We start from the raw sequence: 57,671 nt of genomic DNA on the forward strand, positions 1-57,671 counted from the left end.
CTCGGAGAGGTCGGCCATGTCTTGCCAGGTCAGGATGATCCCCGCCGACATGGCGATGGCCGGCATGTGCAAAGTGTGGTTGGTGGAACCGCCGGTAGCGTTGAGCGCGACGATGGCGTTGACGATGGATTTTTCGTCGACGATCTCGCCGATCGGCGTGAAGTTGCCGTTGGCCTTGGTCAGGCGCGTGACCTGATGTGCGGCTTCGCGGGTCAGCGCGTCACGCAGCGGCGTGTACGGGTTGACGAACGAGGCGCCGGGCAAATGCAGGCCCATCACTTCCATCAGCAACTGATTGGTATTGGCGGTGCCATAGAAGGTGCAGGTGCCGGGGCTGTGGTAGGACTTCATCTCCGACTCCAGCAGCTCTTCGCGGCTGGCCTTGCCTTCGGCGTAGCGCTGGCGCACGTCGGCCTTCTGCTTGTTGGAGATGCCCGACGGCATTGGCCCGCCAGGAACGAAGATCATCGGCAGATGGCCGTAGCGCAGGGCGCCCATCATCAGGCCGGGGACGATCTTGTCGCAGATGCCCAACATCAGCGCAGCGTCGAACATGTTGTGGGACAGCGCTACCGCCGTGGACATGGCGATGACTTCACGGCTGAGCAGGCTCAGCTCCATGCCCGGTTCGCCTTGGGTCACGCCGTCGCACATGGCAGGCGTGCCGCCGGCGAACTGGCCGACCGAGCCGACTTCGCGCAGGGCTTTTTTGATCTGGTCCGGGAAATGTTCATACGGCTGGTGCGCCGAGAGCATGTCGTTATATGACGAAACAATTGCCACGTTGGCGGCATTCATCATACGCAGACTATTTTTATCTTCGGTGCCGCAACCGGCCACGCCATGGGCAAAGTTGGCGCATTGCAGCTTGCCGCGCATCGGGCCGTCGCTGGCGGCGCCGCGAATGAGCGCAAGGTAAGCCTCACGGGTTGCACGACTGCGGGCGATAAGCCGTTCGGTGACCTCAAGAACGCGGGGATGCATGTGTAGAACTCCAGGCTAACGGATGTGGCGACCTGAGTGTCTATGCTGATCAAACGCCCGCGGCACATGGGATGGCAGAGAGTCGCTTGGTTCATCGGACCAGTTGATTCAGGTCACTCGTTGTAGATTGAACAAAATATTGCCACTAAAAAGGCTTGTTTTCTATTTTTATGCGAATAATCTTGTAATTCTTACAACAAATCGACGACAGGCACTCTCCAATGACTCTTCGAATCGCAATCAATGGTTTTGGCCGTATCGGCCGCAATGTCCTGCGCGCACTGTATACCCAAGGCTATCGCCAGGATTTGCAGATCGTCGCGATCAATGACTTGGGCGACAGCTCGATCAATGCCCACCTGCTCAAATACGACACCGTCCACGGTACTTTCGATGCAGAGGTCGCACACGATCAGGAAAGCCTGACCGTCAATGGTGACCGGATCGCCGTCAGCGCCATTCGCAACCCGGCCGACCTGCCCTGGGCTGCGCACAATATCGACGTGGTGTTCGAATGCACCGGCCTGTTCACCGACCGGGCCAAGGCTGCTGCCCATATTAGCGCCGGCGCGCGCAAGGTGATCATCTCTGCCCCGGCCAAAGGCGCGGATGCCACCGTGGTCTACGGGGTAAATCATGACATTTTGCGTCAATCCCACCAGATCATCTCCAACGCTTCCTGCACCACCAACTGCCTGGCGCCCGTGGCCCAGGTGCTGCACCGCGAGCTGGGCATCGAAAGCGGCCTGATGACCACCATCCATGCCTACACCAACGACCAGAACCTGACCGACGTCTACCACACCGACCCCTACCGCGCGCGCTCGGCCACCCAGAACATGATCCCGAGCAAGACCGGCGCCGCCGAAGCGGTCGGCCTGGTGCTGCCGGAACTGGCGGGTAAGCTGACCGGCATGGCCGTGCGGGTGCCGGTGATCAACGTATCGCTGGTGGACCTGACCGTGCAGTTGAAGAAAGACGCTACCGCCGAGGAAGTCAACGCGCTGCTCAAGGAAGCCAGCCAGCACTCGAAGATCCTCGGCTACAACACCCTGCCGCTGGTTTCCAGTGACTTCAACCACAACCCGCTGTCGTCGATCTTCGACGCCAACCACACCAAGTCCAGCGGCAAACTGCTGAAAGTGCTGGCCTGGTACGACAACGAGTGGGGCTTCTCCAACCGCATGCTGGACAACTGCCTGGCGCTCTGCAACGCCGAATAATCTTTTGTGGGAGGGGCGGGTCGACGGTTCGACTTGCTCCCGATGGCGGTGTATCAGTCATGCATGTGTTGACTGACATTCCGTAATCGGGAGCAAGCCGCTCCCACATTTGATCGGTAGAGGTCCAGAGAAACAGCCACTTGCCATTTGTGCTGATGATACGCATTATCATTAACTACAAATCGGTCCGGTATCGCTGTGAGCCAATCTCGCTTCAACCAAGTCTTTCTCACCCAACGGGTGATTCTGCTACGCACCTTGCAGCGGATGGTGAACAACCACAGCACCGCCGAGGACCTGTTGCAGGAAACCTACCTGCGCGTGACCCGGGCCCTGGGCGAGCGGCCGATCGATCACCTCGAACCCTTCGTCTACCAGACCGCGCGCAACCTCGCGCTGGATCACTTGCGTTCACGCAGGATACAGGCGCGCACACTGCAGGAAGATGTCCCGCTGGACGTCCTGCAAAGCGTCGCCGCCCCCATCAGCACGCCCGAAGACGCGACCCAGGCCGAGCAACTGCTTGAGCACCTGAGCGTCAGCCTCGGCCAATTGAGTGCCCGCCAGCAACGGATTTTCATCCTCAGCCGCCTGCATGGTTGCAGCTACCAGGAGATTGCCGATCAATTGGAAGTGTCCTTGAGCACGGTGCAAAAGGAACTGAAATTGATCATGGCCATCTGTGTAGGTGTGGCCGAACGGCTGGATCAGCCTTAAGCTTCACCCGACAGAAATGTCGACCCAGGCTGTAGGAAAGATAAATAGAACGTGGCGAAGACCCGAGGCACACCGTGACCGACCCGAATAAACTGCGCCCCCATGCGCTGGCTCATGAGGTGTTGCAAGACCCGGCGATGGACCAGGCCCTCGACTGGCTGATCGCCCTGCAGTGCCCGCAACCCGGGCAGCAGGCCGCGTTCGAAGCCTGGCTGGCCGGCGACCCGGCGCGCGTCCAGGCCTTCGGCAAAGCCCAGGCCGCCTGGGGCGGGGCGCCCGTCCACAGCGCCGCCGTCGCGCTGGCCGCACCGCGCAAACCCGGGGCCTGGCGCCGTATCAAACCGCATTGGAAACCACTGGCCACCGCCGCCGTGTTGATGCTCGGGCTGTTCAGCTTCAGCAACCTGCCGGTACGCCTGCAAGCCGACCACCTCACTGTGGTGGGTGAGCGCCAGCGCCTGCAATTGGATGAGGGCTCGAACGTCCTGTTGAACACCGATTCGGCGTTCTCCAGCACCACCCGGGATCACCAGCGCATCGCCCGCCTCTACCAAGGCGAAGCGTTTTTCGAGGTAACGCCCAACCGCGGCCTGCCCCTGGAAGTCGACGCCGGCCCGGTGCGCGCCAGCGTGCGCGACACCGCATTCGCCGTGCGCTACCTCAACGGCGAAGCGCAGGTGCAGGTGCAGCGCGGCGACGTCGACCTGAGCAACACCTTCGACGATGCCCGCGTGCGCCTGAGCGCTGGGCAAAGCATCCGCATCGGTCCCAAGGGCTTCGGTCAACCCGCCAGGCTCGACGCCAACAAGGACCTGGCCTGGGTCCAGGGCCGGTTGATCTTCGAAAACCGCCCGATGAGCGAAGTGCTCGCCGAATTGCGCCGCTACTACCCCGGCTGGATCGTCAACACCAACGACCAACTCGCCAGCGTCGCCGTCACCGGCAACTACCGCCTCGACCAACCGTTGGACGTAGTGCGTTCCCTGGCCCACATCACCTCGGCCAAGCTCTCTGAATACCCGGCCTTGGTGATCCTGAACTAAATGAGAATTATTTTTACTCGATAGACCTCGGCTGTACGTCTCGTCTTAGCCAATGCAACTGATTCCTATTTGAACCAGTGCGCAACTATAAGACTCGTACTTCCGGAGCGCTCTCGATGTCCTCTCGTTTCAATCGCCGGTCTTCTTCACCCGTGCTGTCCTTGCTGACCGCCGCCCTCCTGCTGGCCGGTACCCCGCTGACGGCCGCCGCCGCCGAACCGACCGCCCGCAGCCACGGCAACTACAGCTTCAGCATCGAACAGCAGCCACTGGTTTCGGCACTCAATGCCTTCACCGCCGTGACCGGCTGGCAAGTCGGCCTGCCGGCGGAGCTGGGCCAAGGCGTGTCGTCCCCTGGCGTGCGCGGTGCGCTGTCGCCGGAAAAAGCCCTAGAGCGCTTGTTGGTGGGGACCAACCTGGGCTACCGCAAACTCGGCAACAGCAACATCGTCCTGGAAAAGCGCGCTGCCGGCGGTGTCCTCAACCTGCAACAGGTGACCATCAGCGCCACCCGTAACGAGCAGGACGTCAACAGCGTACCGAACACTGTCAGCGTGCATGATCGCCAAACCCTGGACCGCCAGAACGTCAACACGATCCGCGAGCTGGTGCGTTACGAGCCGGGCGTCTCGGTCGGTGGCGCCGGCACCCGTGCCGGCAATGCGGGCTACAACATTCGCGGTATCGACGGCGACCGCATCCTCACCCAGGTCGATGGCGTGGAAGTGCCGGACAACTTCTTCAACGGCCCCTACGCCAAGACCCGTCGCAACTACGTCGACCCGGAAATCGTCAAGCGCGTGGAAATCCTGCGCGGCCCGGCGTCGGCCCTGTACGGCAGCAGCGCCATCGGCGGCGCGGTGAGCTATTTCACCCTCGACCCGGACGACATCATCAAGCCCGGCCAGGACGTCGGCGCCCGCCTCAAGACCGGCTACAGCTCCGCCGACGAGAGCTGGCTGACCTCCGCCACCGTCGCCGGCCGCGTACAGGACGTTGACGGCTTGTTGCACCTGAGCCAGCGCAACGGCCATGAAACCGAAGCCTACGACGGCAACAACGCCACCGGCCTGGCCCGCACCGGCGCCAACCCCGAGGAGGCGCGCACCACCAACGTGTTGGCCAAACTGGGCTGGAACTATGGCGATGACAACCGTCTGGGCCTGACTTACGAGAAGTACAAGGACGATCGCGACGTCAACCTGAAGAATGCCGTGGGTGGCCCGTTCGTCGGTGGTCAAGGTTTCAATCTCTACCGTGACCGCCGGGGCAACGACACCATCACCCGCGAACGTTTTGGCCTGGAAAACACCTTCGCCCTCGACTCGCCCGTGACCGATCGCATCAAGACCAGTCTCAATTACCAGATCGCTAAGACCGACCAGAGCACCGCAGAAATCTACCAGGCCGGCCGTCGGGTATTGCGCACCCGCGACACGCTTTACGAAGAAAAACAGTGGGTATTCGATGCCCAGCTGGACAAGGCATTCAGCCTCGGCGAAACCGATCACCAAGTGACCTACGGCACCACGCTCAAGCAGCAGAAAGTCACCGGCTCCCGCGAGGGCGCAGCTACTTGCCTCGCCGTCGGCGCCGGTTGCACAGCCATTGGCGCGCCCAGCCCAACGGCCAGCGACAGCGTGAAGAAGGCCAGCGACTTCCCCGACCCGACCATCAACACCTATTCGTTGTTTGCCCAGGACCAGATCGCCTGGGACAAATGGACCTTCCTGCCCAGCCTGCGTTATGACTACACCCAGCTCAAACCCAAGCTGACCCAAGCGTTCCTCAGTACCGTCAACCCGACCGGCCAATACCCGGTGAGCGACAAGGAAAAAACCTGGCACCGTGTCACCCCCAAGTTTGGCCTGACGTATGCCCTGACCGATCACTACACCCTGTTTGGCCAATACGCCGAAGGCTTCCGCACGCCCTCGGCCAAGGCGCTGTACGGACGTTTTGAAAACCTGAACCTGGGCTACACCGTCGAGCCCAACCCCAACCTCAAGCCGGAAACCAGCAAAGGCATCGAAACCGGGATTCGCGGCAAGTTCGCCGCAGGCTCCTTCGACATCGCGGTGTTTTACAACAAGTACCGCGACTTTATCGACGAAGACAACGCGGTCGTCGGCGGCACCGTCGAACAGTTCCAGGCCGTCAATATCAAGCGCGCAACCATCAAGGGCGCGGAAGCCAAGGGCCGCTTGAACCTCGACGCCTTCGGGGCGCCTCAGGGCCTGTATACCCAGGGGTCGATTGCCTACGCCTACGGGCGCAACGACGACAGCGGCGAGCCACTGAACAGCGTCAACCCACTCAAAGGCGTATTCGGCCTGGGTTACGAACAGGACAACTACGGTGGCCTGCTGAGCTGGACCCTGGTGAAGAAACAAGACCGTGTCGACAGCAAGACCTTCTTCGCGCCCGACGGCGACAGCGCCAACGGCCCGTTCAAGACCCCAGGCTTCGGCATCCTCGACCTGACCGGCTTCTATAAAGTCACCCGCGACGTGACCCTCAACGCCGGCCTCTACAACCTGACCGACAAGAAGTACTGGAACTGGGATGACGTGCGCAGCTACGACAGCGTCGGCGAAGCCGGTGTCACCGGCCCGGCCAACCTCGACCGCCTGACCCAGCCCGGTCGCAACTTTGCGATCAATGTGATCTGGGACATCTGATCAATCCGCCTCGCCTCGCCGGAATCAATCACCGGCGAGGTGAGGATTTTTTACTGTGCCGCGTCTTCTTGTTCGTCTAGTTACTAACCGCCCAGCCATGCCTCAGGGCAACACGGCGCTCCCTTCACAAGGACTTTGTCATGACCGCTTCGCCTTCCGCAGAACGCCCAAGCCTGCGCTCCCAGCGCCTGAACCAGATCACCAGCGAGCCGCACACCCGGCTCGATGCGCTGGTCAAGGCGCACGCGCCGTTTGAAACCCGACCCAACTTCGCGCGCTTCGTGGTGGCGCAGTACCTGTTCCAATCGGAACTGGTGGCGCTGTACAACGATGCCGCGCTGATCAAGATCGTCCCCGACCTGGCCGAGCGCTGCCGCGCCGACGCCGCCAGGCTGGACCTGGCCGACCTGGACACTGACGTGCCGGCCGCCGTCCCCGGCGCCGTGCAGAACCCGAGCCAAGCCGAAGCCCTGGGCTGGTTGTTCGTCTCCGAAGGCTCCAAGCTGGGCGCGGCGTTCCTGATCAAGCGCGCCGTGGCCCTGGGCCTGAGCGAAACCTTCGGCGCCCGCCACCTCGGCGAGCCGGCCGGCGGCCGCGCCGACGGCTGGAAGCGCTTCACCCGCACCCTCGACGGCCTGGAATTCAGCGCCGAAGAAGAAGCCGATGTGGAAAAAGGTGCGCTCAATGCGTTTATGCGCTTCACGGTGTTGCTCGAACAGGCATACGCTACCGCCCCTGAGCTGGCCTGATATTCGATTGAAATGCGTAATCGGTGGGAGGGGCGGTGCGACGATTCGACTTGCTCCCGATAGGGGTGGGTCAGCCATGAAAATGATGGCTGACACGCCGTCATCGGGAGCAAGTCGAATCGTCGCACCGCCCCCCCACACTTGGATCTCATGCCAAGCTGAATAATTGTTTTCCCCGACTTGCACACACCCATGACCGGCAAATCCCCATCCACCTCGAGAATCGCCCGGCTCCTCTTCGGCCTGCTGGCCTACGTCAGCCTGGGTATCGGGTTGGTGGCGATTGTCGTGCCGGGCTTGCCCACCACCGAATTCATCCTGCTGGCTGCCTGGGCCGCCACCAAAAGCTCGCCGCGCCTCAGCGCCTGGCTGGAAAACCACCGCCTGTTCGGGCCGATCCTGTTCAACTGGCGCAACGGCAAGATCATCGCGCGCCGCGCCAAAATCAGCGCCACCGTCAGCATGCTGTTCTGTGCCCTACTGATGCTGCTGACGCTCGATCACGGCTGGCCGATCTACCTGACCATCGCCGGAATGAGCCTGGGCAACCTGTGGATATGGTCCCGCCCGGAACGGCTCGCACGCCCCGCATAGCGCGGGATGTAGGCGTTTTCCTACCGTTCATCGCCTCCCTCTCATGAAACCCCTGGCTGCGCCGATGCTCCGGATAAGGCGCCGAATGGACTTGGCCCAGCTCGCATACCAACAAGCCCATCCGTGAGTGAACCTATGTTCGATACCCTCTCCATCCGCTTGAAAATCGTGCTGCTGTCCGGCCTCTGCCTGCTGGGAGTGATTGCGCTGGTGGTCGGCATGAATATTTACAATACCGCGCAGAACAATGCGCTGGTCAGCGACTCAAGCTCACGGATGCTCACCGCCAGTGTGCAACAACTGCTGCAAGCCAAGGCTGCCGAACAGGCGGTGCAACTGCAGCGAACCTTCGGCGACAGCCTGGTGGCGCTGACCGCCCTCGCCGACCAGGTCAAAGACCTGCGCACCCTGGCCGCCAAGCGCTCCCTCGAACCGGGCGCGCTGCGTGAAGAACTCAACCAGAGCCTGAAAACCGCGTTTGAACGCAACAGCAAGGTGCTGGGGATCTGGATGTCGTTCGAGCCCAATGCGCTGGATGGCAAGGACAGTGAGTTTATCGACGACAAGGCGCGTGTCTCCAACGATAAAGGCCGTTTCTCCAGCTACTGGAGCCGCGCCGGCGGCGAAGACTTGAACACCATCATGGTCGAAGAGGACCTGAACAAAACCACCCTCAACCTCAACGGCACCCCCTACAACATCTGGTACACCTGCCCACGGGACACCCGTCGCGCTTGCCTGCTGGACCCGTATGAAGACACGGTGGGCGGCAAGACTGTATTGATGACCACCATCGCCCTGCCGTTGCTGGTAGACGGCAAACTCATCGGCGTCCTGGGCGTCGACATTGCCCTCAATGCCTTGCAAGCCAGCACCGATGTTGCACAGAAAGACCTGTTCAACGGTATGGCGCAGTTGGAGATTATCTCCAGCACCGGTTTGATCGCCGCCTACAGTGGCGAACCGGCCAAGGTCGGCAAGAACCTGATCGACACCCTGGGCGCCGAAGGCAAAGAGATCGTGCAACTGCTGGGCAGCGACAACCGCACGATTCTCGAACAGGAAAACACCATTCGCGCGGTGTACCCGCTCAAACCGCTTGCCGACGCCAAGTCCTGGGGCATAGTGATCAAGCTGCCCAAGGCCGTACTGCTGGCCGACAACGTCAAGCTGCAAGCCGTACTCGACAAGGCTCAGGCCAGCGGCACGCTCAAGGCCTTGCTGGTCGCGGCCGTCGCCGCATTGCTCGGCCTGCTGCTGGTCTGGCTGACCGCCACCGGCGTGACCCGGCCGATCAACAGCGTGGCTGCCATGCTCAAGGACATCGCCAGCGGCGACGGCGACCTCACCCAGCGCCTGGCCTACTCCAAGAAAGACGAGCTGGGCGAACTGGTGACCTGGTTCAACCGTTTCCTCGACAAGCTGCAACCGACCATCGCGCAGATCAAGCAAAGCATCAGCGAAGCCCGTGGCACGGCGGACCAGTCTTCGGCCATTGCACGCCAGACCAGCGAAGGCATGCAGGTGCAGTTCCGCGAGATCGACCAGGTGGCCACGGCGTCCAATGAAATGAGCGCCACCGCCCATGACGTCGCCAACAGCGCCTCCAACGCCGCCAGCGCGGCGCGCGGGGCCGATCAGTCGGCGCGCGAAGGCATGTCGATCATCGAGCAGAGCACCCGCGATATCACCACCCTCGCCGACGAAGTCAGCAAGGCCGTGAGCGAAGTCGAAGCACTGGCCGTCAACAGCGAGCAGATCGGTTCAGTGCTGGAAGTGATCCGCAGCATTGCCGAGCAGACCAACCTGCTGGCGCTCAACGCCGCCATCGAAGCGGCACGCGCCGGGGAAAGCGGGCGCGGGTTTGCGGTAGTGGCCGACGAAGTACGCAACCTGGCCAAGCGCACCCAGGATTCGGTGGAGGAAATCCGCCAGGTGATCGAACGCATCCAGAGCGGCACCCGTGGCGTGGTGGCGACCATGCATTCGAGCCAACAGCAGGCCCAGAGCAATGCCGGGCAGATCCATCAGGCCGTGCAGGCGCTGGGCAAGATCAGCGACGCAGTGACGGTGATCAGCGACATGAACCTGCAGATCGCCAGCGCCGCCGAACAACAGAGCGCAGTGGCCGAAGAGGTCAACCGCAATGTGTCGGCGATCCGCACCGTGACCGAAACCCTCACCGGCCAGGCTACGGAATCGGCGGCAATCAGCAGCCAACTCAATGCACTGGCCAGCCAGCAGATGAAACTGATGGATCAGTTCAGGGTGTAAACAACACTGTAGGAGCGAGCTTGCTCGCGAAGAACGTCAACGATCACGCGTGCATCCTGAATGAACGCGGTGCCCTTGAGTTTTTCGCGAGCAAGCTCGCTCCTACAGGCCGGTCCAGGCCGTGACAAACGCCGCCACATCCTCGATCACGCGTGCATCCTAGATGAACGCGGTGTCCTTGAGTTTTTCGCTGTAGGAGCGAGCTTGCTCGCGAAGAACGTCAACGATCATGCGTGCATCCTGGATGAACGCGGTGTCCTTGAGTTTTTCGCGAGCAAGCTCGCTCCTACAGGCCGGTCCAGGCCGTGACAAACGCCGCCACATCCTCGATCACGCGTGCATCCTGGATGAACGCGGTGCCCTTGAGTTTTTCGCGAGCAAGCTCGCTCCTACAGGCCGGTCCAGGCCGTGACAAACGCCGCCACATCCTCTTTCGGCGCGGTACGCGGCGGGTTCTGCGGGGTGCCCAGGTAGAGGAAGCCAATGACTTCCTCGCCCTCTTTCAGTCCCAGCCCCTTGGCCACATGGGCCGAGTAGGACAAGTCCCCGGTGCGCCACACCGCGCCAATCCCCTGGGCATAGGCCGCCAGCAGGATGCCATGGGCGGCACAAGCCGCCGCCAGCAACTGCTCGGATTTCGGCACCTTGAAGTGTTCCTGCTGGCGGGCAATCACCACTACGACCAGCGGCGCGCGCAACGGGCCGTTCTGGGCCTTGTCGAGGACGGCCTGCGGCGCGTCGGGGTCTTGCAGGCGGGCGGCTTCGACCAGCAACGTGCCCATCTGCTCACGGGCCGCGCCTTCCACGGTGAGGAACCGCCAAGGACGCAACTGGCCGTGGTCGGGCGCACGCATGGCCGCGGCGAACAGCACATCACGCTGCTCCTGGGTCGGTGCCGGTTCCAGCAGGCGCGGCACGGAAACACGGTTGAGCAAAGCGTCGAGAGCCTGCATTGGCCACCTCCAGAAAAAAATGTGCGGTCATTCTAGCGGGAATGGACCGGGATGCCATCAAACGATAATTGCTCTTATTCAAACCGCCCCGCCCTGTTAGACTTTGCGACCTTATTTTCCGCCTTTGCTCAGGAAACTCGATGCTCCGTTCGCTTCTTCGCCTGTCTGCAGGACTGATGGCCATGAGCCTGGTTGCCTGCGATGACGCCCCCCGGTTTACCCAGGCTGAGCCGGGGGAAGCGCGGGCCGGCGGGGCAACGACGGTGAACAAACACGGCCAGAACGCCTTTTCCCTGCCCTCGGCCAACCTGTCGCCAACCCGCCGCCTGGATTTCAGCGTCGGCAACAGTTTCTTTCGCAGCCCCTGGGTGATCGCGCCTTCCACCACCACCGCGCGCGACGGCCTGGGGCCGCTGTTCAACACCAATGCCTGCCAGAACTGCCATATCAAGGACGGCCGTGGCCACCCGCCACTGGCCGACGCGCAGAACGCCGTGTCGATGCTGGTGCGCCTGTCGATCCCGGATGCGCCGCCGTATGCCAAGCTCATCGAGCAACTCGGCGTAGTGCCCGAGCCGGTCTACGGTGGGCAGTTGCAGGACATGGCCGTACCCGGCGTGGCGCCGGAGGGCAAGGTGCGGGTCGACTACACGCCGGTCAACGTCACGTTCACGGACGGCAGCGTCGTCGAACTGCGCAAGCCCAACCTGCAGATCACCCAACTCGGTTACGGCCCGATGCACCCGGACACGCGCTTCTCCGCACGCATCGCCCCGCCGATGATCGGCCTGGGCCTGCTCGAAGCGATTGCCGACGCAGATATCCTGCGCAACACCGACCCGAAGACCGCCGACAAAGACGCCATCGTCGGCCGCGCGAACTGGGTCTGGGATGACGCCCGGCAAAAAGCCGTGCTCGGACGCTTCGGCTGGAAAGCCGGGCAACCCAACCTCAATCAACAGAACGTTCACGCGTTTTCGGGGGATATGGGCCTCACCACGTCGCTGAGACCCGTCGATGACTGCACCGACGCCCAGGTCGCCTGCAAACAGGCGCCCAACGGCAATGGCCCCGATGGCGAGCAGGAAGTCAGCGATAACATCCTGCGCCTGGTGCTGTTCTATACCCGCAACCTGGCGGTGCCCGTGCGCCGCGACGTCGACGCACCACAGGTGCTGACCGGGAAGAACCTGTTCTACCAGGCCGGTTGCCAGGGGTGTCATACGCCGTCGTTCACCACGGCGGCCAATGCTGCCGAACCTGAACTGGCCAACCAGGTGATTCGCCCCTACAGCGACCTGCTGTTGCATGACATGGGCGACGGCCTGGCCGACCACCGCACCGAATTCAAGGCCAGTGGCCGCGACTGGCGCACGCCACCGTTGTGGGGCATCGGCCTGACGCAAACCGTCAGTGGCCACACCCAGTTCTTGCATGACGGCCGCGCCCGCAACCTGCTGGAAGCCGTGCTCTGGCACGGCGGTGAAGCACAAGCGGCGCAGCAGCATGTGTTGTCCTTCAATGCCGAGCAGCGCGCTGCACTGCTGGCGTTCCTGAACTCTTTATAAGCTTCGCCCCACTTACAGAAGGGAGCTCGACATGTTCCGTCCCAAGTTGTTGTTCACCAGCCTGGCCGCCCTCGCGCTCGGTGCCTGCTCGCCGCAAGACCCGCAAGCGGTGACCTCGGCCGCCATCGCCAAGCAAGTGATCTTGCCGACCTACAGCCGCTGGGTGGAAGCCGACCGTCAACTGGCCGTCAGCGCCCTGGCGTACTGCCAGGGCAAGGAAAGCCTGGACACCGCTCGCGCCGACTTCCTTCACGCCCAAAAAGCCTGGGCCGAACTGCAACCGCTGCTGATCGGCCCGCTGGCCGAGGGTAACCGTTCGTGGCAGGTGCAGTTCTGGCCGGACAAGAAAAACCTGGTGGGTCGCCAGGTCGAGCAACTGGTCGCCGCCCAGCCGCAGATCGATGCGGCCGCCCTGGCCAAATCCAGCGTAGTGGTGCAGGGCCTGTCGGCCTATGAATACATCCTCTACGACGCCAAGACCGATATCGCCGACGCCGCCCAGAAAGCCCGCTACTGCCCGCTGCTGACGGCCATCGGCGAGCGCCAGAAAGCCCTGGCCGAAGAGATCCTGGCCAGTTGGAACAGCACCGACGGCATGCTCGCGCAGATGAGCAAGTTTCCCAACCAGCGCTACGCTGATTCCCACGAGGCCATTGCCGACCTGCTGCGCGTACAAGTGACCGCACTGGACACCCTGAAGAAAAAACTCGGCACGCCGATGGGCCGCCAGACCAAGGGCATCCCGCAGCCGTTCCAGGCCGACGCGTGGCGCAGCCAGTCGTCCCTGCGAAGCCTGGAAGCCAGCCTTGCCGCGGCCCAGACCGTGTGGGTCGGCGTCGACAACAAAGGCCTGCGTGGCTTGTTGCCGGCCGATCAAAAGGCCCTGGCCGAGAAGATCGACGCCGCCTATGCCGCATCCCTGAAACTGTTCGCCAGCAACCAGCGCACCCTCAACGAATTGCTCGGCGATGACGCCGGACGCCAGCAGCTCAACGATCTCTACGACAGTCTCAACGTCGTCCACCGCCTGCACGAAGGCGAGCTGGCCAAGGCGCTGGGCATCCAACTGGGCTTCAACGCCAACGACGGTGACTGATGATGCTCAGGCGACAGGCTTTGGCCATTGGCAGCGCGTTGCTCGGCGCACTCACGCTGGGCGGTTGGACGTTGTTCAAGCAGAAAGACAAGGGCCCGCTGCTGCTCTCGGCGCGGGATGATGCAGACGGCAAACACTATGCTGTCGGTTATCGCCTGGACGGCCAGCGGGTGTTCGCCACCCAGGTCGGCCAGCGCTGCCACGACATCATCAACCACCCGACGCTGCCGATCGCGCTGTTTGTCGCCCGTCGCCCAGGCACCGAGAGTTACCTGATCGACCTGCGTGATGGCGCGCTGCTGCAAACCATCACCGCGAATGCAAACCGCCACTTCTATGGCCACGCGGTAATCCATAAAAGTGGCGACTGGCTGTACGCCACCGAAAACGACACCTCCGATCCGGGCCGTGGCCTGCTCGGGGTGTACCGGTTCGAAGGCGAACGGCTGGTGCATAGCGGCGAGATTTCCACCCATGGCATCGGCCCGCACCAGGTGGCGTGGATGCCCGACGGCGAAACCCTGGTGGTGGCCAACGGCGGCATCCGCACCGAAGCCGAAAGCCGCGTGGAAATGAACCTCAACGCCATGGAACCGAGCCTGGTGCTGATGCAATGCGATGGCAGCCTGATCAGCAAGGAAACCCTCGGCCAGCAGATGAATAGCGTGCGCCATATGGGCATCGCCAGCGATGGCACCATCCTCACCGGGCAGCAGTTCATGGGGCCGTCCCAGGAGCGCTCCGAGTTGCTTGCGATCAAGCGGCCGGGGCAGCCATTCATGGCGTTTGCGGTGGCCGACGAGCAGTTACAGGCGATGGCGCACTACACCGCCAGCGTCGCGGTACACAGCGAATTGCGCCTGGTCGCGTTGACCGCACCGCGCGGCAACCGCTTGTTTATCTGGCACATCGACAGCGGCGAGCTGCGCCTGGATGGGCCGTTGCCGGACTGTGCGGGCGTGGGTGCGGTGGCGGACGGGTTTGTCGTGACCTCCGGCCAGGGGCGCTGCCGGTTCTATGACTGCCGCCAGGCACAGCTGAGCGCAACACCGTTGGAATTGCCAGCCGGGCTTTGGGATAACCATCTGCATCTGGTCTGACGGTCAGGCTCGGCCCGCGCTGCGCCCGACGGGCAAATCGCTGGCGAAAAAAAAAGGGCCTCGTCTCACAAGGCCCTTTTTGGGTGGTTTTGATCGTTTCAACTTTGTGGCCCCACCCCTCGAGACATCCCGAACATGAACAGCAGCAGGTCATGATCGGGCTTGACCGTCGCATTCGCCTTGGCGATGCGCGGCAGCAGGCATTGCCCGCTGCCTTGCACCGCACTGAGGACCTGTGTCCGAGGCTGTTCCCATGCAGCCAGGGCCAGGGCAGCAACGCCCAACGCCCCGACCAGAAACAGACCTCGAGCTATTTCTAGCTTCATTTGGTTAAACCCTTGATAGCGCTGCCAAACGCCGTCTCGTAAAAGTAGCTGAGTTTTGCCCAGTCGCCATCGCTCCACGACGAATGGCGGCGCAGTTGCAGCATGTCATGGGAGGCGGCTCGATAAGCGGTCAGGCGCTGGCGGCATTTCTCGAAGTCCAGCAGCGCGACTTCCACGTTGGCCGAGTCGGGCTCACCCGTAACGCGCACAAAGATATGCTTGATGTACAAGCAACCGTGTTGCCAGCGACCTTTGTGCATGCGCGCCAATGTCGCCGCCACCTCTTTGAGTACACGCTCGTGTACCGCTTCGCCGTACTGTTCACGGCCACCGGCGGCGTACCATTTTTCGATTTCGTCGAAACCGTCCAGCGAAGCCGTCACCAACAATGCTTTCCATTGGTGTTGCGGATCACGACGCGCCTCGCAGAACACCATCTCCGGCACCCGCACATTCAGCGCGCGCAGGCCTTTTAGAGCATCCCGTTCGCGCAACACGGTCGGGCGCCCAAACGGATGCAGCCAACTGCGGTAGATATGCCCGGTCTGACGTTTGCTGTAGAGCAAACGCCCGGTGGGCCCCATCACACGCTGCACGCCACTTTCACCGCCACGCCGACGATTAGGCTCTTCGACCCACTCGCCCTGCTGGCGCCAGAAATACTCAAATCGCTCTTCGGGAGCTACATGACTGCCTGCTACGCACTCAACTGCCATCCTGTTACCTCTTGCGCAATACATATACTCGCCACATGGCGTAGAGCGGAATGAAGTCCAGGGACTCCTGAACACGGAAACCGGCCTGCTCAAACTCTGCCTCGACAGTAGCAGCCGGTAACACGAACCGGTTTTGGTAACCTTCCTGCTCACCTTTCCTACGACGTTTTACTTCAGCACGCTTGCGTTTCCAGGCCTTGAAGTTGCCATCCACCCACAGCGAGATGATCACGCTGTCGCGGGTAACACGATGAAACTCCTGCAATATCGCCAAGCGGTGCTTAGGCTCACCAATGTGGTGCATCAGGCGCATGCAGAAGATGCTGTCGACCGCGTTATCAGGCAAATCGATATCAAAGGCGGATGTCTGCAAAGGGCGTACCCGTTTGACCACGTCCGCCGGCTGGGCGACCATCGCGACCTTCAACATCGACTCCGAATTATCGGCGCCGATGATCACCCGGTTGGGTTTTTCCGCCAGCAACGGCCAGAAACGCCCGGCCCCGCAAGGCAAGTCCAAGACCAGGCCAGGTTCACCGGCCATGGCCAACGCACCGCGCGCCAACTGCTCGTCACGTTTGTGGGACAGCCGGCGAGCTAAATTGTCCTGATGTTTGAGCAAATAACTCTGCGCATGCTCTTCGTCGTACTTATCGGAAAATTCGAGCTTGATCGGGGTAGGCATCTTACGTCTCCGTTTACTGATGCCTACGACCTTAAGTTGCAGACTGTGATCAATAGGTCAACTCGTTGTGAAAAACTTGTCCTGTCCAGATTCATACATGTCAAGACTTTACCGACACAAATGATAGCAACGGGCTATCTACGACGAATTACACTGATCGTTGCCAGCATAGCGGTAGCACACACGGTCAGGATTTGACCTGGCTCAGTTGGACGTGAAAGCGGCAACCATTGGGTTCCATGGTGCTCAGGCTGACGCTCCAGCCTTGGTTTTCGCAGATCCGCTGCACCAGCGACAGCCCCAGGCCAAGGCCTTCGCCGCGTTTTTCGCTGCCGCGCACGAAGGGCTCGAACATGGCTTCGCGCTTGTCTTCGGGAATGCCGACGCCGGAGTCTTCCACCACAAAACCACTCGGTTCCAGGGTGAGCCGGATAAAGCCCTGCTCGGTGTAATGCAGTGCATTACGCAGCAGGTTGCCCATCACCGCATGCAGGAAGGTGGTGTTATAGCGGGTATCCAGGGGGTTGCCCGGCTGGTAGATCAGTTGCAGGCCTTTTTGCTCGATCGGCTCACGCCAGATGCCGAGCAAATCATCCGCCACCTGGGTGAGGGTTACCCGGGGGGACATGGTGGCGTCGTTGTGTTGGGCGCGTGCCAGCATCAGGAAGGTCTGCACCAGTTCGCGCATTTCTTCACAGGCCCTGGCGATACGCAGCACCTGGTTGCGCCCACGCTCGTCGATGGCCGGGTTTTCCAGCAGCAGCTCGCAGGAACTGGCCAATACCATCAACGGCGTGCGCAATTCGTGGCTCACATCACTGGTAAACAACTGCTCGCGGGACAGCGCCTGGCGCAGACGGCCCAATGTGGCGTCGAAGGCCACGGCCAGCTCGCCCACTTCATCGGCGGCGTAATCCGGTGCCAGGGGCGGCGCCAGGCCGAGCAACTGGTCACGATGACGCACCTGGCGCGCCAGGCGCACCACCGGTGCCATCACCTTGCGGGCCAGCACCCAGCCGAGGAAAACCGCCAGCGCCAGGCTGAGCACGAAGCCCACCAGCACCACCGCGAACAGCACGCGCTCACGCTCTTCGAAATCGCTCTGGTCTTGCAGCAGCACGTAACGCCGACCATCGACCACTTCGACCATAGCGTGGTACGACAACGCCTCGCGGAACACTTCATGAAAACCCGGATCCAGGTGCCGCAGGTCCTTGGGCAGCTCGAAATCCCCGCGCCCGCCGCTGAAATAGAACAGTTGGTCCGGCTCGGGTCGGTGGCTCCAGTCCTCGACGCTGTCCATCAGCAGCAGGCGCTGCAAGTCGCCGCCCAAACCTGCCGAAATCAGCTTCTCTTCCACCAGATGCACCGTCGCGATGATCCCCATCGCGAAGGCGCCCGCCACCAATGCGCTCATCAAGGCAAAGGCGATGATGATCCGCTGGGCAAGGCTTTGCTTAAACTCCATCACGACCCTCGGCCAGGCGGTAACCCACACCGTGTACCGTTTGCAGCAATGGTTTGGCGAAAGGTTTATCGATCACTTGGCGCAACTGGTGGACGTGACTGCGCAGGCTGTCACTGTCGGGGCAATCATCCCCCCATAGGGCTTCTTCGAGAATTTCCCGACGCAGCACATGGGGACTTTTCTGCATCAACACCGCCAGCAGCTTCAGGCCCACCGGGTTGAGCTTGAGCAGGCGCCCTTCGCGGGTGACTTCCAGGGTATCGAGGTCGTAATGCAGGTCGGCCACCTGCAGGGCACGGCGTCCGCCCCCCTGGGCGCGGCGCAGCACGGCTTCGATGCGCGCGGCCAGTTCCGACAGGGCAAACGGCTTGAGCAAGTAGTCATCAGCGCCGGACTTGAAGCCCTGCAGGCGATCATCCAACTGATCGCGGGCGGTGAGCATGATCACCGGCGTATCGCGGCGCGCATCTTCGCGCAGGCGTTTGCACAGGGTGTAGCCATCGATGCCGGGCAGCATGATGTCGAGTACGATCAGGTCGTAGTGCTCGGTGGCAGCCAGGTGCAGGCCCGACAAACCGTCCTGCGCGCAGTCCACGGTGTAACCTTTGAGCCCCAGATAATCGGCCAGATTGGCCAAAATATCGCGGTTGTCTTCAACCAATAAAATTCGCATGGGCAGTGTCTCCGTACTTTCGTGCCAGCCGTGTGTTGGCTCGCGCAGCTTAAGGCCTAGTGGGGCTCAGGGATAGAGCTGAGCGCTGCGCAGATAAACGATTTCAACCGATTAAAGAGTTGAACGAGTTTTTCACTATAGCTTCACAAACTGACTACAGTGCCAGGCCGAAGATCGCCCCCATCGATCTAAGGAAGTTGGACATGGGGTTTCTCAAAACGGCGCCTATGCGCTATTTGCTGTTGGTAACCGGTGCCTGGCTGGTTGTTTTCCTGCTCACCCGCAGCGTACTGCTCATTACGCATCTGGATGAAGTCGGCGGCAATCTGCTGCCGGTGTTTGGCGTGGGCCTGCTCTATGACCTGGCTTTTCTAGCCTATGCCGCCCTCCCTCTGGGGCTGTACCTGTTGCTGTGTCCGCCCGCGCTGTGGCGTCGCCGTGGCCATCGCTGGTTCCTGCAGGCAGTGCTCACCGTCAGCCTGTTTGCAATGCTGTTCACCTCGGTGGCCGAATGGTTGTTCTGGGATGAGTTCGGCGTGCGCTTCAACTTTATCGCCGTCGACTACCTGGTGTACTCCGACGAAGTACTGAACAACCTGCTGGAATCCTACCCCATCGGCAAGTTGCTCAGTTTGCTGGCGATGCTGGCTGTCGTGCTGAGCCTGGCCCTGCGCAAGCCATTCAATGCGGCAATGAACGCCCCGCTGCCGCCCATGCGCGGCCGTTTGTTGAATGCCTTGGCGCTGTTGGTCGTCGCGGGCCTGAGCCTGCAACTGATCAGCCAGGACAGCCCACGCGCCCAAGGCGGCAATGCCTACAAGAACGAACTGGCGAGCAATGGCCCGTATCAGTTTTTCGCCGCGTTCCGTAACAACGAGCTGGATTACTCACAGTTCTACAAGAGCCTGCCAACCGAGATCGTGGCCAAGCAGTTGCGCGCCGAACTCAGCGAGCCCAATGCGCGCTTCATCGGCCAGGACCCACTGGATATCCGCCGTGCCATCACCCACCCGGGCACGCTGCGCAAACCCAACATCGTGCTGGTGACCATCGAAAGTTTCAGCGCCAAATACATGGGCAGCAATGGCGACGGGCGCAACCTCACGCCGAATCTCGACGCCTTGCGTCAACAAAGCCTGTACTTCAACAACTTCTACGCCACCGGCACCCGCACCGACCGTGGCCTGGAGGCGATCACCCTGGCCATCCCACCGACGCCGGGACGCTCCATCGTCAAGCGCATTGGTCGGGAGAGCGGCTTTGCCAGCCTGGGGCAACAACTCACGGCCATCGGTTACGACAGCGTGTTTGTGTACGGCGGGCGCGGTTATTTCGACAACATGAACGCGTTTTTCAGCGGCAACGGTTATCGCGTCGTAGACCAGAGCAGCGTGCCCGAGTCGGAAATCTCGTTCAAGAATGCCTGGGGCATGGCGGACGAGGATCTGTACAAACAGACCCTGAAGCTGGCCGATGCCGACTACGCCAAGCAGCAGCCGTTCTTGCTGCAACTGATGACCACCTCCAACCATCGCCCCTACACCTACCCGGACGGGCGCATCGATATCAAATCCGGCAATGGCCGCGACGGCGCGGTGAAGTATACCGACCATGCCATCGGCCAATTCCTGGAAGCGGCGCGTCAGAAGCCATGGTTCGATAACACGATCTTCGTCTTCGTCGCCGACCACACCGCCGGCAGTGCAGGCAAGGAAGACCTGCCCATCACCAACTATCAAATTCCACTGTTCATCTATGCGCCGAAGCTGATCGACGCACGGGAATCGGCGCAACTGGCCAGCCAGATCGACCTGGCGCCGACCCTGCTGGGCCTGATCAACCTGAGCTATGAATCGACCTTCTTTGGCCGTGACCTGTTGCAGGACAACCCATTGCCCCCTCGGGTCGTGGTCGGCAACTACCAGCACCTGGGGCTGTTCGACGGCAAAAACCTGGCGATTCTCAGCCCACGCCAGGGTCTGCGTCGCCACGACGAGGCGCTGGGTAAAAGCCAGGAGTTGCGGGTCGGCAGCGATGACCCGCTGATCCAGCGGGCAATCACCTACTACCAGGCCGCCAGTTATGATTTCAAACAACAACTGCTGAGCTGGAAAGCGCCCAAGGAAGAGGCCCCGGCATTAAGCACGCGCTAACCAAAACGTCCCGTACAGCCGAGTACGGGACTTTTTTATCAGGGTTTACCATGCAATCCCCACCTGTTGTTCCGGTTTCCAAACCTCTCAATTTCTGGCTGTGCCTGGGCATCCCCGCCGGTGCTGTGCTGCTGATGCTATTGCTGCAGCTGACATCGCTGGACATGGACCTCACCAAGCAGTTCTACAGCGCTGCGGGTGGCGGCTTCATCGGGCGTTACAGCTTCTTCCTTGAAGACATCCTGCATGACCGCGCCAAACAGATGGTCATCCTGTTCTCGGTGCTGGCCATTCTGGGGTTTGCCGGTACCTTTATCCTCCAGCGCCTCAAGCCGTACCGCCGCGAACTGGGCTGCCTGGTGTTGTCCCTGGGACTGGCCACGGCGTTCGTCTCGCCGTTGAAAACCGTCACCGCCGTGCAATGCCCGTGGAGCCTCAAGGAGTTCGGTGGCCAGGAAACCTACAGCGAACTGCTGAGCCCTCGCCCGCCCACCGATAAACCTGGGCGCTGCTGGCCCGGCGGACATGCGGCAACCGGGTTCGCCCTGTTCGCCTGGTTCTTTGCGCTACGGGATCGTCGGCCGCGGATGGCGCGCAAGGCGTTCATCTTTGCCGTGGCGCTGGGCAGCGTGTTTTCCGTGAGCCGCATGGCACAGGGCGCGCACTTCTTTTCCCACAATGTGTGGACGGCGATTTTCTGTTGGCTGATCTGCCTGGGGCTGTACTGCCTGATACTCTATCGGCCATCGAAGGTCAGGGTGTCAGAAGTGCGTGCATTGAATACGTAGACCGGCCAACCACTTCAGTTACCTCCCTCCCTTTACACACCCGCATAAAAAAACCCCGCCTGCATCGCTGCAGGCGGGGTTTTTCAGTCGCCGGGTAAGGCTGGCTTACATCATGCCGCCCATGCCACCCATGCCGCCCATGTCTGGCATACCGCCGCCAGCCGAGCCTTCTTTCTTCGGTGCTTCAGCAACAGCGGCTTCGGTGGTCAGGATCAGACCGCCGATGGAGGAAGCTGCTTGCAGCGCCGAACGAGTCACCTTGGTAGGGTCCAGGATGCCCATTTCGATCATGTCGCCGTATTCGCTGGTTGCCGCGTTGTAACCGAAGTTACCTTTACCGTTCTTCACAGCGTTAACCACAACGCTTGGCTCGTCGCCGCTGTTGGCAGCGATCTGACGCAGCGGTGCTTCAACGGCGCGACGCAGTACAGCGATACCCACGTCCTGATCGGCGTTGTCGCCTTTCAGGTCCAGGATGGCTTCCAGGGCGCGGATCAGTGCAACACCACCGCCAGGTACCACGCCTTCTTCAACGGCTGCGCGGGTTGCGTGCAGGGCGTCTTCAACGCGGGCTTTCTTCTCTTTCATTTCAACTTCGGAGCCAGCGCCAACCTTGATCACTGCAACGCCGCCGGACAGCTTGGCCAGACGCTCTTGCAGTTTTTCACGGTCGTAGTCCGAGGAAGTTTCGGCAACCTGGGCACGGATCTGAGTGATGCGCGACTGGATGTCCTGATCTACGCCAGCACCGTCGACGATGATGGTGTTTTCCTTGGAGATGGTCACGCGCTTGGCGCTGCCCAGGTTTTCCAGGGTGGCGCTTTCCAGGCTCAGGCCGATCTCTTCGGAGATAACGGTACCGCCGGTCAGAACGGCGATGTCCTGCAGCATGGCCTTGCGACGGTCGCCGAAGCCTGGAGCCTTGACGGCTGCAACCTTGACGATGCCACGCATGTTGTTCACAACCAGAGTCGCCAGGGCTTCGCCTTCAACGTCTTCGGAAACGATCAGCAGTGGGCGGCCGGCCTTGGCAACGGCTTCCAGCACCGGCAGCATTTCGCGGATGTTGGAGATTTTTTTGTCGACCAGCAGGATCAGCGGGCTTTCCAGCTCGGCAACCATGGTTTCTGGCTTGTTGACGAAGTACGGGGACAGGTAGCCACGGTCGAACTGCATGCCTTCTACAACCGACAGTTCGTTTTCCAGGCCAGTGCCTTCTTCAACGGTGATCACGCCTTCTTTACCGACTTTTTCCATGGCTTCGGCAATGATGTCGCCGATGGAGTTGTCGGAGTTGGCGGAGATGGTACCCACCTGAGCGATAGCCTTGGTGTCAGCGCATGGCTTGGACAGGTTTTTCAGCTCTTTGACGATGGCGATGGTCGCCTTGTCGATGCCGCGCTTGAGGTCCATCGGGTTCATGCCGGCAGCGACGGCTTTCAGGCCTTCGTTGACGATCGACTGAGCCAGAACGGTAGCGGTGGTGGTGCCGTCGCCTGCGTCATCGTTGGCACGGGAGGCAACGTCTTTGACCAGCTGCGCGCCCATGTTCTCGAAACGGTCTTCCAGTTCGATTTCTTTGGCGACGGAAACGCCGTCCTTGGTGATGGTCGGAGCGCCGAAGCTCTTCTCGATGATCACGTTACGGCCTTTAGGGCCCAGGGTCGCTTTTACTGCGTCAGCCAGGACGTTGACACCGGTGAGCATTTTCTTGCGGGCGGAATCGCCGAATTTAACTTCTTTAGCAGCCATTATCGATATTCCTTAAATACTTTGTAGTAACGGGAAAATGAGCGGGGAAATCAGCCTTCCAGAACGGCGAGAATCTCGTTCTCAGCCATGACCAGCAGGTCTTCGCCGTCGACTTTCACAGTGTTGCTGCCGGAGTAAGGACCGAATACAACCTTGTCACCGACTTTAACGGCCAGCGCACGTACTTCACCGTTTTCCAGAGTCTTGCCTGGGCCTGCAGCGACGATCACACCGTGGTTGGCTTTTTCAGCAGCCGAACCTGGCAGAACGATACCGCCAGCGGTTTTCTTTTCTTCTTCGCTGCGACGGATAACGACGCGGTCGTGCAGAGGACGAAGCTTGCTCATTGTCGATCTCTCCTAATTGTGTTTTTCATCGGCCGGTGTCAGTACCGGCAGGTTAAATCCGGCGGGGCCGGTCGCGGTTCGCTGGGCGAAACGCGGAAGTCTGTCTGGTGTCGCCACCAGAAACCTTGCGGTGACCGTTACATAAGGGCGCATCAGCTTATTACAAGGGGCCGGCGATGAATTTTTTTGCGTCTGCCGGCCCTTAAAAACAACACAGCCCCCGAAGGGGCCGCGCCAGTGAAGCGGTTATTTGCTGTCGCGATGCTCGAACTCACCTTCGATCACATCACCTTCTCGCCCCAACGGCTGGCGCGGAGCCGGGCCGCCACGGGGTTGCAGGTCATCGGCGAACGCCCGTTGGCGAATCGCAGCCTCTTCGGCGCGCTGGCGCATCTTGCCCGCCAGCAGCTTGCGGGTGAACGGCAGCAACATGACCAGGCCGAGCACATCGCTGATGAAGCCTGGCAGGATCAACAGGCCACCGGCCAGAGCCATCATCAGCCCTTCGAGCATGGTTTGTGCCGGCAATTCGCCGCGATTCAGGCTTTCACGGGCACGCAGCGCCGTGGCCAGACCGGCGACGCGCAGCACCAGAACGCCGAGCATCGAGCCGAGAATGATCAGCAGCAGTGCCGGGAAAAACCCGATCGCACCACTGACTTTTACGAATACGAACAGCTCCAACACCGGGAACAGCAGAAAGAGCAATAAAAAAGGGCGCATCAAATGGTTTCCTCAACGCAAGATTGCCTTGCCAGTCCACCTTAGATGACGTCGCCATTTCGTGAATTCAAGCTTCAGCGACGCTTTTTTTCGGCCAGACCTCAGCATGAGCCAAGGAAACCAGGGCCTCGCGCACTTGTGTCGGCGTGTTGCAAGACTCGGCGAACGGCAACCAGTGCAGCGCATGCCCTATGCGCAGGTGCATGCCTTCGCTGTCGATCCCGGCCAGTTGCGCCGGCTCGTGGGTGGGCAAACCGGCCAACCCGACGTAATGGGCGATGGCCTTGGTGTGGTCGGCGTTCATGTGCTCGACCATGCTGCGCTCGGCCGGGCCGGCGAACGGGTTGGCCAGGGTCAACCGGTCAAGCCAGTGAATCGCGCCAAAGCCGCCGATATAGCGGTGACGTACCGGCTTGAGTACCCAGAAGTCGAAGTCGTGGGCCTGGTGATAGTTGGCCGATTCGGGGAAGTAGCGGTAATAGCGTTCGGCGGCCGCTTCAATCGCGGTGGCATCGTGCAATTGCTCGGCTTCGGCCAGGTAGGTCAGGCGCCCCACTGCCTGCACGTCATCCGCTTCACGCTCACCGACCAGCAGCGAGCACTTGGGGTCTTTCTGCAGGTTATGGGTGTGTTGGGCAATCCGGCTGATCAGGATCAGCGGCCGGCCTTGCTCGTCCAGGCAATACGGCACGACCGAACCGAAGGGAAAACCGGGCATGGCTTTGGACAATGTGGAGAGGGCTCCACGGTATTCCTTGAGCAACAGCTCTCGGGCGTTCTTGGCAACGTGCGCGCTCAACGTATGACTCCTCGGGAATTCAGTCGCCCATAGCGTATGGGAATGGATCTCAAGCCAAGGTAATCAATATCCGCGCAGGTTGCCAGCGGGCACGAAGCGGATTACCAGGCCACGCCAAACCCTGCGGTGTAGCGGGTCTTGCTCAAGCTGCTTTCCGAGTCGCCGCTGATCACGTCACGCTCGGCCTTGAGATTGAGCGACGCCCACTCGGTGACCTTGTAGCGCAGGCCCATTTCCGCATCGAGGGCATACTCGGCCGGCCCGCCGATAGGCTTGCCCAACTCGCCGGAGGTGAAGAATTCAACTGTCTTGCCGATCAGGTAGCGGTTGTAGTCCCACTTCATGGCCAGGGAATAGAAGTTGTCCTTGCCGCCATCGAAATATTCGTAATCGGTGCGGTTGACCAACGAACCCAGGGAGAACGCGCCGAGCTCATCGTCCCAGAATTGGTAGCCCGGGCCGGTGCCGACAGTGCGTTGGCGGGACAGGTCTTCGACCCTGTCGCGCTTATAGGTCAAGCGGCCCTGCCAGAACCAGTGCTCGGTGATGAAGCGGTCGAGGTCGTATTCCAGGGACCAGTTGTCGGTGGTGGTGACGTCGTCCTGGAACTCGCGGTTGTACTCGCCCTGCCCGGTGTGGCGCCATTGGCCGTGGCGGGCGGAGGTCTTGAAGTCGATGTCGTAGTCGTTGGTGTCCTTCTCGGCGCGCTTGTAGTCCAGCGCCATGTCGACATTGCCTTTCCACACCAGGTCTTCGATCACCGGCGTGGGCTTGATGATCTGCTGGATGCTGGCCAGTTCCACGGTCTTGGGCGCTTCGCCGTTGGCCAGCACCACTTTGCCATCCGCCGCAGCCTGCAAGGATTTGGCTTTCTCACCGGTGTAGGCATCCTGCTTGACCAACAACTCCTGATCGCTTTCCAGGGTTTTCACCTGCTTCCAATCCACCGGGATAGCCCCCGCATAGTCGGTCTGGATCAGCAGCTTGCCACCGTCGAAGAGCTTGATCTTGCCGGACAGGCGGTCACCGTTCTTTAACCAGACGGTGTCGGCGAGCAAGGGGGTGGAAGCGCTGAAAACAGCAAGGCACAGCAAGGTTCTGGACAACATAAGCAGATAAGGGGCTCAGGATTGGCGAAATAGGGGCGTTATCGTGTTAGATAGCTAGGACTGACTCAATGAATTGTGTTGAGTTCAGTTCTCATCTGCATATTTACAGACGTTTCTTACAAGAAACCGACGATCTGAACGGATATATCCACCGTGAAGCAACCCGCCGAAGCCCCGCAAAGCCCTGCCGAGATGCGCCGCACCGCGCTGTACCTAACGCTGGCGCAAATCCCCGAAGGTTGCGTGGTGAGTTACGGCGAACTGGCCCACCTCGCCGGGCTGGGGCGCGCGGCGCGCTGGGTCGGGCGCACCCTGAGCCAACTGCCCGACGATACCCGCTTGCCCTGGCACCGCGTGCTGGGGGCCGGCGGTCGGATAAGCCTGCCGACGGGCAGCGCCTCAGGCGACGAACAACGTGCGCGTTTACGCAACGAAGGTGTCGCTATCCTGAACAATCGCGTGGATATTCAGCGTCATGGCTGGCGCCCGGTAGAGCACAGCGGTTAGAGTGCGCGCTTTGTTTCCGTGAATCTGAGGCAGACTCCAGCCCATGCCCCGTAAAACCTGGCGCGCCGCGCTCGCCGCCTATGCCAGCCCCTCGACGTTAGTGCTGTTGTTGCTCGGCTTTGCCGCCGGCTTGCCTTACATGTTGGTGTTCTCGACGCTTTCGGTATGGTTGCGTGAGGCCGGTGTGGCCCGCGAGACCATCGGCTATGCGAGCCTGATCGGTTTGGCGTATGCCTTCAAATGGGTGTGGTCGCCATTGCTCGACCAATGGCGCCTGCCGCTGCTGGGCAAACTCGGACGTCGTCGCTCCTGGCTGGTGCTGGCCCAATCGCTGGTGATCCTCGGATTGATCGGCATGGGCTTCTGCGACCCGCAGAAACACTTGTCCTGGCTGATCGCTATTGCGGTGATCGTCGCCTTCGCTTCGGCTACCCAGGATATTGCAGTCGATGCCTATCGCCTGGAAATCGCCGATGACAGCCGTCAGGCTGCCCTGGCCGCCAGCTATATGTCCGGTTACCGCATCGCCGCCCTGCTCGCCACGGCCGGCGCGCTGTTTTTTGCCGAAGGTTTCGGCTCTACCGGTTTCAACTATAAACACTCGGCGTGGACCGGCACCTATGTGCTGTTCGGCGTGCTAATGATTCCGGCGCTGCTGACCACCCTGTTCATGCGCGAGCCCAATGTGCCACTGCGCACCCAGTTGCAGGCCGGACGCTACAGTTTCGTGCATCAGTTGGTGTCGGTGTTTGTGCTGATCGTGCTGTTGGTGTCGGTGCCGGCGACGTTCACCCAGTTGTACAACACCGATTTCGCCAGCGTGCTGTTCCACGGTGTCAGCCTGTGGGAACTGTTAATGGAAGACCGCGCCTTCCTACGCGCCATCCTCTATATCACCCTGACAACATTGTGTCTGTCGGCCATGGGCCGCCGAGGCCTGGCGCCGGTGCTGACGCCGGTCAACGACTTCATCCTGCGCTACCGCTGGCAGGCACTGCTGCTGCTCGGGCTGATCGCCACCTATCGCATGTCCGATACGGTGATGGGCGTGATGGCCAACGTGTTCTATATCGACCAGGGCTTCACCAAGGACCAGATTGCCGGGGTCAGCAAGATCTTCGGCCTGATAATGACCCTGGTCGGCGCCGGCATGGGTGGCCTGTTGATTGTGCGCTTCGGCATCCTCCCGATCCTGTTCATCGGCGGCATCGCCTCGGCCGGCACCAACCTGCTGTTCGTGATGCTCGCCGACATTGGCCCGGACCTGCAGATGCTGATCTTCACCATCTCCCTGGACAACTTCAGCTCAGGCCTTGCCACCTCGGCGTTTGTCGCCTACCTGTCGAGCCTGACCAACCTCAAGTTCTCCGCCACCCAATACGCGCTGCTGAGTTCGATCATGCTGTTGCTGCCGCGCCTGATCGGCGGGTATTCGGGGGTGATGGTGGAGAAGTTCGGTTATCACAACTTCTTCCTGATCACCTGCATGCTGGGTGTGCCGACCTTGCTGCTGATTGCGCTGCACTGGTATCAAGAGAATCGGCGGATTCGCTTGAATCCGCCGGCAGAAGACTGACAGAGCCTCCCCTTGTAGCTGTAGCGGGCTTGCTCGCGAAGAAGTCACAGACACCGCGTTTACCCCGGTTTCCCGCGTCATCGTTGACGATCTTCGCGAGCAAGCTCGCTCCTACAAACAGCTCTGCGTCCTGATGCCTGTACGGCGGCAGTTTGCGCCCGTACAATCCCAAGTCACTTCAAGTCCAAGCAACCGACAACGGCCTACCATGCGTACCAGTCAATATTTGCTCGCCACACTGAAAGAAACGCCTTCCGACGCGGTTGTGATCAGCCATCAGCTGATGCTGCGCGCCGGTATGATCCGCAAGCTGGCTTCTGGCCTGTACACCTGGCTGCCCATGGGCCTGAAGGTGATGCGCAAGGTCGAAGCCATCGTTCGCGAAGAAATGAACGCTGCCGGTTCTCTGGAAGTGTTGATGCCGAGCACCCAACCGGCCGAGCTGTGGCAGGAATCCGGGCGCTGGGAAGAGTATGGCCCTGAATTGCTGCGCTTCAAGGACCGTCATGGCCGCGACTTCTGCGCTGGCCCGACCCATGAAGAAGTGATCACCGACCTGATGCGCAACGAGTTGAGCAGCTATAAACAGCTGCCCCTCAACCTGTATCAGATCCAGACCAAGTTCCGTGATGAGATCCGCCCACGCTTCGGCCTGATGCGCGGCCGCGAGTTCATCATGAAGGACGCGTATTCGTTCCACGCCGACCAGGCGTCCTTGCAGGTCACCTATGACCGCATGCACACCGCCTACTGCAACGTGTTCACGCGCCTGGGCCTGAAATTCCGCCCGGTTGAAGCGGACAACGGCTCCATCGGCGGCGCCGGCTCCCACGAGTTCCACGTACTGGCCGAGTCCGGCGAAGACGATATCGTGTTCAGCAACGGTTCCGACTACGCGGCGAACATCGAGAAAGCCGAAGCCGTGCCACGGGAAACCGCCCGTCCAGCCCCGGCTGAAGAACTGCGCCTGGTGGACACCCCGGACACCAAGACCATCGCGGCCCTGGTGGAAAAATTCAATCTGCCGATTGAAAAGACCATCAAGACCCTGATCGTTCACGCCGAGGAAGCCGGCAAGCTGATCGCCCTGGTGATCCGTGGCGACCACGAGCTCAACGAAATCAAGGCCGCCCAGCAACCGGGCGTGGCCAGCCCGCTGGTCATGGCCTCCGATGCCGAACTGCGCGACGCCATTGGCGCCGGTGCTGGCTCCCTGGGCCCGCTGAACCTGCCGCTGCCGATCATCATCGACCGCTCGGTCGAGCTGATGAGCGACTTCGGTATCGGCGCGAACATCGACGACAAGCACTACTTCGGCGTGAACTGGGAACGCGACTTGCCGGTGCCGACCGTGGCCGACCTGCGTAACGTGGTCGCCGGCGACCCGAGCCCGGATGGCAAGGGCACCCTGGAAATCAAGCGCGGCATTGAAGTCGGGCACATCTTCCAGCTGGGCAACAAGTACAGCAAGGCGATGAAGTGCGAAGTGCTGGGCGAAAACGGCAAGCCGATCACCCTCGAAATGGGTTGCTACGGCATTGGCGTATCGCGCGTGGTTGCCGCTGCCATCGAGCAGAACAACGACGAGAAAGGCATTATCTGGAGTGACGCCCTGGCGCCGTTCCAGGTGGCCCTGGTGCCGCTGCGCTATGAAACCGAGCAAGTCCGTGAAGCCACCGACAAACTGTATGCCGAACTGACGGCCGCCGGTTTCGAAGTGTTGCTGGACGACCGCGACAAGAAAACCAGCCCGGGCATCAAGTTCGCCGACATGGAGCTGATTGGCATCCCGCACCGGATCGTGGTCAGTGACCGTGGCCTGGCCGATGGCAATCTGGAATACAAGAGCCGGACCGAAGCCGAAGCCCAACCGTTGCCGGTGGCTGACGTGCTGTCTTTCCTTCAGGCGCGTATTCGTCGCTGAAAACCAGATCAAGAGAAGTCATGTTCAAGCGAAACACCAGAGCCCTGGGGGGCGCCGCCTTGTGCGGCGCCCTGCTGGTCAGCGGCTGCGCCAACCAGATGTCGCAACGCAGTGAGCACGAGGAGCGGGTCGAGCGTAAGTTGCTCGACCACAGCCTGCAGATCGATGTAGGCGAACCCAAAGTGCTGGAGCTGCCGCAACGCCTGGTTCGCATTCACGAGCAGAAGACCTTCGAGGTCACCGAATTCGAAGTCACCCGTCGTTACGACCGCTACACCCCCTACCAACCCTGGCGCAAACTCTATGAGATGCCGCTGGGCGCGGTCGCTTTGGTGGCCGGCGCGGGCGCCAACGTGGCGAATATCTTCGCCCTCGGCAACCTGCCGACCAGCATGACCCACGATTGGCTGAGCTACGGCATCGACGGCATCAACCCGTTCATGAACGTGCAATCCCATGGGCGTGCGCAACAGAACCTGGCGGGTATCGATGAAGTCCAGCGCGACAAGCGCGTGGAGTATTCGAGCCTGCCCTGGAGCGAACGCCCGGTGCAGGTCACCGCTGGCAGGCAAGTGTATGAAATGACCACCGACCGCAACGGCGTACTGCGCCTGAACCTGTTGGACAGCCCGTTTGCCGAGCAGGATCTGAACCGCATCAGCACCTTGAAGATCAGCGTGGAAGATGGCCAGGACGACGTACATTCGGACTCGACCCTGGCGGTGAGCCACACACTGCGCGGCAAGTTGCTCGAAGCCCACGGCCTGATCTACGACGACCTGGAAGACGACGAAGTCAGCCAGTGGGTCCACCGGGTCAAGCGCCTGTCGGAGTTGGGCCTGGAGGAAGAAGCCAGCGAACTGGAGCAGAGCCTGATCGAACTGACCCACAATGATCCGGAGTTGCAGCAGGAATTCCTGCAAGCGCTGACCAAGGACGCGGGGCGACTCGTCGCAGATCCTGGCGCACGCTGATCCCTCGAAAACGCTGTAGATCTAAATGTGGGAGGGGGCTTGCCCCCGATAGCGGTGACACATTCAACACCTTAGTTGACTGACACACCGCTATCGGGAGCAAGTCGAATCGTCGCACCGCCCCTCACACATTTGGTTTCCGGGCTCTACCAGGAGAGTTCGAGTTGTTCGTTGCCACTGCTCAGGTCGAGCAACCGCACCCCAATCCCTAGCAACCGCACCGGCTTGCCACCGCGATTGAACGCCTGGGTCATCAGCTGTTGATAACTTTCCAGGTCCCGCCCTGCCCCCGCCTGCTCCAGGGTCGTCTGGGTAAAGTCATGAAACTTCACCTTCACGAACGGCTTCCCCGCGCGGTAACTGCTGTCGATGCGCGCGATGCGTCCAGCCAGGGTTTCCATCAGTTCAGGCAGTTTCGCCAGGCAACTTGAAAGATCTGGCAGGTCCACATCGTAGGTATTTTCCACACTGATCGATTGCCGACGACTGTCGTTCTGCACCTCGCGCTCATCTATCCCACGCGCCAGGCTCCACAGTCGCTCGCCAAAACTGCCGAATTCGCGCACCAGCGCCAGCTTGTTCCATTCGCGCAACTGCAGGCAGTCTTCGATCCCCAGGCGCGCCAGCTTGTCGGCGGTCACCTTGCCCACGCCGTGCAGCTTTTTCACTGGCAATATCGACACAAAGTCTTCGACCTGGTCCGGGGTGATCACAAACAGGCCGTTGGGTTTCTTCCAATCACTGGCGATCTTGGCCAGAAACTTGTTGGGCGCCACACCGGCGGACACGGTGATATGCAACTGATTGGAGACCCGGCGGCGGATGTCCTGGGCAATACGCGTGGCGCTGCCGCCAAAATGCGGGCTGTCGGAAACATCCAGGTAAGCCTCATCCAGGGAAAGCGGCTCGATCAGGTCGGTATAGTCGCGAAAGATGCCGTGGATTTCCTTCGACGCTTCCTTATAGGCATCCATGCGCGGCTTGACGATGGTCAGGTCAGGGCAGAGCTTCAAGGCATGGCGTGATGACATCGCCGAACGCACCCCATAGGCCCGCGCTTCGTAGTTGCAGGTTGCGATCACCCCGCGCCGATCCGCCGAGCCGCCGACGGCCAGCGGTTTTTGCGCCAGGCTCGGGTCATCGCGCATCTCGATGGCGGCGTAGAAGCAATCACAGTCGACGTGGATGATTTTGCGCTGCGTCATATATAAGAAGGGGAGCAATCCAACGGATGGGCAGTATCGCACTCACCCCTGTATATAGCACCAGTAGTTTGAATCTTCCGCTTGAGCGGTAGGAAAATTCTCAGATGAATTTATTTTCTCAATCGAATTTAAGCTGCCAATAGAGCTGAAACCCTCGGCCAGACTGGCCCCGAAGGCTAAACCTGGCTCTGATGGAGAGCTAACCGATTGAAGCACAAGCGCTTTTCTTCGATTCATAGGTTGACACCCCTGCGCTGCGCTGTAGAATGCCGACACACAGACGCGGGATGGAGCAGTCTGGTAGCTCGTCGGGCTCATAACCCGAAGGTCGTCGGTTCAAATCCGGCTCCCGCAACCAGTTTTAAGTACACGTCAAACACCGCCACGACCTCACCGTCGCGGCGGTGTTTTCGTTTGTGCTGATTTTAATGACTGCGACTGAGGGCGCTGGCCGCGCCCGGTTTCAGCTCGATTGCTTGATAAAAATCAACGTTGTGTGCAGCCTTTGGTTGGTAACGTTTACCCGGATGGGCAAGCATCGGAATTCACCTGCCGCAACGGATGAAATAACGCGCCCGCGTGTGCGTCTCGCGGCCTGACAGGTGCTGGTGTACGCCTCAATCGATCTTCACGCCTCCCCACTCAAGGATCGGATCATGACGGCCATCCCGAGTAACGATGCGAAGTGGTCTTGGCGGCGTGTCACAAGGATTGTTCTGATCCTGGTCATCGTCTTGGCAGCCGGTGCCGGTGGCGCCTGGTACTGGTGGCAAAGCCAGCAAGGCAAGTTGCCCGAGGGCATTGTCTCCGGGAACGGCCGCATCGAATCCGACCAAATCGACATCGCCGCGAAGCTGGCCGGACGCGTGCGCGAGGTGCTGGCCCGGGAAGGCGACCTCGTCACCGAAGGCCAGGTGCTCGCCCGCCTCGATACCACGGAGTTGCAAGCGCAACGCGCCAAATATGCCGCCGACGTGGCTTCCGAGGAGGCCTCGATGCTCGAGGCAAAGGCGACCGTCGTGCAACGGCAGGCAGAACTGACCCTCAAGGAAGCAAAGCTGCGCCGCGCCCTCAAGCTGATCGTCACCGGGGCGATCAGTGAGGACAACCGCGATGAGGCGCAGGGCGAACGCGATTCTGCGCGCGCCGTTCTCGACGCCGCGCAGCGGACTGTGACCGCGCGCGAGCGTTCGGTGGTGGCCGCACAAGCCCTGGTTAATCAGACCGACGCCCAGATCGCCGACACCATTCTTGTGGCGCCCGTGCAAGGGCGTGTTCTGTATCGTCTCGTCAACCCCGGGGAAGTCGTTTCGGCGGGCGGAAAGGTGCTGACGATCATCGACCTGTCCGAAATCTACATGGAGATTTATCTCCCCTCCGAACAGGCCATGCGCGTAACGATCGGGTCGGCCGCACGAATCGTGTTCGACGGTGCCGACTTCGCCGTGCCGGCCAAAGTGAGTTTCGTGTCGCCGGACGCGCAGTTCACGCCCAAGCAGGTCGAGACGCGCAGCGAACGCGACAAGCTTATGTTCCGGGTCAAGCTGCGCATTCCGCCGAGCCTCATCGCGCGCCACCTCAACCAAGTGAAAACGGGCACCCGCGGCATCGGCTATGTGCGCCTCGATCCGAACCCGCCCAATTGGCCGGACACCCTGCAAAAGCGCATTCAGGCCGATCCTGTCGACACTGAGGATTGATAATGGAGACTCGCGCAGCGCTGATTGCCGAGGTTTCCAACGCGAGCCATGTCTATGGCAAGGTTCTAGCGCTCGACAATGTCTCGCTCGCACTGCCGAGCGGCCAGATGACGGGCATCATCGGCCCTGACGCCGCCGGCAAGTCCACGCTGCTCGGCCTGATCGCCGGTGCGCGGAAGATGCAGACCGGATCGGTCGAGGTCCTCGGCGGCAGCATGAGCAATGCCCGGCACCGCCGCTCTGTCTGCACACGCATTGCCTATATGCCGCAAGGGCTCGGCAAAAACCTCTATCAGGAAATCAGCGTCCGCGAGAACCTGGCCTTCTTCGCCACCCTCTTCGGCCTGTCCGCATCGGAACGTGACGCACGCACCCGGCGCCTGGCGGCGGCGATCGGCTTACTCGCGTTTCTCGAGCGGCCGGCCGGAAAGCTGTCGGGCGGCATGAAGCAAAAGCTCGGCCTGTGCTGCGCGCTCATTCACGACCCCGACCTGCTCATTCTCGATGAGCCGACGACCGGCGTCGATCCGTTGTCGCGTCGACAGTTCTGGGACCTGATCAGCGAACTGCGGCGCGAGCGGCCGACGATGAGTGTCGTCATCTCCACCGCCTATATGGACGAGGCCGGCCAATGCGACTGGCTCATCGCGATGGATCACGCCCGCGTGCTTGCCTGCGGCACTGCGGATGAACTGCGCGAGAAGACTGGCCAACAAGACATCGAAGCGGTGTTTGCCGCCCTGCAGCCGGGGCAAAAATCGACGGCGCAGCGCTTCGTCATTCCGCCGCGCCAACCAGGCAGCGAGGCGCCGGTCATTGTCGCGAGGAATCTGACACGCCGTTTCGGCAGTTTCACCGCGGTCGATAACGTCAGCTTCGCCATCGAGCGCGGAGAAATCTTCGGCTTCCTCGGTTCGAACGGCAGCGGCAAGACCACCACCATGAAGATGCTGACCGGACTCCTGGCGCCGAGCGAGGGAGAGGCCGAGGTCTGCGGCAAACCTGTCGATGCCAACGACCTGTCGGTCCGCCAGCGCGTCGGCTTCATGTCGCAATCGTTCTCGCTCTATGGCGAACTCACCGTGCGGCAAAACCTGCGTCTTCATGCGCGCCTTTTTCATCTGGCCGCGGACCACGCTAACGCGCGTATCGCCCAGCTCATGGTCGATGTCGGCCTTGTCGACTATGCCGACACCGAAGCGAACTCGCTGCCGCTCGGCGTGCGACAGCGCCTCTCGCTGGCCGTGGGGATCGTTCACGACCCCGAGCTGCTGATCCTTGACGAGCCGACCTCGGGCGTCGATCCGCTGGCACGCGATGAGTTCTGGCGCTTGCTCGGCGATCTCTCGCGAACCCGCAATGTCACGATCTTCGTCTCCACGCATTTCATGAGCGAAGCCATGCGCTGCGACCGCATCTCATTGATGCACGCAGGTCGTGTCCTCGTCTGCGACACACCGCAAAACGTCATTACCGCCAAGGGCAGCGCGAATCTCGAAGAGGCGTTCATCGCCTATATCGAGGATGCCGAGCCCGCTGCGCCCGCGCCCTCCGTGGCGGATGCCGAGGCGCAGACCCAGCGCGAGGCAGCGGCGTTGTCGCCCAGCCGCTCGACCTTCATGCCGCTGCGCCGCCTCCTGGCCTTTACCAAGTGCGAGACGTTGTCGCTTATGCGCGATCCGGTGCGGCTCGCCTTCGCCTTCCTCGGCTCCTTCATCATGCTGTTGATCTTCGGCTTCGGCGTCTCCAGCGATGTGACCAACCTCACCTATGCGGCGTTCGACCACGACGACACGCCGGAGAGCAGAGCCTATCTCGCCAACTACTCGAGCTCCCGATATTTCACCGAAAAGACGCCGATCCACAGCGCCGACGAAATGCAAAGGCGCCTGAAGTCGAACGACATCACGCTGGCCATCGAAATCCCACCTGGCTTCGGGCGCCTGGTAAAGCGCGACTCGGATTGGCAGGTATCGGCCTGGATCGACGGCGCCAACACCTCGCGCGCCGCCACCATCGAGGGTTACGTCGAGTCGGCGCACAACCTCTTCGCCGAAGAGAGAAAGCGCCAGTCCAGCGACGTAGCGAGCAAGAAACCGACGACCAGCATCGTGATCCGCAACCGTTACAACCCGACGGCCGAGAGCATTTATGCGATCGGGCCGGCCGTGCCGGCGATGCTGCTCATGATGTTTCTCGCCATTCTCACAGCCGTCAGCGTTGCCCGTGAAAAGGAGATCGGCACGATCACGAACTTCTACGCCACGCCCACGACGCGCCTGGAGTTCCTGATCGGCAAACAACTGCCCTATATTGGCGTCGGCATGATCAATTTCTTCATCATGACCGTGACCGTGCGGTTCCTCTTCGATGTTCCGCTCAAGGGCGACGGCCTCACGCTGACCCTGGGCGCGCTGTTCTATGTGGCGGCGGCCACCGGCTATGGGCTGTTCATCTCGACGTTCACCTCAAGCCAGGTCGCAGCGGTGTTCGCCGGAGCGGTGCTGTCGATGCTGCCGACCATGCAGTTCTCCGGCATGCTGCAGCCCGTCTCGACGCTGGAGGGCGGCGCGCGCCTCATGGGGTACCTCTGGCCGACGAGCTATTACATGCACATGAGTGTCGGTGCGTTCACCAAGGGGCTTGGCTTCACCGACATGGTGACCGACCTGCTCGCGCTGAGCCTGTTTTGCCCGGCCTTCTTATTGCTGTCCGCGCTGCTCCTGCGCAAACAGGAGAAATAAGATGCAGAGTCTCTCCAACATTTTCTGGCTCGGCGTCAAAGATCTGCGCACCCTCTCGAAGGACCTGATGATGATCCTCTTCATCATCTATTCCTTCGGCCTCAGCATTTATATGCAGTCGACCGGAGCCGGCGAGACCGTCAACAATGCCTCCGTGGCGATCGTCGACGAGGACCACTCCAGCCTGTCGCGATCGATTGCCGGACTGTTCTATCCGCCGTACTTCCAGGCAGCCAAGATGATCAGCGCCGCCGACATCGATCGCGGCATGGACAACGGCCTTTACACCCTCGTCGTCGTGATTCCTCCGCACTTTGAAGCGGATGTGCGAAAGGGCCGCGATATCGAAGTCCAGGTCAACGCAGACGCCACTGCGGTCCAGCAGGCGTCCCTGGGGTCGGGCTATATCCAGAACATGGTGACCGACGAAGTCACGCGCTACCGACAGGAAGCGCAGCAAACCACCGGGCTGCCCTCCGATCTCGTCGTGCGCCGCGCCTTCAATGCCAACGGCACACAATCCTGGTTCCGCGCGATCGTCGGCCTTGCCGATCAGTTGTCGATGCTGATCATTATCCTGACCGGCGCGGCGCTCTTGCGCGAGCGCGAGCACGGCACGATCGAGCACTTGTTGGTGATGCCGTTGACGGCCTTCGAGATAGCGCTCGCCAAAGTGTGGTCGAGCGGGCTGGTGATCTTCATCGGTTTCATCTGTTCCCTGTTGTTCGTGGTCGAGGGCCTTCTCGACGTTCCGATTGCCGGCTCGCGCGGTGTGCTGCTGCTCGGCACCCTCATCTATATCTTCGCAACAGCGGCGATCGGCATCTTCCTCGGCACCCTCGCCCGCACCATGGCGCAATTTGCCCTGCTGATGATGATGGCCGTCATGCCGATGATGATGCTGTCGGGCGGCATGTCGCCCATCGAGAGCCAGCCGCAATGGGTCCAGTACGTGACGTGGTTTTTCCCGTCGCGGCACTATGTGAGCTTCATGCAGGCGATCGTGTATCGAGGCGCGGGCCTCGACATCGTGTGGAAAGAGTTCGTGACGGTCCTGGTGATGGGCGTGACATTTATCGCGATGAGTTTGCTGCTGTTCCGTCAGTCTGTTGCGACCTTGCGTTAAGGCTTTTTTGCGCCTGCCCGCGTCAGGCGTGGATGATTGTCCGACAAAAAACCTTGCCCGAGCGCGCACTTAGCGCATTTCGTTGAGATTCAACGGCAAATTCGCACTTATTTGACCCAACGGCCCATTAACGGTTGACACTCCGCCGCTGGGCTGTAGAATGCCGGCCACAGACGCGGGATGGAGCAGTCTGGTAGCTCGTCGGGCTCATAACCCGAAGGTCGTCGGTTCAAATCCGGCTCCCGCAACCAAACATCAAAAAAGGCTACTCGAAAGAGTGGCCTTTTTTGTATCTGGCAAAAAAGTTCTTCTGAAACAATGACATGGCATCTTTCATGAAACCCTAGACGTTTCGTGGAGTCCATTTCATCGCACCCTATGCTTGATCCTTCTACGACCAATGGCCGCAGTCGCCGCACCCGGTGATCCGCGTTAATATTTGTAATTATTTTGTCCATAGGGATTGGTAACTTGGCTGGATACCCCCATCCTGTCGCGCACAATCCACGAGGTGATTGATGCGCGCCAACTCGTCTGAACCACAAGACCCTGTCACAGCGACACAACCGATCACTCCCACCCGTTTGCGCTGGCTGGATCTGTTAAGCAAGTATCGGCAACCCATCGGGTTGGCCGTGACGCTGTTGCTGTTCGCAATCGCCCTGATCGCCTGCCGACACCTGCTGCTGGAACTGGATCTCTACGCCCTCCACGACTCGATCCTGGAAGTACCCAAACCGGCGTTGCTGGGCGCGTTCGTCGCCGCCATCGTCGGCTTCGTCATTCTATTGGGCTATGAGTTCTCCGGCGCACGCTACGCCGGGGTGAAACTGCCCCGCAAGACCCTCGCCCTCGGCGGCTTTACCGCCTTTGCCATCGGCAACGCCATTGGCCTGTCGATGCTCTCGGGCGGTTCGGTGCGTTACCGTTTATATGCGCGCCATGGCATCGGGGCTTCGGAAGTCGCCCGCATGACCGTGTTCGCCAGCCTCTCCCTGGGCTGCGCCCTGCCGCCGCTGGCGGCCTTGGCCACCTTGAGCAACTTGCCCGCCGCGTCCATTGCCCTGCATGTGTCGCAAGGCTTGCTGGGGGCGATTGCCGGCGTCGTGTTGCTGCTGTCGGCCGCGCTGTGCATCGGGATTTATCGCCGTCGCCTGCCGGAACAGCCCTACACGGACAACCTGCTGGTCAAGGTCGGCCGCCGCACCCTGCGCCTGCCCGGTCGACGCCTGACGTTCCTGCAACTGATCATCACCGCGCTGGACGTCGCCGCTGCCGCCACCGTCCTTTATATGCTGCTGCCGGAAGCGCCACCGTTCGGCCCGTTCCTGCTGGTGTACCTGCTGGCGCTGGCCGCTGGCGTACTCAGCCATGTGCCGGGTGGCGTCGGGGTGTTCGAGGCGATCCTGCTCGCGGCCTTTGCCGACAAGCTCGGTGCCGCGCCATTGGCCGCCGCCCTGCTGCTGTACCGCATGATCTATGTGGTGCTGCCGCTGCTGATCGCCTGTGTGTTCCTGCTGGTCAACGAGGCCCAGCGCCTGTTCCAGACCCAGCAGAGTCTGCGCGTGGCGTCGGGCTTCGCCGCGCCGGTGCTGGCCTTACTGGTTTTTTTGTCCGGCGTGGTCCTGCTGTTTTCCGGCGCCACGCCGGAGATCGACTCACGCCTGGAAAACATCGGCTTCCTGATTCCCCACCGCCTGATTGACGCCTCGCACTTTGGCGCGAGCCTGATCGGCGTGTTGTGTCTGTTGCTGGCCCAAGGCCTGCGTCGACGCTTGTCGGCGGCCTGGATGTTGACCATGGTGCTGCTGCTGACCGGCGCCCTGCTCTCGCTGCTCAAGGGCTTCGACTGGGAAGAAGCCAGCCTGATGACCATGACCGCCGTGCTGCTGGCGATCTTCCGCCGCTCCTTCTACCGCGCCAGCCGACTGACCGAATTGCCGTTCTCGCCGCTGTATCTGGTAGCCAGCGTGTGCGTGCTGGGGGCGTCGATCTGGCTGCTGCTGTTTGCCTATCAAGACGTCCCGTATAGCCACCAACTGTGGTGGCAGTTCACCCTCGACGCCAACGCCCCGCGCGGCCTGCGCTCGCTGTTGGGGGCTGCGGTGCTGCTGGTGATCGTGTCGCTGACCTGGCTGCTGCGTACCGCGCGCCCGGTGATCCACCTGCCGACAGCCGACGAACTGGAACGCGCCACCAAGATCCTGATGGCCTCATCCCAACCCGACGGCGGCCTGGCGCTGACCGGCGACAAGGCGCTGCTGTTCCACCCCAACGACGAAGCCTTCCTGATGTACGCCCGTCGGGGGCGCAGCCTGGTCGCCCTGTACGACCCGATCGGCCCGACCCAACCCCGCGCCGAGATGATCTGGCAGTTCCGCGACCTATGCGACATCCACCATGCGCGCCCGGTGTTCTACCAGGTACGCGCGGAAAACCTGCCGTACTACATGGACATCGGCCTGACCGCGATCAAGCTGGGCGAAGAAGCCCGCGTCGACCTGAAACGCTTTGACCTGGAAGCCAAGGGCAAAGAGATGAAGGATTTGCGCTACACCTGGAACCGTGGCACCCGGGATGGCTTGTCCCTGGAAATCCACGAACCGGGCACGGCGCCGATGGACGAACTCAAGGTTATTTCCGACGCCTGGCTGACCGGCAAGAACGTGCGGGAGAAGGGGTTTTCCCTGGGACGCTTCAGCGACGACTACCTCAAGCACTTTCGCATCGCGATCATTCGCTTCGAAGGGCACCCGGTGGCCTTCGCCAACCTGCTCGAGACCCACAGCCACGACCTGGCCAGCCTCGACCTGATGCGCGCCCACCCCGATGCGCCCAAGCTGACCATGGAATTCATGATGGTCGGCCTGATTCAACACTATAAGAGCCACGGTTATGCTCGCTTCAGCCTCGGCATGGTGCCATTGTCTGGCCTGCAACCGCGTCGTGGCGCGCCGCTGACCCAACGCCTGGGCTCGATGGTGTTCCGCCGTGGCGAGCAACTGTATAACTTCCAAGGTTTGCGCCGCTTCAAAGACAAGTTCCAGCCTGACTGGGAACCCCGTTACATGGCCGTGCCCGCAGGACTTGATCCGCTGGTGGCACTGGCCGATACCGCCGCCCTGATCGCAGGCGGCTTGACTGGATTGGTGAAACGCTGATGATTCGACGCTCCTGGCGGTATGTATTAGCCTTTGTGGTGCTGCTCGCCGTGGTCCTGGGTGGCGGCTATTGGTACTGGAACCGCCCCGCCCCACAGCCGACCCTGGAGCAACTGCCCCAGGCCGATGGTTCGGTGATGACCCGCGTCACCCCGGCCGGCACCCCCAAAGCCCGCGTGGCCGTGGCGGTGATGGCCGACGAGACCCTGACCGACAGCCAACTGATTGCCCTCAGCCAGGGCGGCAAGGCGCAGATCGTGCAGGTGATCCTGCCCAAGGATGACTGCACACTGCAGCAACAGGCACTGCAAGGCGCCCTGAGCCAGCTCAAGGGCCCTGCGACGCTGGTCAGCGGCATCGGCCCTGGCGCCGCCCTCGCCTGGCGCTGGCTGGCCACACAGAATGACGACAAGGCCAATGCCATCTCCGTCGGCTTCGCCCTGGTGCAGGAAGGCTGCAAAGACCCGCTGCCGAAAACCGCCGCCCACGGCAACTGGCTGGTGGCGTGGAACGACAACCCTGACGATGAAAGCGCCAGTTTCGTGCGCGACACCCCGCGTGCCACCACCAGCATCAGCGACTACGACATTCACTACCCACAAGTGCTGAATAACGAACTGCGCAAGCAACTGGTCGGTTCGGACAACGGCGGCCTGGCGATTCCGGTCGTGGAAGTCCCGGCTGGCCAGGCCAAGGACACCGTGACCCTGTTCCTCTCCGGTGACGGCGGCTGGCGTGACCTCGACCGCGACGTGGCCGGTGAAATGGCCAAGATCGGCTACCCGGTCGTGGGCATCGACACCCTGCGCTACTACTGGCAGCACAAGACCCCGGAACAAAGCGCCAAGGACCTCAGCGAGCTGATGCAGCACTATCGGCAGAAATGGGGCACCAAGCGCTTCGTACTGACCGGCTATTCGTTCGGCGCCGACGTGTTGCCGGCCATCTACAACCGCATGCCGGAAAGCGAGCAGCAGCGCGTCGACGCAATCATCCTGCTGGCGTTCGCACGCACCGGCAGCTTTGAAATCGAAGTGGAAGGTTGGCTGGGCAACGCCGGCAAAGAAGCCGCGACCGGCCCGGAAATGGCCAAGCTGCCAGCGGCCAAGGTGGTGTGCATCTACGGTGCCGAAGAGGTCGACGAGAGCGGCTGCACTGACAAGACCGCCGTCGGCGAAGCGATCGAGCTGCCGGGCGGGCACCACTTCGATGAGAACTACCCGGCGCTGGCCAAGCGTTTGGTGGATATCATCGTCAAGCACCAGGCCAAGGCCGAGTAATTCCGCGCTGTACGCAAAACCTAATGTGGGAGGGGGCTTGCCCCCGATAGCGATAGGTCAGTCATACCGCTATCGGGGGCAAGCCCCCTCCCACATTGGGGTTGGAACTAGCGCGGCTCGATATGCGCAATCATCAACTGCACGGTTTCCTGCCCACGGAACTCGTTCACATCCAGCTTGTAGGCCAACTCCACCCAACGCACGGTCGGGTTCGGCCAGACTCCACGGTCAACCCCAAACGCAATGCCATCGAGCTTCACGGAGCCGCATTCGCTCTTGAGCACCACTTTCAGGTGCCGCTCCCCCACCACACGCTGCTCGACCAACTGAAACACCCCGTGAAACAACGGCTCGGGGAAGTGCTGCCCCCAGGGGCCGGCATGCCGCAGCGCGCGCGCCAGCTCCAGGTGAAACTCTTCCACCGCCAGGGTGCCGTCGGACAACAGCCGGCCGGTCAAGTCTTCTTCGCGCAGTTGCCGACGCACTTCGGCATCGAAGGCCTGGGCAAACAACGGGAAATTCGCCTCGGGCAACGTCAGGCCGGCCGCCATGGCGTGACCGCCGTATTTGCTGATCAGGTTGGGATGCTGGCTCGCCACCACCGCCAGCGCATCGCGGATGTGAAAGCCCTGCACAGAGCGGCCCGAGCCCTTGAGCAAGCCATCACCGGCGTCGGCAAAGGCGATGGTCGGGCGGAAATAGCGCTCTTTCATGCGCGACGCCAGGATCCCGATCACACCTTGGTGCCACTCCGGGTCGAACAGGCACAAGCCATATGGCATCGACTCCAGCGGCAAGTCCTTGAGCTGGGCCAGCGCCTCGCGCTGCATGCCTTGTTCGATGGATTTGCGGTCCTGGTTCATGCCGTCCAGTTGCGCGGCCATTTCCCGTGCAGCGGCGAAATCCGTGGTGAGCAGGCATTCGATGCCCAGGCTCATATCGTCCAGGCGCCCGGCGGCATTGAGCCGTGGCCCGAGGATAAACCCGAGGTCGGTGGACGTGAGGCGAGCGTGGTCACGCTTGGCCACTTCGAGGATCGCCTTGATCCCCGGCCGCGCGCGACCAGCACGGATACGCTCCAGGCCCTGGTGGACCAGGATGCGGTTATTGGCGTCCAGCGGCACCACGTCGGCAACGCTGCCCAGGGCGACCAGGTCAAGCAACTCGCCAATGTTCGGCTGCTGCGTGTTCTCGTACCAGCCCAGGCTGCGCAAACGGGCACGCAGGGCCATCAAGACATAAAAGATCACCCCGACCCCGGCCAACGCCTTGCTGGGAAACTCACAGCCGGGCTGGTTCGGGTTGACGATGGCATCCGCCGCCGGCAACTCATCCCCCGGCAAGTGGTGGTCGGTGACCAGCACCTTGAGCCCCGCCGCTTTCGCTGCCGCCACGCCTTCGACGCTGGAGATGCCGTTATCCACGGTGATCAGCAACTGCGGCTCGCGCTGCAGGGCCACGGCGACGATTTCTGGCGTCAGGCCGTAGCCGTATTCGAAACGGTTGGGCACCAGGTAATCAACATGGGCCGCACCGAGCAAGCGCAGGCCCAGGGTGCCCACCGTACTGGCAGTGGCGCCATCGGCGTCGAAGTCGCCGACGATCAGGATGCGCTGGCGTTGCTCCAAGGCCGTCACCAGCAGGTCTACCGCGGCGTCGATGCCCTTGAGCTGCTGATAAGGGATCAACCGCGCCAGGCTCTTGTCCAGCTCAGCCTCCGAGCGCACCCCGCGCGCGGCGTAGAGGCGGGTCAACAGCGGTGGCAAGTCACCGAGAAACGGCAGGACAGCAGGCAACGGGCGGGGATCGATACGCATGGGACGCTGGGAAATTCTCTGTAGGGGAAATATTAGCGGCAAGCTACAAGCGCTAGCTCAACCGCGCTCGCCGATCAGCCATTGCAGTTGCACTTCATGCTGGCCACGATCATCGGTGACGAAGATCGTGCCTTCACTGATCATCACGTCCCACTTGATCACGCGGGGCATGTCCTTGGCCAGGGTCTCGAGGACTTCCTGCGGCACGGCGGCGATGTGGACGTTCTTCAGGGTTTTCGCCACCGGAATCACCTTGCCTTCCCACACGCGCAGGCTGCCGTAAGCCAGCAGACTGGTACGCTCGGCGCGACGCGAGCACCAGGTCAGGCGGTCGGCATCGGGCTGGCCGACTTCGATCCAGTGCAAAACCCGATCATCCAGACTTTTTTCCCACAGGGCTGGCTCGTCTACATCTGACAGTCCACGGCCAAACGACAGCTGCTCGCTGTACCAAAGGGCGTAGGCCAGCAGACGCACGGTCATGCGCTCTTCGGTTTCCGAAGGGTGGCGGGCAATGGTCTGTTTGACGCTCTCGTACACCGAGCGATCGAGGTCGGTGAGGTTGAGTTCGAACTTGTAGGTCGTGGACGGCTGGGCCATGAACGGGCTTCTAGAGACAGGGAAAGGCGGGCAGTCTAACCGATGGTAGGGCTATTCAACGAATCCTGCGCTGCATCATCCTTATCCCTGCGCGACTCGCCTATGTTAAAAGGCATTACACCACTGTGCTGCGTATGAAAGGTTCCTCATGTCGTTTAACGCCAAACCGCTTGCCGGCCTGAAAGTCATCGAACTCGGCACCCTGATCGCCGGCCCGTTCGCTTCACGCATCTGCGCCGAATTCGGCGCCGAAGTGATCAAGGTTGAATCCCCGGACGGCGGCGACCCGCTGCGCAAATGGCGCAAGCTGTACGAAGGCACCTCGCTGTGGTGGTTCGTACAGGCACGCAACAAAAAATCACTGACGCTGAACCTCAAGCACCCCGACGGTCTGGCCATCCTCAAGCAGTTGCTGACGGACGCCGACATCCTGATCGAAAACTTCCGCCCCGGCGTCCTGGAAAAGCTCGGCCTGAGCTGGGACACCCTGCACGCGCTGAACCCCAAGCTGGTGATGGTGCGCCTCTCGGGCTTTGGCCAGACCGGCCCGATGAAAGACCAGCCGGGGTTTGGCGCGGTCGGCGAATCGATGGGCGGGCTGCGTTACATCACCGGCTTTGAAGACCGCCCGCCGGTACGCACCGGGATTTCCATCGGCGACTCCATTGCCGCCCTGTGGGCGGTGATCGGCGCGCTGATGGCGTTGCGTCACCGCGAGGTCAACGGCGGGCTGGGCCAGGTGGTGGATGTGGCACTGTATGAGGCCATCTTCGCCATGATGGAAAGCATGATCCCGGAGTTCGATGTGTTCGGGTTCATCCGCGAACGCACCGGCAACATCATGCCCGGCATCACACCGTCCTCGATCCACACCAGCGCGGACGGCAAGCATGTGCAGATCGGCGCCAACGGCGATGCGATCTTCAAGCGCTTCATGTCCGCCATCGGCCGTGAGGATCTGGCCAACGACCCGCAATTGGCCAGTAATGACGGGCGTGACGAGCGCCGCGACGAGCTGTATGGCGTGATTGATCGCTGGGTCAATTCGCTGCCGCTGGAACAGGTGGTCGAGCAGCTCAACAAGGCCGAGGTGCCGGCCAGCCGCATCTATAGCGCCGAAGACATGCTCGGGGACCCGCAATTCCTGGCGCGGGAAATGTTCCTCAAGGCGCAACTGCCCGACGGCAAGGACTTCAAGATGCCAGGCATCGTGCCCAAGCTCTCCGACACCCCTGGCAGTTGCGAGTGGGTGGGGCCGCAACTGGGCGAACACAACAGCGTGGTACTCGGTGAGCTGGGCTATGACGCGGCGGCCATCATCCGCTTGCGTGAGCAAGGGGCGATCTGATGGCGCGTTCAAGATAATGACTCGCCGCTGGCTATTGCACCTGTGCGCGCCCTTGTTGGGGCTATTGCCGCTACCGACCCAGGCGGCGCAGACCTTGATCTGGCTGGTTCGCGACCTGCCGCCGCTGACGATCTTCGAAGGCCCGCAAAAAGGCCAGGGCGCCATCGACGAATTGTTGCCGATGCTGATGGCGCACCTGCCGGAGTATCAGCACCAGGTCCAGCACGTCAACCGTGCGCGGGGCATGCAGATGCTCCAGGCGCCCTCCCTCACCTGCGACCCTACCCTGCTGTGGACGCCGGAGCGGACCCAATGGATTGTGTATTCCGACCAGGCGTTTCCCGTGGTGAGCAATGGCGTGGTCGTCCGCCAGCAAAACCGTGAAGTCCTGGCGCCCTTTATCGTGCAAGGCAAGGTCGACCTGGACGCGATGCTACGGGACAAGAGCACACGCCTGGGCATCATCGCCGAGCGCAGCTACGGGCCATTCATCGACGGTATGTTGCAGCAAGGCGACACGCACAATCGGGTGATGCACTACGGCACCGACGCCTTGGGCAGCCTGCTGCAAATGCAGCGCCTGGGACGCCTGGAAGGCGTACTGGGTTACTGGACCGAAATTCGCTATCACGCATTGCGGCAAGGTATCGATCCCGAAGGGCTGGCGTTCTATCCGATTGCCGGCACCGCGCCCTATCAGCACATCCATATCGGTTGTTCGGATACGCCCGAGGGGCGCGAGGTCATGGCGCGTATCAACCAGTTGCTGGGCGACCTGCCGCAGGCGCAGTTGCTGCGTTCCTACGCGTCATGGCTCGACCCGGCCCTGCGCGAGCAATACCTGCTGGACCATTCGCGATTCTATGAAGAAGTGCCCACCCCGTGATAAATCGCGAGCAAAAAGAAACCCCGAAGAGTGGGGAGACACTTCGGGGTTAAACGTGGCCTACAAAGACCAGTACAGCAAGTCACAAACACCGGAGCACAATGTCTGCTCTTGCTGTTACTAAATCTGACCGGCCACGCCGTAGGAAGTTTCCGCGGATAAACAATTCTTCATGCGAGGGCGCTGCTGCGGGTCTGGGCCGCATTGCGCAAGGCAGCGATGACCGAGGGCTCCAGGCGCCCTTCGGCGATTTTCAGATCGCGCAGCAAGCAATCCACGACATCCACCAGGACGCGCTTGTCGGTCAGTTGCGCCCGGTCGACTTCACGCTCGACCACGATGGCACCAGCAGGGTTCTTTACGGTTACCAGGCACTCGCCCTGCACACCAGCGGTGGTCAGCGTAACTTGATAAGGGCTCAGCGCTTCTTCGAGCAATAGGCTGATACTTTCCATTTCGATCACCACTCAATAGTTCGGGAACAATCGTTTCAATGGGGGTTGCCTCTCTCCTAAGTGACTGTTTGTAACGTAGGAAAGTTCGCTTTTTCGTGTTTATGGAGCCGTCAGGGAGTGACTTGATCCAGCATGCGCTTGCAACATGACAACGAAAAAACGGCCGCACATAACTGCTTACGCAATGGGCGGCCGTTTCGGGGTTCGCCCTGCAGCGCGGCGGAGGGTGAACCCTATATTCGGTAAGCGCTGATCACGCTGTCACGCAGCTAGAAGTGCATGTCAAAGGCCCTTATTGCTAAGGATGAACATGATGGTGGAACACAACGAACAACAAGCGTCGATGGAGAAGATGCATGCTGACGTATCTCGCATCTATGCCGAGATTTCACGCATGCATGCCGAGCGAGGCAAGCTCAACGCGGAGTCCTTGAAGATAACCTGTGAGACTTTCTGGTACCCCGTGGGTATCGCCACGGGTTTCTACGCCGCTGTCGGCACCGTGATTGTCGTGGCGCAGAAACTACTCTCATAACGCTCAGCAACCCGGGCCTGCCTGAAACGAAAAACGCCGCTGACCCACGGAAGGGAAAGCGGCGTTTTTGTCTGCGCCAGGGCGCCGGCCGTTTGCCTTACAGCGGCTTACCGCGATTGCCATGCTGGCTGACAAACGCCTGCATCGCTTTCAAGTCATTCGGCAGCACGGTGCAACGCTCTTCACGCTCGAACAGGTCGGACAGATGCTCCGGCAACTCCAGCGCCTTGCCAACGCCGGCCTTCTCCACCGCTTCCGGGAATTTGACCGGGTGCGCGGTGCCGAGGATCACCATCGGGATATCCAGGCTGCGACGGCATTCGCGCGCAGCCCTCACGCCGATCGCGGTGTGCGGGTCGAGCAGTTCGCCGGTCTGGGCATAGACTTCCGCGATGGTTTCGCAGGTCTGTGCATCGTCCACGGCCAGGGAGTCGAACAGCTTGCGGGTTTCGGTCCAGCGCTCTTCATCGACACTGAAACCGCCACCGCTTTTGAAGGTGTCCATCAAGCCGGCAATCGCCGCACCGTTGCGGCCGTGCATGTCGAACAGCAGGCGTTCGAAGTTCGACGACACCATGATGTCCATCGACGGCGACAAGGTGGCATGCAGGGTTTCCTTGACGTACTGGTTGCCGCTCATGAAGCGGTGCAGGATGTCGTTGCGGTTGGTGGCGACGATCAACTGGTTGATCGGCAGGCCCATGTTGCGCGCCAGGTAGCCGGCGAAGATGTCGCCGAAGTTGCCGGTCGGCACCGAGAACGACACCGAACGCGCCGGCCCGCCCAGCTGCAGCGCGGCGTGGAAGTAGTAGACGATCTGGGCCATGATCCGCGCCCAGTTGATCGAGTTCACCGCAACCAGGCGCGTGCCCTTGAGGAAGCTCTGGTCAGCGAAGCTGTTCTTGACCATTTCCTGGCAGTCGTCGAAGTTGCCTTCGATGGCGATGTTGTGGATGTTCTCACCGAAGATGGTGGTCATCTGCCGACGCTGTACTTCCGACACGCGCTTGTGCGGGTGCAGGATGAAGATGTCGACGTTTTCGCAGTGCTTGCAGCCTTCGATGGCCGCCGAGCCGGTATCACCGGAAGTGGCGCCGATGATCACCACGCGCTCGCCGCGCTTCTCCAGCACGTAATCGAGCAGGCGCCCCAGCAGTTGCAGAGCGAAGTCCTTGAACGCCAGGGTCGGGCCATGGAACAGCTCCAGGACCCACTCATTGCCATTCAGCTGGCGCAGAGGCGCGATGGCGTTGTGGGAAAACACGCCGTAGGTCTCTTCCAGGATCTTTTTGAAATCCGCATCCGGAATGCTGCCGGTGACGAACGGGCGCATCACCCGGAACGCCAGTTCGTGATACGGCAGGCCGGCCCAGGAAGCGATTTCTTCCTGGGTGAAGCGTGGCAGGTTTTCCGGCACGTACAGGCCGCCGTCGGTGGCAAGACCTGCCAACAAAACGTCTTCGAAATTCAGGGCCGGTGCCTGGCCGCGGGTGCTGATGTAACGCATGACTGGCTCCTCTAAAACATTCTCGAACAGGGGCCGCCGATCACACGGGGCCCCTGGAACAAATCGGTTAGTTCAGGTGTTCGACGCGAATCCGTACCACCGGGCCCACTACGCCTTGCAAGGCTTCCAGGGCTTTGATGGCATCGTTGATGTGCTGCTCGAGCACGCGGTGAGTCAGCAGGATCATCGGCACCTGGCCGTTCTGCTCCTCGACTTCCTTCTGCATGATCGACTCGATGTTGATGCCACGTTCCGACAGGATGCTGGCAACCTGGGCCAATACGCCCGGATGATCCTTGGCCTGGATGCGCAGGTAGTAGGCGCTTTCGCACGCCTCGATCGGCAGGATCGGGTGGGCCGACAACGAATCCGGCTGGAAGGCCAGGTGCGGCACGCGGTTTTCCGGGTCGCTGGTCATGGCGCGAACCACGTCCACCAGGTCGGCGATCACCGACGAAGCGGTCGGCTCCATACCGGCGCCGGCACCGTAGAACAGGGTCGAACCGGCGGCGTCACCGTTGACCATCACGGCGTTCATCACGCCATTGACGTTGGCGATCAGGCGGTCGGCCGGGATCAGCGTCGGGTGTACACGCAACTCGATACCGGCCGCGGTGCAGCGCGCCACGCCCAGGTGCTTGATGCGATAGCCCAGGGCTTCGGCGTAATTCACGTCGGCAGTGGTCAGCTGGGTGATGCCTTCGGTGTAGGCCTTGTCGAACTGCAGCGGGATGCCAAAGGCAATGGACGCAAGGATGGTCAGTTTGTGCGCCGCGTCGATGCCTTCAACGTCGAAGGTCGGGTCGGCTTCGGCGTAACCCAGGGCCTGGGCTTCGGCCAGCACGTCTTCGAAGGTGCGGCCCTTCTCGCGCATTTCGGTGAGGATGAAGTTACCGGTGCCATTGATGATGCCGGCCACCCAGTTGATGCGGTTGGCGGACAGGCCTTCACGGATCGCCTTGATCACCGGGATACCACCGGCCACCGCGGCTTCGAACGCGACGATCACGCCCTTCTCACGCGCCTTGGCGAAGATCTCGTTGCCGTGGACGGCGATCAGCGCCTTGTTGGCGGTGACCACGTGCTTGCCGTTTTCGATCGCCTTGAGCACCAGCTCGCGGGCAATGGTATAGCCGCCCACCAGCTCGATGACGATATCGATTTCTGGGTTGGTCGCCACGGCGAAGACATCGTTGGTAATCGCAATACCGGTCGTTTCGAACTGAGGCTTTGGCGAACGCGTGGCAATTTGCGCCACTTCAATCCCGCGCCCTGCACGGCGGGAAATTTCTTCAGCATTACGCTGAAGTACGTTGAAGGTGCCGCCACCGACGGTCCCTAACCCACAGATGCCTACTTTGACCGGTTTCACTGAAGAACTCCCCATGAAACGGCCGACGCGAGGTCGGCCGTGGAAAACAGCCGCACAACCGCGGCTTTCAATTAATGGCCCATCGACTTATCGAAGGGCCATGATCGTCAAAGGTTCGACGATGCTGGTTTATTTGGCACTCAGCGCCAGTTTGGCAACTTGCGGTGCCGGCTGATAGCCCGGAATCACCTGGCCGTCAGCCAAAACGATGGCCGGTGTACCGTTCACACCAATGGACTGGCCCAGGGCGAACTGCTTGGAAACCGGATTGGCGCACTTGGCCGCTTTGATTTCCTTGCCGTCGACCATCTTGTCCATCGCCGCTTTCTTGTCGGCTGAGCACCAGACCGCCTGCAACTGCTCGTCGCCCGGCGAACCGAGGCCCTGGCGCGGGAACGCGACATAGCGCACTTCCACACCGAGCTTGTTCAGCGCCGGCACTTCGGCGTGCAGCTTGTGGCAATACGGGCAGGTGGTGTCGGTGAACACGGTGATGTGCGTCTTGGTCTCGCCGATGGCCGGGTAGACCACGGTTTCTGCAACCGGAATGCCGTTGATCAGCTTGGACACGCCCAGGCGCTCGGCTTTCTCGGTCAGGTTGACCGGCTTACCGTCCTTCAACTGGAACAGGTAGCCCTGGACAATGTACTGGCCGTCGGCACTGGCATACAACACGCGGCTGCCCTTGAGCTTGACTTCGTACAGGCCGGCCATCGGGCTGGCACTGATGCTTTCGATCGGTGTGTCGAGTTGCAGGTTGGCCAGGCTCTTGCGAATAGTCTGCTCGGCAGCGTCATCGGCGACGGCAAAGGTGGAAACCAACGCAATGGCTGCGGCGGCAATAATCTGGGTCAAGCGCATGGGAACTCCTGAAGGCAGATGCAGGGACGGGCGTGTCGAACACCGATCTGGAAACACGGCACTGTAATCACAAGTCACGCCGTCCCCTTTGCTAACCGGCAAAGCCTACCACAGTTGGGCCGCAGGGCAGCCCGTGGCGGGATAATTTGGCGGTTTTCAGCCACGCGGATGGTGCTTGGCGTGCATATCCTGCAAGCGCGCCCGTGCCACATGGGTGTAGATCTGGGTTGTGGATAAGTCGCTGTGGCCAAGGAGCATTTGCACCACGCGCAAATCCGCGCCGTGGTTGAGCAAATGCGTGGCAAATGCATGGCGCAGAGTATGCGGCGACAGGCTCTTGCCGATCCCCGCCACCTTGGCCTGGTGCTTGATGCGATGCCAGAAAGTCTGGCGGGTCATCTGCTCACCGCGCTGGCTGGGGAACAGCACATCGCTGGGGCGCCCACCGAGCAGTTCGCCGCGCGCATCGCGCATGTAGCGCTCGACCCACACAATCGCTTCTTCGCCCATCGGTACCAGCCGCTCCTTGCTGCCCTTGCCCATCACCCGCAGCACGCCCTGGCGCAGGTTGACTTGCTCGAGGGTCAGGCTGATCAGCTCGGTCACCCGCAGGCCGCAGGCGTACAGCACTTCGAGCATGGCACGGTCGCGCTGGCCGATGGCTTCGCTCAAGTCCGGGGCGGCGAGCAAGGCGTCGACATCGGCTTCCGACAAGGACTTGGGCAATGGCCGACCCAATTGCGGCATGTCGACCTGTAACGTCGGGTCGAGGGCAATGAGCTTTTCCCGCAGCAGGTAGCGATAAAAGCCACGCACACCGGAAAGGAAGCGCGCTGTGGAGCGCGGCTTGTAGTTCTGCTCCAGGCGCCAGGCCAGGTGATCGAGGATCAACTCACGGCCGGCATTGATCAGCTCGAGGTTTTTTCCTGCAGCCAGCCGTTGAACAGCGCCAGATCGCTGCGGTAGGCCTGGCGGGTGTTGTCCGACAGGCCTTTTTCCAGCCAGAGGGCGTCGAGGAAGCGGTCAATCAGAGGGTGGTCGATGGCGGGCATGGGGGCTCAGGCAGATGACGGAGGTGTCTGGTAGATCCTATCGCAGGCAAGTCGGCTCCCACATTGGATTTGTGTCGTGCATCGATTTTATGACCACTAATGATCAAGTGTGCAAGCTGGCCCGCCTGCGATAGGCGCGCCGCCGACCCGGCCCCGTCAATAAATCCCAGGCACAAAAAAAGCAGCCCGCAGGCTGCTTTTTTTCTGCATCGGAAAGCTGGACTTAAGCCAGTTTTTCCTTGATGCGAGCTGCTTTACCGGACAGGTCACGCAGGTAGTACAGCTTGGCTTTACGCACGTCACCGCGACGCTTAACAGCCATGCTGTCGATTTGCGGGCTGTAGGTCTGGAAAGTACGCTCTACGCCAACACCGTTGGAGATTTTACGAACAGTGAAAGCACTGTTCACACCACGGTTACGCTTGGCGATTACCACGCCTTCGAACGCTTGCAGACGCGAACGGTCGCCTTCCTTCACTTTCACCTGAACGACAATGGTGTCGCCCGGGGCAAAGGTAGGGATCTCTTTGGTCATCTGCTCTGCTTCGAGTGCAAGGATGATTTTGTTAGTCATGCTGTGCTCCTAAGGTAAGTCAATGGACCTACCATCGATACGTTGTTAACTATCGTCCCGCGCGAGGATGTATTCCTCGAGCAGCTTCTTCTCTTCTCCAGAAAGCGAGCGGCTTTCCAGAAGATCGGCGCGTCGTTCATAGGTCCGACCAAGGGACTGCTGTAAACGCCAACGCCGGATGTGTGCGTGATTGCCACTTAGCAATACGTCGGGAACACGCTGATCCGCATACACCTCCGGTCGGGTGTAGTGCGGGCAATCCAGCAAACCATCCGTGAAGGAATCTTCCTCCGCGGAGTCCGCATGCCCTAAAGCTCCAGGCAGCAGTCGTGTAACCGCATCTATCAGGACCATCGCCGGCAGCTCACCGCCAGACAGGACATAGTCCCCAATCGACCACTCTTCATCGACATGAGCTTCAATGAAACGCTCGTCAATGCCTTCATAGCGACCGGCAATCAGGATCAGTGCTTCCTCATTCGCCAGTTCGCGTACCGCCGCCTGTTTCAGCTGACGGCCTTGAGGGGACAGGTAAATTACCTTCGCCTTCTCCCCGGCGGCAGCCTTGGCCTGAGCCAACGCGTCTTCCAGGGGCTTGATCTTCATCACCATGCCCGGGCCACCGCCAAATGGGCGATCGTCCACAGTGTGATGTCGATCCGTCGTGTAGTCTCGCGGGTTCCAACAGGTGAGCTGCAAGAGCCCCTGTTTCACCGCCCGACTGGTGATGCCGTACTCGCTGATGGCGGAGAACATCTCGGGAAACAAACTGATCACTTCAATGCGCAAATTAGCCACGCTTAGAAGTCCGCGTCCCATTCCACCTTCATCTCGCCCGCGGCCAGGTCGACGGCCAACACGCATTGCTCGGTATAGGGCAACAGGCGTTCGCGATCATCCAGGCTGCCAGCGCAAGGCTTGACCACCATTACATCATTGGCGCCGGTTTCCAGAAGATGATCGATTTTCCCGAGCAATTGCCCGAGTTGATCAATAACCTTCAGACCTTCCAGCTGGTACCAGTAGTACTCGCCGTCGGTCAATTCAGGGAACAGGTTGCGCGGCACGCAGATCTCATAACCGGCCAGAAGACGAGCTTCTTCACGATCATCAAGACCCTTGAGCTTTGCGACCAGGAACTTATCGTTCCCGCGTCCACTGACCAGCTCGACCTGTTTCACATTCCCCTCGCGCTTGAGCGTCCAGGTTTTGTACTGCAACAGGTTTTCAGTCGGATCAGTAAAGGAATACACCTTCACTTCGCCGCGAACGCCATGAACAGAGTAAATCTTGCCGATAACGATCAAATCATCAGCAACAGCTGGCGTCGCGTTCATATTGCTCAGGCTGCGGCCTTAGCCGAGTCCTTCAACAACTTGGCAACACGCTCGGAAGGCTGTGCACCAACGCTCAGCCAGTAGGCTACGCGCTCTTGGTTCACGGACAGACGAACTTCTTGACCACGAGCAACAGGGTTGAAGAAACCAACCTGTTCCTTGTGCGAACCGTCACGCGGGTTGCGGCTGTCGGTTACGGTCAAGTGGTAAAACGGGCGCTTTTTGGAGCCGCCAAGGGCAAGACGGATTGTTAGCATGTGAACATCGTTCCTGTAGTCGGTGCTGCAAATCTAAATGCACAGCGGGCATAGGTGCCCGAAAGGCCGCATATTCTAAGGAATATCCGGACTTTTGCAAATGTCTTTTTCTGGCGCCTATCAGCGTGCCATTCAGATCTGCTATAGAGCCGTCGGTTAAAACGGCAAGTCAGCTCCCGCCAGACGGCGGGTTTGCTGGAGATCCCACATCCCTGTGGGGCGGAGCAGGAGCACGCTCCCGCTCGAATACTTTACATTTTCGGCATGCCGCCGCCGGGCAACATACCGCCCATGCCGCGCATCATCTTGGCCATTCCGCCCTTGGCGGAGAATTTCTTCATCATCTTCTGCATCTGCTTGTGCTGCTTGATCAAGCGACCGATGTCCTGCACCTGGGTGCCGGAACCCATGGCGATCCGACGCTTGCGCGAACCGCTGATCAGCTCAGGGTCGCGGCGCTCGGCCGGGGTCATGGAGTTGATGATGGCTTCCATCTGCTTGAACTGCTTCTCTGCCGCGCCCTGGGCATTGCCCATTTGCGCCAGGTTCACACCGCCGATGTTCGGCAGCTTGTCCATCAGGCCGCCGAGGCCACCCATGTTCTTCATTTGTTGCAACTGATCGCGGAAGTCTTCGAGGTCGAAGCCCTTGCCCTTCTTCAGTTTCTTGGCCAGTTTATCGGCCTTGTCCTTGTCGAGCGTCGCTTCGGCCTGCTCGATCAGGCTGAGCACGTCGCCCATGCCGAGGATACGCGAAGCGATACGTTCAGGGTGGAACGGTTCGAGCGCGTCGCTCTTCTCGCCCATACCGATGAATTTGATCGGCTTGCCGGTGATGGCGCGCACCGACAACGCGGCACCGCCACGGGCGTCGCCGTCGACCTTGGTCAGGATCACGCCGGTCAGCGGCAGTGCGTCACCAAAGGCCTTGGCGGTGTTGGCCGCATCCTGGCCGGTCATGGCGTCGACCACGAACAGCGTCTCGACCGGGTTGATCGCGGCATGCAGCGCCTTGATCTCGCCCATCATCTCTTCGTCGATGTGCAGGCGACCGGCGGTATCGACGATGACCACGTCGATGAACTTCAGCCTGGCTTCTTTGATCGCCGCATTGGCGATGTCGACCGGCTTCTGGCTCAGGTCGGACGGGAAGAAGGTCACGCCCACTTCGCCCGCGAGCATTTCCAGCTGCTTGATGGCCGCCGGACGGTACACGTCGGCCGACACCACCATCACGGTTTTTTTCTTGCGCTCTTTAAGGAAGCGCGCCAGCTTGCCGGCGGTGGTGGTCTTACCCGCACCTTGCAGACCGGCCATCAGCACGACGGCCGGCGGCACGGCGCTGAGGTTCAGGTCTTCGTTGGCCGCGCCCATCAGGCTTTCGAGCTCGGCCTGGACGATCTTCACAAAAGCCTGGCCCGGCGTCAGGCTGCGGGACACTTCGGTGCCGACCGCGCGCTCCTTGACCGAGTTGACGAAGTCCTTGACCACAGGCAAGGCCACGTCGGCTTCCAGCAACGCCATGCGTACTTCACGCAGGGTGTCTTTGATATTGTCCTCGGTCAGCTTGGCCTTGCCGGTTACATGGCGCAGCGTCTGCGAGAGACGGTCAGTCAAGTTTTCAAACATGCGCGATCCTTTCAGGCCCTATGGTAGACCGAGGTAATGGCGGCCCAGGCTGTGATAAATCGCTATTAAAAACAGCGCTCGGCGAGCCTGCGGCGTGGGCAGGTCGCGGATTATAGCGAAGACTGCGCCCATGCACACCCGCTGTCTGGCCCTGAAGTCTTTCGTGGAACGCAGGTGTATGCCAAACTCAGCGCCTTTCGGGCTTGCCTAACAGGATTTATGCTCCCTTTGTCACCCAGTTTGCTACCCAGTCTCGCCGCCGCCTTTTTATATGCCGCTGCGACCCTCTACCAGGGCACTCGCCTGGCGCAAGGCGCCAAGGCCGACACTCGCCTGCTGGCAGGCCTTGGCGTCCTCGCCCTGCTGGCCCATGCCGCGAGCCTGTTCACCCACTTGATGACGCCGGTCGGCCTGGGCCTGGATTTTTTCAGCGCCGCCAGCCTGATCGCCGCCGCGGTGATCGCCCTCACGCTGATCGCCTGCGCACGCATCCCGGTGGAAAACCTGCTGGTGCTGCTATTCCCCCTGGGCATGCTGACGGTGCTGCTGGCGCAATTCGCCCCCACCGGCACGGTGCAGGTGATCGACGAAGAGCCGGGCATCCTTGCGCATATCCTGCTGTCGATCCTGGCCTACGGCATGTTCACCATCGCGGTGTTCCAGGCGTTGCTCCTGCTCGTGCAGGACCATCAGCTCAAGCACAAGCATCCGTCGGGCCTGATCA

General features: G+C 61.1%; 51 protein-coding genes, 2 tRNA genes and 1 pseudogene (2 of these 54 running past the window's edge). 27 read left to right on the forward strand and 27 right to left on the reverse strand.

What is annotated here, in order from left to right:
• Positions 1–984, reverse strand: partial view of a phosphogluconate dehydratase gene (gene edd / locus RGV59_RS30280; RefSeq protein WP_017846093.1) — the 5' portion only. It extends 843 nt beyond the left edge of the window; only the first 984 of its 1,827 coding nucleotides appear in the window; the start codon lies at positions 982–984; the stop codon falls past the left edge of the window.
• Positions 985–1,205: 221 nt separating this feature from the next.
• Here edd and gap point away from each other — a divergent pair, with 221 nt between their 5' ends.
• From gap to RGV59_RS30315, 7 genes are all read left to right on the forward strand, one after another.
• A complete protein-coding gene (gene gap / locus RGV59_RS30285) occupies positions 1,206–2,207 on the forward strand; it encodes a type I glyceraldehyde-3-phosphate dehydrogenase (RefSeq protein ID WP_046490029.1) in 1,002 nt (333 codons plus the stop codon).
• 198 nt (positions 2,208–2,405) lie between these two features.
• Positions 2,406–2,924, forward strand: coding sequence for an RNA polymerase sigma factor (locus RGV59_RS30290; RefSeq protein WP_126585442.1), 519 nt, complete (start codon positions 2,406–2,408; stop codon positions 2,922–2,924).
• 74 nt (positions 2,925–2,998) lie between these two features.
• Positions 2,999–3,967: a FecR family protein gene (locus RGV59_RS30295; protein WP_017846096.1), complete on the forward strand. Its 969-nt coding sequence runs from the start codon at positions 2,999–3,001 to the stop codon at positions 3,965–3,967.
• Between the two features lie 116 nt (positions 3,968–4,083).
• The gene (locus RGV59_RS30300) at positions 4,084–6,648 is read left to right on the forward strand and encodes a TonB-dependent receptor (RefSeq protein WP_026139917.1); all 2,565 of its coding nucleotides are present in this window, start codon (positions 4,084–4,086) and stop codon (positions 6,646–6,648) included.
• Between the two features lie 140 nt (positions 6,649–6,788).
• Positions 6,789–7,397 carry a biliverdin-producing heme oxygenase gene (locus RGV59_RS30305; protein WP_017846098.1) on the forward strand — a complete coding sequence of 203 codons (609 nt, stop codon included), beginning with the start codon at positions 6,789–6,791 and terminating at the stop codon, positions 7,395–7,397.
• A gap of 192 nt (positions 7,398–7,589) precedes the next feature.
• Positions 7,590–7,991 (forward strand): YbaN family protein, encoded by a 402-nt coding sequence (locus RGV59_RS30310; protein WP_126585443.1) that lies wholly within the window; start codon positions 7,590–7,592, stop codon positions 7,989–7,991.
• A gap of 135 nt (positions 7,992–8,126) precedes the next feature.
• On the forward strand, positions 8,127–10,265 hold the full coding sequence (locus tag RGV59_RS30315; RefSeq protein ID WP_017846100.1) for a methyl-accepting chemotaxis protein: 2,139 nt from the start codon (positions 8,127–8,129) through the stop codon (positions 10,263–10,265).
• Positions 10,266–10,424: 159 nt separating this feature from the next.
• Here RGV59_RS30315 and RGV59_RS30320 read toward each other — a convergent pair whose 3' ends face one another.
• From RGV59_RS30320 to RGV59_RS30330, 3 genes are read right to left on the reverse strand one after another with little or no spacing between them, the layout of a single operon-like run.
• Positions 10,425–10,577: a hypothetical protein gene (locus RGV59_RS30320; RefSeq protein WP_158244680.1), complete on the reverse strand. Its 153-nt coding sequence runs from the start codon at positions 10,575–10,577 to the stop codon at positions 10,425–10,427.
• Positions 10,552–10,680: a hypothetical protein gene (locus RGV59_RS30325; protein ID WP_262377347.1), complete on the reverse strand. Its 129-nt coding sequence runs from the start codon at positions 10,678–10,680 to the stop codon at positions 10,552–10,554. Before RGV59_RS30325 ends, RGV59_RS30320 begins: the two co-directional genes overlap by 26 nt.
• Positions 10,655–11,218 carry a nitroreductase family protein gene (locus RGV59_RS30330; protein ID WP_126585444.1) on the reverse strand — a complete coding sequence of 188 codons (564 nt, stop codon included), beginning with the start codon at positions 11,216–11,218 and terminating at the stop codon, positions 10,655–10,657. Before RGV59_RS30330 ends, RGV59_RS30325 begins: the two co-directional genes overlap by 26 nt.
• Before the next feature lie 140 nt (positions 11,219–11,358).
• On the opposite strand from RGV59_RS30330, the gene RGV59_RS30335 reads away from it, so the two are divergent.
• From RGV59_RS30335 to RGV59_RS30345, 3 genes are read left to right on the forward strand one after another with little or no spacing between them, the layout of a single operon-like run.
• Positions 11,359–12,786: a di-heme oxidoredictase family protein gene (locus tag RGV59_RS30335; protein ID WP_102617321.1), complete on the forward strand. Its 1,428-nt coding sequence runs from the start codon at positions 11,359–11,361 to the stop codon at positions 12,784–12,786.
• Between the two features lie 31 nt (positions 12,787–12,817).
• Positions 12,818–13,882: an imelysin family protein gene (locus tag RGV59_RS30340; protein ID WP_017846103.1), complete on the forward strand. Its 1,065-nt coding sequence runs from the start codon at positions 12,818–12,820 to the stop codon at positions 13,880–13,882.
• 2 nt (positions 13,883–13,884) lie between these two features.
• The gene (locus RGV59_RS30345) at positions 13,885–14,982 is read left to right on the forward strand and encodes a DUF1513 domain-containing protein (RefSeq protein WP_102617343.1); all 1,098 of its coding nucleotides are present in this window, start codon (positions 13,885–13,887) and stop codon (positions 14,980–14,982) included.
• Positions 14,983–15,080: 98 nt separating this feature from the next.
• Here the strand turns inward: RGV59_RS30345 and RGV59_RS30350 are convergent, their stop codons facing one another.
• The 5 genes from RGV59_RS30350 to colR form a co-directional block, all read right to left on the reverse strand.
• Complete coding sequence (locus RGV59_RS30350; RefSeq protein WP_017846105.1) at positions 15,081–15,308, reverse strand: hypothetical protein; 228 nt, start codon at positions 15,306–15,308, stop codon at positions 15,081–15,083.
• Complete coding sequence (locus RGV59_RS30355) at positions 15,305–16,024, reverse strand: lipopolysaccharide kinase InaA family protein (RefSeq protein ID WP_026139920.1); 720 nt, start codon at positions 16,022–16,024, stop codon at positions 15,305–15,307. The genes RGV59_RS30350 and RGV59_RS30355 overlap by 4 nt, the downstream gene beginning before the upstream one ends.
• Before the next feature lie 4 nt (positions 16,025–16,028).
• Positions 16,029–16,709, reverse strand: coding sequence for a class I SAM-dependent methyltransferase (locus RGV59_RS30360; RefSeq protein ID WP_017846107.1), 681 nt, complete (start codon positions 16,707–16,709; stop codon positions 16,029–16,031).
• 187 nt (positions 16,710–16,896) lie between these two features.
• Positions 16,897–18,177 (reverse strand): sensor histidine kinase, encoded by a 1,281-nt coding sequence (locus tag RGV59_RS30365; protein ID WP_017846108.1) that lies wholly within the window; start codon positions 18,175–18,177, stop codon positions 16,897–16,899.
• Positions 18,167–18,850: a two-component system response regulator ColR gene (gene colR, locus RGV59_RS30370; protein ID WP_016975511.1), complete on the reverse strand. Its 684-nt coding sequence runs from the start codon at positions 18,848–18,850 to the stop codon at positions 18,167–18,169. The genes RGV59_RS30365 and colR overlap by 11 nt, the downstream gene beginning before the upstream one ends.
• Positions 18,851–19,053: 203 nt before the next feature.
• On the opposite strand from colR, the gene RGV59_RS30375 reads away from it, so the two are divergent.
• Both RGV59_RS30375 and RGV59_RS30380 read left to right on the forward strand, forming a co-directional pair.
• Entirely contained in the window at positions 19,054–21,003 is a 1,950-nt protein-coding gene (locus RGV59_RS30375) for an LTA synthase family protein (protein WP_102617320.1), read from the forward strand.
• Positions 21,004–21,053: 50 nt separating this feature from the next.
• Positions 21,054–21,791: a phosphatase PAP2 family protein gene (locus RGV59_RS30380; protein WP_017846110.1), complete on the forward strand. Its 738-nt coding sequence runs from the start codon at positions 21,054–21,056 to the stop codon at positions 21,789–21,791.
• A 105-nt stretch (positions 21,792–21,896) separates the two neighbouring features.
• Here the strand turns inward: RGV59_RS30380 and groL are convergent, their stop codons facing one another.
• From groL to RGV59_RS30405, 5 genes are all read right to left on the reverse strand, one after another.
• A complete protein-coding gene (gene groL / locus RGV59_RS30385; protein ID WP_017846111.1) occupies positions 21,897–23,543 on the reverse strand; it encodes a chaperonin GroEL in 1,647 nt (548 codons plus the stop codon).
• A gap of 50 nt (positions 23,544–23,593) precedes the next feature.
• The gene (locus RGV59_RS30390) at positions 23,594–23,890 is read right to left on the reverse strand and encodes a co-chaperone GroES (protein ID WP_017846112.1); all 297 of its coding nucleotides are present in this window, start codon (positions 23,888–23,890) and stop codon (positions 23,594–23,596) included.
• 246 nt (positions 23,891–24,136) lie between these two features.
• A complete protein-coding gene (locus RGV59_RS30395; RefSeq protein ID WP_017846113.1) occupies positions 24,137–24,613 on the reverse strand; it encodes an FxsA family protein in 477 nt (158 codons plus the stop codon).
• A gap of 67 nt (positions 24,614–24,680) precedes the next feature.
• Entirely contained in the window at positions 24,681–25,412 is a 732-nt protein-coding gene (locus RGV59_RS30400; RefSeq protein ID WP_017846114.1) for a HugZ family protein, read from the reverse strand.
• A 101-nt stretch (positions 25,413–25,513) separates the two neighbouring features.
• Positions 25,514–26,521: a DUF481 domain-containing protein gene (locus tag RGV59_RS30405; RefSeq protein ID WP_017846115.1), complete on the reverse strand. Its 1,008-nt coding sequence runs from the start codon at positions 26,519–26,521 to the stop codon at positions 25,514–25,516.
• Positions 26,522–26,713: 192 nt separating this feature from the next.
• Here RGV59_RS30405 and RGV59_RS30410 point away from each other — a divergent pair, with 192 nt between their 5' ends.
• From RGV59_RS30410 to RGV59_RS30425, 4 genes are all read left to right on the forward strand, one after another.
• On the forward strand, positions 26,714–27,028 hold the full coding sequence (locus RGV59_RS30410) for an MGMT family protein (protein ID WP_219730840.1): 315 nt from the start codon (positions 26,714–26,716) through the stop codon (positions 27,026–27,028).
• A 43-nt stretch (positions 27,029–27,071) separates the two neighbouring features.
• Positions 27,072–28,604 carry an AmpG family muropeptide MFS transporter gene (locus RGV59_RS30415; protein WP_017846117.1) on the forward strand — a complete coding sequence of 511 codons (1,533 nt, stop codon included), beginning with the start codon at positions 27,072–27,074 and terminating at the stop codon, positions 28,602–28,604.
• Between the two features lie 208 nt (positions 28,605–28,812).
• Positions 28,813–30,528 carry a proline--tRNA ligase gene (locus tag RGV59_RS30420; RefSeq protein ID WP_017846118.1) on the forward strand — a complete coding sequence of 572 codons (1,716 nt, stop codon included), beginning with the start codon at positions 28,813–28,815 and terminating at the stop codon, positions 30,526–30,528.
• A gap of 20 nt (positions 30,529–30,548) precedes the next feature.
• Positions 30,549–31,502 carry a hypothetical protein gene (locus tag RGV59_RS30425; protein ID WP_017846119.1) on the forward strand — a complete coding sequence of 318 codons (954 nt, stop codon included), beginning with the start codon at positions 30,549–30,551 and terminating at the stop codon, positions 31,500–31,502.
• 146 nt (positions 31,503–31,648) lie between these two features.
• On the opposite strand, the gene dinB is transcribed toward RGV59_RS30425, so the two are convergent.
• Positions 31,649–32,707 carry a DNA polymerase IV gene (gene dinB, locus RGV59_RS30430; RefSeq protein ID WP_046382209.1) on the reverse strand — a complete coding sequence of 353 codons (1,059 nt, stop codon included), beginning with the start codon at positions 32,705–32,707 and terminating at the stop codon, positions 31,649–31,651.
• A 281-nt stretch (positions 32,708–32,988) separates the two neighbouring features.
• Between dinB and RGV59_RS30435 the strand changes: the two genes are divergently transcribed.
• The 7 genes from RGV59_RS30435 to RGV59_RS30465 all read left to right on the forward strand — a co-directional run bounded on the left by RGV59_RS30435 (position 32,989) and on the right by RGV59_RS30465 (position 42,718).
• Positions 32,989–33,065: transfer RNA gene (locus tag RGV59_RS30435), tRNA-Met, on the forward strand.
• A gap of 298 nt (positions 33,066–33,363) precedes the next feature.
• On the forward strand, positions 33,364–34,407 hold the full coding sequence (locus tag RGV59_RS30440) for an HlyD family secretion protein (protein WP_046490009.1): 1,044 nt from the start codon (positions 33,364–33,366) through the stop codon (positions 34,405–34,407).
• A 2-nt stretch (positions 34,408–34,409) separates the two neighbouring features.
• Positions 34,410–37,151, forward strand: coding sequence for a ribosome-associated ATPase/putative transporter RbbA (gene rbbA / locus RGV59_RS30445; RefSeq protein ID WP_126585446.1), 2,742 nt, complete (start codon positions 34,410–34,412; stop codon positions 37,149–37,151).
• Position 37,152: 1 nt separating this feature from the next.
• A complete protein-coding gene (locus tag RGV59_RS30450) occupies positions 37,153–38,277 on the forward strand; it encodes an ABC transporter permease (RefSeq protein ID WP_017846123.1) in 1,125 nt (374 codons plus the stop codon).
• Positions 38,278–38,451: 174 nt separating this feature from the next.
• Positions 38,452–38,528, forward strand: a tRNA-Met gene (locus RGV59_RS30455).
• 267 nt (positions 38,529–38,795) lie between these two features.
• Positions 38,796–41,438, forward strand: a complete 2,643-nt coding sequence (mprF, locus tag RGV59_RS30460; RefSeq protein WP_126585447.1) for a bifunctional lysylphosphatidylglycerol flippase/synthetase MprF — start codon at positions 38,796–38,798, stop codon at positions 41,436–41,438.
• On the forward strand, positions 41,438–42,718 hold the full coding sequence (locus RGV59_RS30465) for a virulence factor family protein (protein WP_102617314.1): 1,281 nt from the start codon (positions 41,438–41,440) through the stop codon (positions 42,716–42,718). The genes mprF and RGV59_RS30465 overlap by 1 nt, the downstream gene beginning before the upstream one ends.
• A 107-nt stretch (positions 42,719–42,825) precedes the next feature.
• Here the strand turns inward: RGV59_RS30465 and recJ are convergent, their stop codons facing one another.
• The gene (gene recJ, locus RGV59_RS30470; RefSeq protein WP_126585448.1) at positions 42,826–44,535 is read right to left on the reverse strand and encodes a single-stranded-DNA-specific exonuclease RecJ; all 1,710 of its coding nucleotides are present in this window, start codon (positions 44,533–44,535) and stop codon (positions 42,826–42,828) included.
• A 57-nt stretch (positions 44,536–44,592) separates the two neighbouring features.
• Complete coding sequence (locus tag RGV59_RS30475; protein ID WP_017846127.1) at positions 44,593–45,135, reverse strand: YaeQ family protein; 543 nt, start codon at positions 45,133–45,135, stop codon at positions 44,593–44,595.
• 148 nt (positions 45,136–45,283) lie between these two features.
• Between RGV59_RS30475 and RGV59_RS30480 the strand changes: the two genes are divergently transcribed.
• Together RGV59_RS30480 and RGV59_RS30485 are read left to right on the forward strand one after the other, a co-directional pair.
• On the forward strand, positions 45,284–46,483 hold the full coding sequence (locus tag RGV59_RS30480) for a CaiB/BaiF CoA transferase family protein (RefSeq protein WP_017846128.1): 1,200 nt from the start codon (positions 45,284–45,286) through the stop codon (positions 46,481–46,483).
• A gap of 16 nt (positions 46,484–46,499) precedes the next feature.
• On the forward strand, positions 46,500–47,369 hold the full coding sequence (locus tag RGV59_RS30485) for a TIGR02285 family protein (RefSeq protein ID WP_126585449.1): 870 nt from the start codon (positions 46,500–46,502) through the stop codon (positions 47,367–47,369).
• A gap of 170 nt (positions 47,370–47,539) precedes the next feature.
• On the opposite strand, the gene RGV59_RS30490 is transcribed toward RGV59_RS30485, so the two are convergent.
• Positions 47,540–47,824, reverse strand: coding sequence for a DUF3509 domain-containing protein (locus tag RGV59_RS30490; RefSeq protein WP_017846130.1), 285 nt, complete (start codon positions 47,822–47,824; stop codon positions 47,540–47,542).
• Positions 47,825–48,137: 313 nt separating this feature from the next.
• Here RGV59_RS30490 and RGV59_RS30495 point away from each other — a divergent pair, with 313 nt between their 5' ends.
• A complete protein-coding gene (locus RGV59_RS30495) occupies positions 48,138–48,359 on the forward strand; it encodes a hypothetical protein (protein ID WP_017846131.1) in 222 nt (73 codons plus the stop codon).
• A gap of 97 nt (positions 48,360–48,456) precedes the next feature.
• Here the strand turns inward: RGV59_RS30495 and thrC are convergent, their stop codons facing one another.
• The 9 genes and pseudogenes from thrC to ffh form a co-directional block, all read right to left on the reverse strand.
• On the reverse strand, positions 48,457–49,866 hold the full coding sequence (thrC, locus tag RGV59_RS30500) for a threonine synthase (protein WP_046382201.1): 1,410 nt from the start codon (positions 49,864–49,866) through the stop codon (positions 48,457–48,459).
• A gap of 67 nt (positions 49,867–49,933) precedes the next feature.
• Positions 49,934–51,238 (reverse strand): homoserine dehydrogenase, encoded by a 1,305-nt coding sequence (locus tag RGV59_RS30505; RefSeq protein WP_017846133.1) that lies wholly within the window; start codon positions 51,236–51,238, stop codon positions 49,934–49,936.
• Between the two features lie 129 nt (positions 51,239–51,367).
• Positions 51,368–52,099, reverse strand: a complete 732-nt coding sequence (locus RGV59_RS30510) for a thioredoxin fold domain-containing protein (protein WP_003175893.1) — start codon at positions 52,097–52,099, stop codon at positions 51,368–51,370.
• Between the two features lie 156 nt (positions 52,100–52,255).
• Positions 52,256–53,151: pseudogene (xerD, locus tag RGV59_RS30515) on the reverse strand (site-specific tyrosine recombinase XerD).
• Positions 53,152–53,374: 223 nt separating this feature from the next.
• Positions 53,375–53,725 carry a 50S ribosomal protein L19 gene (rplS, locus tag RGV59_RS30520; RefSeq protein WP_003175895.1) on the reverse strand — a complete coding sequence of 117 codons (351 nt, stop codon included), beginning with the start codon at positions 53,723–53,725 and terminating at the stop codon, positions 53,375–53,377.
• A gap of 45 nt (positions 53,726–53,770) precedes the next feature.
• Positions 53,771–54,544, reverse strand: a complete 774-nt coding sequence (gene trmD, locus RGV59_RS30525; RefSeq protein ID WP_169864091.1) for a tRNA (guanosine(37)-N1)-methyltransferase TrmD — start codon at positions 54,542–54,544, stop codon at positions 53,771–53,773.
• A complete protein-coding gene (gene rimM / locus RGV59_RS30530) occupies positions 54,526–55,062 on the reverse strand; it encodes a ribosome maturation factor RimM (protein WP_008014731.1) in 537 nt (178 codons plus the stop codon). The genes trmD and rimM overlap by 19 nt, the downstream gene beginning before the upstream one ends.
• Before the next feature lie 5 nt (positions 55,063–55,067).
• Positions 55,068–55,319, reverse strand: coding sequence for a 30S ribosomal protein S16 (gene rpsP / locus RGV59_RS30535; protein WP_003175899.1), 252 nt, complete (start codon positions 55,317–55,319; stop codon positions 55,068–55,070).
• 251 nt (positions 55,320–55,570) lie between these two features.
• On the reverse strand, positions 55,571–56,947 hold the full coding sequence (gene ffh, locus RGV59_RS30540; RefSeq protein WP_017846136.1) for a signal recognition particle protein: 1,377 nt from the start codon (positions 56,945–56,947) through the stop codon (positions 55,571–55,573).
• Positions 56,948–57,166: 219 nt separating this feature from the next.
• Here ffh and RGV59_RS30545 point away from each other — a divergent pair, with 219 nt between their 5' ends.
• Positions 57,167–57,671, forward strand: the 5' portion of a protein-coding gene (locus RGV59_RS30545) for a cytochrome C assembly family protein (protein WP_026139922.1). Its footprint extends 308 nt past the window's final position; only the first 505 of its 813 coding nucleotides appear in the window; it begins with the start codon at positions 57,167–57,169; its stop codon lies beyond the right edge, outside the window.

It is taken from the genome of Pseudomonas sp. FG1, assembly GCF_034313875.1.
GTDB classification, from domain to species: domain Bacteria; phylum Pseudomonadota; class Gammaproteobacteria; order Pseudomonadales; family Pseudomonadaceae; genus Aquipseudomonas; species Aquipseudomonas veronii.

Excerpts from the sequence above, each read along its gene's own strand:
- gap (WP_046490029.1), top strand. The coding sequence starts at position 1,206 with ATGACTCTTCGAATCGCAATCAATGGTTTTGGCCGTATCGGCCGCAAT.
- RGV59_RS30300 (WP_026139917.1), top strand. The coding sequence starts at position 4,084 with ATGTCCTCTCGTTTCAATCGCCGGTCTTCTTCACCCGTGCTGTCCTTG.
- RGV59_RS30305 (WP_017846098.1), top strand. The coding sequence starts at position 6,789 with ATGACCGCTTCGCCTTCCGCAGAACGCCCAAGCCTGCGCTCCCAGCGC.
- RGV59_RS30310 (WP_126585443.1), top strand. The coding sequence starts at position 7,590 with ATGACCGGCAAATCCCCATCCACCTCGAGAATCGCCCGGCTCCTCTTC.
- RGV59_RS30315 (WP_017846100.1), top strand. The coding sequence starts at position 8,127 with ATGTTCGATACCCTCTCCATCCGCTTGAAAATCGTGCTGCTGTCCGGC.
- RGV59_RS30330 (WP_126585444.1), bottom strand. The coding sequence starts at position 11,218 with ATGCAGGCTCTCGACGCTTTGCTCAACCGTGTTTCCGTGCCGCGCCTG.
- RGV59_RS30335 (WP_102617321.1), top strand. The coding sequence starts at position 11,359 with ATGCTCCGTTCGCTTCTTCGCCTGTCTGCAGGACTGATGGCCATGAGC.
- RGV59_RS30340 (WP_017846103.1), top strand. The coding sequence starts at position 12,818 with ATGTTCCGTCCCAAGTTGTTGTTCACCAGCCTGGCCGCCCTCGCGCTC.
- RGV59_RS30345 (WP_102617343.1), top strand. The coding sequence starts at position 13,885 with ATGCTCAGGCGACAGGCTTTGGCCATTGGCAGCGCGTTGCTCGGCGCA.
- RGV59_RS30350 (WP_017846105.1), bottom strand. The coding sequence starts at position 15,308 with ATGAAGCTAGAAATAGCTCGAGGTCTGTTTCTGGTCGGGGCGTTGGGC.
- RGV59_RS30355 (WP_026139920.1), bottom strand. The coding sequence starts at position 16,024 with ATGGCAGTTGAGTGCGTAGCAGGCAGTCATGTAGCTCCCGAAGAGCGA.
- RGV59_RS30360 (WP_017846107.1), bottom strand. The coding sequence starts at position 16,709 with ATGCCTACCCCGATCAAGCTCGAATTTTCCGATAAGTACGACGAAGAG.
- RGV59_RS30365 (WP_017846108.1), bottom strand. The coding sequence starts at position 18,177 with ATGGAGTTTAAGCAAAGCCTTGCCCAGCGGATCATCATCGCCTTTGCC.
- colR (WP_016975511.1), bottom strand. The coding sequence starts at position 18,850 with ATGCGAATTTTATTGGTTGAAGACAACCGCGATATTTTGGCCAATCTG.
- RGV59_RS30375 (WP_102617320.1), top strand. The coding sequence starts at position 19,054 with ATGGGGTTTCTCAAAACGGCGCCTATGCGCTATTTGCTGTTGGTAACC.
- RGV59_RS30380 (WP_017846110.1), top strand. The coding sequence starts at position 21,054 with ATGCAATCCCCACCTGTTGTTCCGGTTTCCAAACCTCTCAATTTCTGG.
- groL (WP_017846111.1), bottom strand. The coding sequence starts at position 23,543 with ATGGCTGCTAAAGAAGTTAAATTCGGCGATTCCGCCCGCAAGAAAATG.
- RGV59_RS30390 (WP_017846112.1), bottom strand. The coding sequence starts at position 23,890 with ATGAGCAAGCTTCGTCCTCTGCACGACCGCGTCGTTATCCGTCGCAGC.
- RGV59_RS30395 (WP_017846113.1), bottom strand. The coding sequence starts at position 24,613 with ATGCGCCCTTTTTTATTGCTCTTTCTGCTGTTCCCGGTGTTGGAGCTG.
- RGV59_RS30405 (WP_017846115.1), bottom strand. The coding sequence starts at position 26,521 with ATGTTGTCCAGAACCTTGCTGTGCCTTGCTGTTTTCAGCGCTTCCACC.
- RGV59_RS30410 (WP_219730840.1), top strand. The coding sequence starts at position 26,714 with ATGCGCCGCACCGCGCTGTACCTAACGCTGGCGCAAATCCCCGAAGGT.
- RGV59_RS30415 (WP_017846117.1), top strand. The coding sequence starts at position 27,072 with ATGCCCCGTAAAACCTGGCGCGCCGCGCTCGCCGCCTATGCCAGCCCC.
- RGV59_RS30420 (WP_017846118.1), top strand. The coding sequence starts at position 28,813 with ATGCGTACCAGTCAATATTTGCTCGCCACACTGAAAGAAACGCCTTCC.
- RGV59_RS30425 (WP_017846119.1), top strand. The coding sequence starts at position 30,549 with ATGTTCAAGCGAAACACCAGAGCCCTGGGGGGCGCCGCCTTGTGCGGC.
- dinB (WP_046382209.1), bottom strand. The coding sequence starts at position 32,707 with ATGACGCAGCGCAAAATCATCCACGTCGACTGTGATTGCTTCTACGCC.
- RGV59_RS30440 (WP_046490009.1), top strand. The coding sequence starts at position 33,364 with ATGACGGCCATCCCGAGTAACGATGCGAAGTGGTCTTGGCGGCGTGTC.
- rbbA (WP_126585446.1), top strand. The coding sequence starts at position 34,410 with ATGGAGACTCGCGCAGCGCTGATTGCCGAGGTTTCCAACGCGAGCCAT.
- RGV59_RS30450 (WP_017846123.1), top strand. The coding sequence starts at position 37,153 with ATGCAGAGTCTCTCCAACATTTTCTGGCTCGGCGTCAAAGATCTGCGC.
- mprF (WP_126585447.1), top strand. The coding sequence starts at position 38,796 with ATGCGCGCCAACTCGTCTGAACCACAAGACCCTGTCACAGCGACACAA.
- RGV59_RS30465 (WP_102617314.1), top strand. The coding sequence starts at position 41,438 with ATGATTCGACGCTCCTGGCGGTATGTATTAGCCTTTGTGGTGCTGCTC.
- recJ (WP_126585448.1), bottom strand. The coding sequence starts at position 44,535 with ATGCGTATCGATCCCCGCCCGTTGCCTGCTGTCCTGCCGTTTCTCGGT.
- RGV59_RS30475 (WP_017846127.1), bottom strand. The coding sequence starts at position 45,135 with ATGGCCCAGCCGTCCACGACCTACAAGTTCGAACTCAACCTCACCGAC.
- RGV59_RS30480 (WP_017846128.1), top strand. The coding sequence starts at position 45,284 with ATGTCGTTTAACGCCAAACCGCTTGCCGGCCTGAAAGTCATCGAACTC.
- RGV59_RS30485 (WP_126585449.1), top strand. The coding sequence starts at position 46,500 with ATGACTCGCCGCTGGCTATTGCACCTGTGCGCGCCCTTGTTGGGGCTA.
- RGV59_RS30490 (WP_017846130.1), bottom strand. The coding sequence starts at position 47,824 with ATGGAAAGTATCAGCCTATTGCTCGAAGAAGCGCTGAGCCCTTATCAA.
- RGV59_RS30495 (WP_017846131.1), top strand. The coding sequence starts at position 48,138 with ATGGTGGAACACAACGAACAACAAGCGTCGATGGAGAAGATGCATGCT.
- thrC (WP_046382201.1), bottom strand. The coding sequence starts at position 49,866 with ATGCGTTACATCAGCACCCGCGGCCAGGCACCGGCCCTGAATTTCGAA.
- RGV59_RS30510 (WP_003175893.1), bottom strand. The coding sequence starts at position 52,099 with ATGCGCTTGACCCAGATTATTGCCGCCGCAGCCATTGCGTTGGTTTCC.
- rplS (WP_003175895.1), bottom strand. The coding sequence starts at position 53,725 with ATGACTAACAAAATCATCCTTGCACTCGAAGCAGAGCAGATGACCAAA.
- trmD (WP_169864091.1), bottom strand. The coding sequence starts at position 54,544 with ATGGGACGCGGACTTCTAAGCGTGGCTAATTTGCGCATTGAAGTGATC.
- rimM (WP_008014731.1), bottom strand. The coding sequence starts at position 55,062 with ATGAACGCGACGCCAGCTGTTGCTGATGATTTGATCGTTATCGGCAAG.
- rpsP (WP_003175899.1), bottom strand. The coding sequence starts at position 55,319 with ATGCTAACAATCCGTCTTGCCCTTGGCGGCTCCAAAAAGCGCCCGTTT.
- ffh (WP_017846136.1), bottom strand. The coding sequence starts at position 56,947 with ATGTTTGAAAACTTGACTGACCGTCTCTCGCAGACGCTGCGCCATGTA.